This window comes from Erwinia psidii, assembly GCF_003846135.1.
Taxonomy (GTDB): domain Bacteria; phylum Pseudomonadota; class Gammaproteobacteria; order Enterobacterales; family Enterobacteriaceae; genus Erwinia; species Erwinia psidii.
Genome location: NZ_RHHM01000010.1, coordinates 115,344 through 168,340, shown reverse-complemented (window position 1 = coordinate 168,340; position 52,997 = coordinate 115,344). Strand labels below are relative to the sequence as shown.

Below are 52,997 nucleotides of genomic sequence, written 5' to 3'. Positions count from 1 at the left end.
GCTTCGAGGCGAAACTCAGGGCTAAAATTGCGTCTGTTACGTCCGGTCATAATGTCACCTGTTTTGGCTATGAGGTGATGATATCACCTCTATTCAGGTGGCCAAATTCACTATGCCACTACAGTGTTGGCCAACCGAGAGGAACTGATCCGGCAAGGTTGTATCTTCAAATTAAAAAGCGCTGATTTAATTAGAACTTGAAATGATAATCGCAGCGGATTTAGGAATAAAAACCGTGGTAATTCAATGCATTTCAATCACTGATGATATGAAAATTAAAGCATTTTCGATTAATTTTACACTTAATAACAAGCCCAGCAGGCTGGAAAACCCATCACCTTTAAAAAAAATGAGCACAAATAATATCTATAATAATTAAATATATTTTTTTCAATATGATAAAACACAAATCACGGCTCAACGTCTAATTTATCAGGGCTGCAACAGCAGCCCTCTGCCAGAAGTTGACCTCGAATGACAAAATAGTCCGCCATCTTCCGCTACAAGACTTACCTTTGCAGTTTGGAAGCTGCTTTGCTTGTGACTGACAGTGAACATTGCCAATATTCCCGTTATGAGCATCAACGTGGGCAATTAAGTTGAAGCAGAAGCCTGACGGTTGAGCCAGCAAATCATTCCTGCATTGCATTTTACTGACAAGTGAGGCCGCTGGCGCAGCCTGCTATGATTTCATCTCAGGCATATTTAAGCCCCTGTGACATCAAAATAACTGCCAGTTTTCCACTGAAGAATGCGAGTTAGCTGTAACCGGTTTTTGCAGTTTTCTTATGGTAGCCGTTGGCACAGAGGACACCAGAACAGATTCGGTTTTGAAGAAAGCCACCGCCTGCTCCAGACGCCCGGCTTCTTGCTGAAGAGATCCGGCCGCTGCGGCTGACTGCTCTACCAGTGCGGCATTTTGTTGAGTGGTGCTGTCCATTTCAGTCATCGCCTGACTGACCTGACCGATCCCGCGGTTTTGCTCATCTGAAGCGGTAGCTATTTCTTTCATCACCTCATTCACCTGAGCCACAGCATCAATAATGGATTGCATTGTTTTACCTGCATGTTCAACCTGTGCAGCGCCAGTGTTAACCTGGCCAACAGACTCCTGAATAAGCCCTTCTATTTCTTTTGCAGCCGTTGCACTCCGCTGTGCCAGATTTCTTACTTCCCCCGCGACGACAGCAAAACCTCTTCCATCTTCGCCTGCCCTGGCTGCTTCAACGGCGGCATTCAGAGCCAGAATATTTGTCTGAAAAGCAATGCCATTTATTACCTGGGTTATTTCAGAAATGCGTGAGGAGCTTTTCCTGATTTCTTCCATAGTATTAACCACCCCGCTGACAACCTGACCTCCCTGGGTGGCCTGCGACGACGCTTCCCCGGCAAGCTTGCTGGCACAAATCGCATTCTCGCTGTTAAGTTTTACCGTTGAGGTAAGTTGCTCAATACTGGCCGCTGTCTGAACAACTGCGGCAGCCTGCTGTTCAGTACGCGATGATAAATCTTCATTTCCCATCGCTATTTCTGTGGCCGCGCTGTTTACGTTCGATACGCCGTTACGGACGTTGCTGATTATTTCTTCAAGCTTAATCCGCATATTATCAAAAGCCTGCATTAACAGCCCCAGCTCATCTTTGCGATAGCTTAGGGCAGTCGGAGTCAGGTCGCCCTCAGCGATCCGGCGTGCCATACTGAGTGTTTGCGACAACGGCCGCTTAATACTCAGGGTTATCCGCCAGGCAAACAGAACGCTTATTATCACAGCCAGTAACGACAGAATGGCAATTTTGATCTGCGCCGTTTTAATAAAATCAGAAGATATTTTCTTTTGATAATCAAACATTCTTGCCAGGGATGCGTCAAAATCCTCAGCTCTGCCTACCAGCGTTTTTGCCGCCGTATGATGCGCAGACCAAAGCGTTTCAAAGGGAGAGACTGAAGAAGAGACCTTATCAATAATGTTAAGGGCTGATGAGGTGACGTCGGACAACGCTGGGTTTTTAGCCTCTTCAAGCATAATCGCCGTTTTTCTGGCCTCGCCAAGGGCGATGTTCAGCGCTGCTCTGCTGTTATCTTCCGGTAGTTTGATAAAAGTCAAAAGCTGCAAATTGACTTCTTTAAGCTGTGACGACAAGCGTTCCAGTAAAGAAGACGTATCAGAAGCCAGCGTTCCGCCTTCAGCAAGATAATCCATGCTTTTTGCAAGACTGAGATACGGAAGTTGCTGCAAAGAAGCAGCCATTGCCATCATGCGCTGCATATAATCAACTAAAATGTTTCTTTGCGTTCCATAGCTGTTCATGGCTTCTTCAATACCATTAAGAAACGTTTTTCCCCCTGCATCCCAGTTAAATTGCGCCAACTTATTGTACTGGTTTCTCAGCTGTTTAAGCGCTTCGGCATTTTTATCAGCATACTGCTGCTCATTGGTGTACTGATACAGGGTGCGATTAAGGCGGGCCGTGCCGAATGTGCTGTTCATCTCGATGGTGAGACTTCGTCTTGCCGAGTTATCCTGAATGATGTCAAGACAGCCTGATGCAACCAGTGCCGTAATGATAAGGGCACTAATTACCACAAGAAAACCCATACCGAGTTTGGTTCCCACCTTAAAATTCATGAAATAACCGTTGAGTCTCAGATGATTCATTTTTTATAACCCTATTATTTTAAATCATTTAAATTCTCTGCTTAAGATTCTATCAATCTCGCTCAAAGTGGTTATCGGCATTAACTGGAAATCATTAAAATAATTTACAAATAACGGGCAGTTTTATTTTGCGGAAAGCCAGTGGAGTGTGGGTTTTCATCAGGGAACACCTGCAGCAGGCGCTGCCTGAGCTTGTGACCGGCATGTCATATTACGCGCCGTGGGGGTGAGTCAAACCTCTGCTTTTCGCTCAACGCGGACATCATGATGTTATCTTCCGCCCACGCCCTGCAGCCTGGCGGTTTCGCTACACAGGTTGTCATCTTTGCGTCGGTAATTCCTGTTCGGATTGAGCAGGATAAAGCGAGTCCAACGCAAAGGAGAGACAACATGTTACAAGAGCCATCGCGCAAATATTCCCCACATGCCCCTGTTATTCTGCCCGATCGTCAGTGGCCGAATAAACAGCTGACCCACGCCCCGCGTTGGCTTTCCACCGATCTGCGCGACGGCAATCAGGCGCTGGCAGAACCGATGGATTCGGCGCGTAAATTACGTTTCTGGGAGCTGTTGCTCAAATGCGGCTTTAAGGAGATTGAAGTGGCATTTCCGGCGGCTTCAGCGACGGATTTCCAGTTTGTTCGACAACTGATTGAAGACAACCTGATACCCAAAGATGTCACGATTCAGGTGTTAACGCAGGCGCGTCCTGACCTGATTGAACGGACCTTCGCCTCACTTGATGGTGCAGATAGCGCGACGGTGCATCTGTATAACGCCACTGCCCCACTGTTCCGTCAACTGGTGTTCCGTCAAAGCAAAGAAGAAATCATCCAACTGGCCGTCAGTGCAACACAAAAAATTCGTGCGCTGTGTGAAGCCAATCCGCAGACTAAGTGGAGTTATGAATACTCCCCGGAGACATTTTGTTTTACTGAGCCTGATTTCGCCCTGCAAATTTGTGAGGCGGTGGCCGATGTCTGGGAACCCTCCCCTGAACGACCGATGATCATTAATCTGCCGGCGACCGTCGAGGTCAATACGCCGAATGTGTATGCCGACCAGATCGAGTATTTTTGCCGCCATTTTTCACGACGCGACGCCGTATGTATCAGCGTGCACCCGCATAACGATCGCGGATGCGGTGTCGCCAGCGCGGAGCTGGCCATGCTCGCAGGCGCCGATCGCGTAGAGGGGTGTCTGTTTGGTAACGGAGAACGGACCGGGAATGTGTGTCTGGTCACGCTGGGCATGAATCTCTACAGCCAGGGGATTTCCCCAAAGCTTAATTTCAGTGATATGAAACACGTCGTTGAGCGCGTCGAACAATGTAACCAATTGCCCGTTCATCCCCGCCATCCTTATGCGGGAAAACTCGCTTTTACTGCTTTTTCTGGCTCACACCAGGACGCGATCAAAAAGGGATTCACGGCCCGGCAACAATCCGCAGCCGAGCGCTGGGAGATGCCTTATCTTCCGGTCGATCCGAACGACATTGGCTGCAGCTACGAAGCGGTTATTCGCGTCAATAGCCAGTCAGGAAAAAGTGGGGCTGCATGGATACTGGAACAAAATCACGGTCTTAAACTGCCGCGCCGCTTGCAGCAGGACTTTAGCCAGCACGTGCAGAGGCAGACCGATCGCGGGGGGCACGAAATGACGCTGGCTGATATCTGGCACTTGTTCCGCATGTTATATATTCGCCATCAAACCACCGGGTGGCCATTGCTGGAGTACCGCAGTGAAAGCCTGGAAGACGGTAGAAATTCGCTTTGTGCGCGGATTGAGACAGCCGAAGGAATCATTCCGTTAAACGGCAAAGGTAATGGATTGCTTTCTGCTGCGGCCGATGCACTTAAATCGCAGTTCAAGTTCGCTTTCGCGATTGAAGACTATCATGAACATACCCTTGGCAGGCACAACGAGAGCCGCTCGGTGGCCTATATTCGCTGTACGTTTGCAAACGGCGAAAGCCGCTGGGGTGTCTGCATCGACAACGATGTTGCGCGCTCGTCATTGCAGGCGTTGCTTAACGCCTTGCCGCTTTAATCGCGTGACTGAAAGTAATCACTTGGGGAAACCCCCAGTGTACGACGAAACATGGCGCTGAATGCACTGTGGCTTTCATACCCGAGGTCGAGAGCCACACGTAAAACCGAATGCCCCTGAGCAAGGTAAGTCAGCGCAATCAGCAGTTTTGCACGCCGCACCCACTCACCGAACGAAAGACCCGTTTGTTTGCGAAATTGCCGTAACAACGTTCTCTCGCTGATGCTGAGCTGGGCTGCGGCCATTGCGGCGGTCCAGGCTTTACCCGGTTCGTTCTGAATATGGTGGCACAGCGTCTGTAGCGCGAGTGTTTGCGGTTCCGTAAGATTAAACGGCAGCACATCCATCACGCGGATCTCATCAAGGATAAGCTCGTAGACTCTTTCCTCTCGGGTTCCGGCATCGTAATGCGCGGGCAACGAAAACGAATTAACGATCAGTTCCCGTAGCAAATCAGAAACCTGCACAACCTGACAAACGGCAGGTAAGTCAGCCCGGGCATAAGGATCGATAAACAACGTTCTGGCGGCAACCTTCCCTGTGACTTGCAGACGATGATGGGTTCCGGCTGGCAGCCATACGCCACGGCTGGGTGGGACAATCCAATATCCCTGCTCTGTTTCAACCCTGACCACACCACTCAACGTATGCAGTAACTGTGCACAATCATGGCTGTGCCAGGGTTCAGTTGCGCCGTGAGGATAATCATGGGCCAAAGGAATCAATGGGCGCGTGGAGAAGTTAAACTGAGTGCTCGTTGTCATCGTTTTCTTTCTGAAAAAAAATGAAAGTAACATAGAAAAACCAGCGAGAGGAAGTAAGGCGACGACCGGGCACTGCAACATGGAATGGTGTTGTTTCAGGCGACTGGCCGTCACCGAGGGAGTAAGGTGGTCCGCTTTGTACCGTGAGTTTAATGAGCGTTGCATGTATCGATGCATGCTAACCAACGGGGAGCAGATCACTCCCTGCGGGGCCATCTGGTAGAATCTACTACCAGCGATCGGCAGAAGCGGTACAATCGCGTCGGGGTTGAGATAACCGTAATCGACTACATGAGTAAAAGTGCGTTGCTAAACTGACCAGGCGAACTGTCGCCGCAAGCCTGGTAGATTGCAGGAGACCGTGTAATGCCCTTCACCCACGTTGAACCTAAACCGGATTTGACCATCGGTTTCTTGCTGATGCGTCAGTTCACTCTGGCCTCTGTCGCCGGGCTGGTAGAGTCTTTGCGTTTTGCGGCGGACGAATCATTCTCCAGTCGGCAGATCTTTTGCCGCTGGGAGTGGATGACCTGTGACAATCAGCCGGTAACAGCCAGCTGTGGGCTGCCGGTATCGCCGACGGTGACGCTCGATTTTACAAGAGCGTGGGACTACTTTGTGGTGGCGGGGGGATTGCTTGAAGAGACTCGTACTCCGCCGGAGTGGTTGCTGCAGGCGTTGTGCGAGCTCCATGCGCGAAACATTCCCATCATCACCCTGTGCAGTGGAGCGTTTGTTGCGGGGAACGCCGGACTGTTGGATGGACGCCAGTGTGCGATCCACTTTACCACTCGCGACGAGTTCCGAATGCGATTTCCAAAAGCCATTCCGGTGATCGACAAGACCTACATTAAAGACGGCGGCATTATCTCCTGCCCTGGCGGCACGGCGATCGACTTAGCGGCGGATCTCATCCGCCAGCACTGTGGCCTGGTACGTTCCCGGAAGGTATTAAAATATCTGCTGGTAGACGACCCCGCAGAGTCCATCCGTAAGGTGAAGCAGAAAACGCCGTTTTACGCCCCGGATGTGTATGAAAACGAACTGGTCAGCAAGGTGATTGGCTATATGGAGCATCATCTTGACTCACCGATTCCGCTGAGCGATGTCGCTGAGTTCGCGGGTGTCACTTTTCGTCAGCTGAACCTGATTTTCACCAAGTGTACCGGCCATTCTGCGGCCGTTTACTGGCGCAGTATGCGCCTTGAACAAGCGCGCAAGCTAATGGCGGATTCGAGCAACAGCATCAATGCGATTGCCAGTGCTACGGGCTTTTCCGATGCCTCGCATCTGATTTCATGGTTTCGCAAGCAGTACGGTGAAACGCCGAGTTCGTTCAGGAAAAGACGACGTGAAGTGGAAAGGTTAGTGAAGGATTAAATGAGTTTATTGGCCGGGTTAGCATCATGCTGACCCGACAAAAGTTTTTAAATGCTATTTCGTTTCGGCATGACCACCTGCACAGAGGCGTTGTCACGTGGACACCCTTCCTCCAGCGAAGCGGCATCCTCGAGGCTGCGGGCATTGGTCTCCGGCGCCATGAACCACGACACAATCAGGCCAAGGAAGGTGATGGCTGCAGCAATATACATTGTTGGACCAATCCCAAGGCTCTGAAGTGAAACAGGCACCAGCCAGGTACCCACCGCGGCACCGATTCGCGACAAAGAAGTGCCGATACCCACGGCACCGGCGCGGATCTCCGTTGGGAAAATTTCATTTGGATAAACCAGTTGCAGCACCTGTGCACCACCAATGAACAGCGAGTAAAGGCCAAACATCAGGAATATTAGCGCAGACGGCCCATCGCGCAGGAAGCCTAACAGCAGCAGCGCCAGACCAGACCACAGAAAACTGTGCAGTAACAGTTTACGACGCCCGAGGGTGTTGACCAGACGGGTTGCGATAACGCAGCCCACCACAAACAGCAGGGTGATAGCAACAGATCCATAAGATGCCCAGCGTCCTGTCAGGTGCAGTGCCTCAAGAACTTTAGGCGCAAAGGCATAGACGGCAAAGACCGGGATGACTGAACATGTCCAGAAAACGGTCACAAACGCCATGCGCTTGCCGTAACCCGAATGGAGCAGATTGGCAAAGGAGAGATTTTTGCTCTCTGCCTGTAGGGGTAAGTTATCCAGACCAAATTCAGGTCCATAGACACGACGAATAATGGTTTCTGCTTCGGCATGGCGCCCTTTACTCATTAGCCAGCGTGGTGACTCAGGCGTACCCAGACGCACAAGGAAGAGAATGAGGCCAATCACGGCGGTGCTGGCAAGCGTAAGGCGCCAGGCGTCAGGCCCGCCAACGTTGAGGAGCACTTCACCTGCCAGATAGGCGGTAGCGGCACCCGCGAACCACAGGATGGTCAATATGGCGAGGCAAGGGCCACGGTTTTTCTTTGGCAAAAACTCTACCAGAAAAGCGGTGGCTACGGGGTATTCAATCCCGACGGCAACCCCGTTCATAAAGCGCAGCACAAACAACATCTCGCCGCTTTGCACCCAATATTGCGCGAGGGAGAAGCCGATAAACAATGTCGGGCCGACGAAATAGAGTACGCGTCGACCCAGACGATCGGTCAGGGCGCCACCGATAAAGCCGCCGAAGAAGATTCCGATCAGCGCGGAGGCGGCAATAAGCCCTTCCCAGAAGGCGCTGAGATGTAACGCGGGTGAGACTTTCATCATGGCGATGCCGATAATGCTTAATACATAGCCATCAACAAAGGATCCACCGCCTGAACGTACGGTTAGCAACCGATGAAAACGATTAAGCGGAACGTCTTCTACAGAAATGGTATTTGACATGGTAACTCCTGTCGTTCACCGACATCGTTGAATTAACTGGCGTAACAGCCTGATAAGCAGTAAAGGCGTATTACAGGCACACGAAACCAGTGCCGTTAATCAATCGATCACGGAATAGATGTAGGTCAGGTAAGATCGTTAAAACGTTATCCAGAACAGATAAAGCGATCTCAATTATTAATCGTTTCTGTTATTTCTGGCGGTTCATGGTAAATACTCCTCTGGTGCAGGATAGTCGGAAAAGATATTTTTATTAGTGTGTTATTTATTCTCATTTACAGCGGGTAATTTTTTTTCTGTTCCACTACGGGTAGACCACCAGCAGCACAGCGAGCCAAGACTGACCATGGCGGTGCCTTGCCAGAAAGAGAACGTGAGGTGTGAATTCAGCATAAACGCGGCCAGTACCGCTGAGATAATCGGGATAAAATAGGAGGCTGCCGCCAGAATCGTCACGTTACCGTGTAATATCCCGAGGTTCCATGCCGCATAGCCAAAGCCCATGGCGACAGCAGCCAACAGCAGGCTAATCCACGCATGCCATGAAAGCACAAATTCAGGCTGCGGCGAGCTCAGGTATTTCACCCACAGTGTCAGGGCGGTTAAAATAAAAAACAGCGTGATACCGTTATTGCCTTTCGCAATAATTTTCGTTATCACACAATATATTGCCCAGATAATAGCTCCGCTAAAAGCCAGACCGTAGCTGAGCGGGTTTTCCATTACATTATTTGCCATCTCACTGAAAGAGAAACCCTGGTCACCCCCCAATACCCGGCAAATTCCGGCGATGGCCAAAATGACGCCCGGAATAATAAGCGGGCTGGTCTTTTGGCGGTTAACGATCACCGCCAGCAAAATGGTTATGCTTGGCCAGAGATAATTCACCATCCCGACTTCGATAGCCTGACGACCAGAATGGGTGAAGCCCAACGACAGTGACAGACAGAGCTCGTAGCAGACAAACAGAACGCTGCCCAGAATCAGGTAACGCCCAGGGAACTGTCGAAGCTTCGGGAAACCAGCCGTAAACAGCAGTAAGACTGAGCTACAGGTATATATCAGTGCCGCACCTCCCACCGGGCCAAAGCCTTCACTCACGCTTTTAATCAGACCAACGATCGCGCTCCACAGCAGGATAGCTATCAGTCCGATGAGTGTCGCTTTCTTCTGGGGCATACCCTGCACCTCTGTTTACATTTACATCACAACCAACACGGTTGACTGTTAAATTCAGGTTAAATTCTGCCTTAAAGCTATGCCTCCATCTCAACGCTGTAAATACGTCTTTTGGGACGATAACTTCGGATTGTGATCGTTATCTGAAATCATGTAGAAAATTATCACTCAAAAAATAAAAACATAATGATATGAAAAATAACGATTAAATTATCTAAAGATGTAGAAATTTACTATTTACAGGTATTTGTTTTGTATTTTTTATGTATACAAAAAATATTCATTCATTGACCGCTTTCACACCTGCATGCAAATGTTTAACAAATGCAGCCTGTTATGCTGCTGAGAAAACAGTCATGGTCATGAATTCCCCTGGAGGTTATCGTGTTGACATTTGAAGGTATCTATACCCCGGCAATTACCCCTTACGCAGCCGATGGCAGCATCGATTTTGCCCGCTTTGCGGATGTTCTGGAGTCTCTGATCGAACACCGCGTGCACGGCATCATCATCGGCGGCTCGACGGGTGAATACTACGCCCAGAGCGCCAAAGAGCGTAAGGCGCTGGCTGAACATGCGCGTCAGGTCATCGGCAACCGCCTCCCGCTGGTTGTCGGTACGGGTGCTATCCGCACTGAAGATGCGGTGGACTACGCGAAACACGCCCGCGAAATCAAAGCCGATGCCATTCTCGTAACCTCGCCACCGTACGCGCTGCCCACCGAACTGGAAAATGCTCATCATGCGCTCACGGTGGATAAAGCCGCGCAGCTGCCGATCATGCTCTACAACTATCCGGGACGTATGGGGATCACCATGGGTGAAAGCTACTTCCGCGAGGTGAGTCGCTCGCCTAACGTGGTGGCAATTAAAGAAAGCTCCGGTGATTTCAATAACCTGCATCTTCTGGCCTGCAAATTTCCGAACATCGCACTCTCCTGCGGTTGGGACGATCAGGCGCTGGAGTTCTTTGCCTGGGGCGCACGAAGCTGGGTGTGTGCCGGTTCCAACTTTATTCCACGTGAACACGTCGCACTGTATGAGGCCTGCGTGGTGGAAAAAAACGTCGAGAAAGGTCGCAAGATCATGACGGCGATGATGCCACTGATGAACTTCCTCGACGGCGGCAAGTTTGTACAGTCTATCCGCTACGGCTGTGAACTGAATGGCCTGACTTCAGGCCAGGTCCGCGCGCCGCTACAGAACCTGGATGATGAAGAAAAAGCGCAGTTGAAGACGGTGATTGCCGATGTGAAACGCAACGTGGCTGCAGTTACAGCGGCGTAAGGAGGCAGAATGAAACAGCTTCAGACCCTGAATGACGTTACGCGTCTTGCGCACAATCTTCCGCTGCCGAACAAGGCGTTTATCAATGGTCGTTTTGTCCCTGCGTCTTCAGGGAACACGCTGACCACGCACAATCCGGCAACCGGCGAAGCCATCGTTAATATTGCTGCCTGTGATGCATCTGATGTGAATGTAGCAGTGAGTGCAGCTCGCGCAGCCTTTACCTCCGGTAGCTGGAACAAACTGGCTCCGGGTGAGCGTAAAGCTGTGCTGCTTAACCTGGCTACTTTGATGGAACAAGAGCTTGAATCCCTTGCGGTTCTGGAAAGTCTCGACAGTGGCAAGCCGGTCAGCGAGTGTCTGGCGGTGGACGTGCCGGAGGCGATCCACGTGCTGAAGTGGCATGCGGAAGCCATCGACAAGCTTTACGACCACACGGCGCCGGCAGGCAACGCCCTCGCGCTGGTGGTGCGTGAACCGATTGGCGTGGTGGGCTGTGTCCTGCCGTGGAACTTTCCGTTGCTGATGCTGGCCTGGAAAATTGGCCCGGCGCTGGCTGCCGGTTGTTCCGTGGTGGTAAAACCGGCGGAGCAGACATCACTAACCTCGCTGCGAGTGGCTGAACTGGCCTTTGAAGCGGGTGTGCCGGCGGGCGTGCTGAATATTGTCACCGGCACCGGAAAAGCCGTGGGGGAGCCAATAGGTTTGCACCCGGATATCGATATGGTGAGCTTTACCGGCTCCACGGTGACCGGGCGTCGCTTCCTGCACTATGCCGCAGAGTCAAATCTGAAAAAGGTGGTGCTGGAATGCGGCGGTAAAAATCCTGCCCTGGTGTTTAACGACGCTGACGATTTAGCTACGGTGGCCGCGCACGTGCTTAACGGTGCGTTCTGGAACATGGGTGAGAACTGCTCTGCTACCTCGCGCCTGCTGGTACAGGAAGAGGTGAAGGAGGCTCTGCTTGCTGAGATGGCAGAGCAAATCGGCCACTGGACCATGGGTAATCCGCTCGATCCGGGCAACCGGTTGGGCACGATGATCTCCCCGGAGCATTTCAGCAAGGTAAGCAGTTACCTCGACATGGCGCATCAGGAAGGTTTACGCGTACTGCATGGTGGCAATACCGATCAGGGCGCCTACGTGCAGCCTACGGTGATCGATGGCGTAACGCCTGAAAGCGCACTGTTCCGGGAAGAGATTTTCGGCCCGGTGCTCTGTGTCACCACTTTCAAAACGGAGGCCGAAGCCATTGCTCTGGCCAATGACACACCTTACGGACTGGCGGCATCGGTCTATACCGGCAAGCTTAATCGCGCCATTCGGGTATCCCGTGCGATTCGCGCCGGGACGGTAACGGTGAACTGTTTCGGTGAAGGAGATGCCAGCACGCCATTTGGTGGCTATAAGCAGTCCGGTTTTGGCGGCCGTGATAAATCGGCGTTCGCACTCGACCAGTACACCGAACTGAAGACTATCTGGATTGACGTCGCTGAAGACAATGACTGAAGTCGTATTTAACGGTCTGGAAGACAGAATTCATTTCTATTTCTGTCTTCTGGTGGCGCTGAGGCTGATGAGGAAGCAGGGACGCCTCTCCTCTCATCGGCAGAAAAATGCCTTTATTATGAAGTGGCTAAAAAACGCCGGGAGGGTTGCCTCTTTTCACCCGTGTGCCAGCAGTGAAATTGTCTGGCTGCGCAGTGAGATTTTACGTCATCCACCCGATCGGGATCTGGAACCGGTGCTGATGTTGATTTATCAGACCGCCAGTGAAATGCGCACAACGTGAGCGCCGCGGTGGATAATTTTTGCCGTAGCGCGCCTTTATCTGTAGGTTAAGCTGCATCACAGGTCGATTTTCAGGAGGCGGAATGAGAGCGGGAAAGGCAGCGTTGTATGAGGATCTCAAGCGGTTAATCTTAACCATGGAACTGGATCCTGATGCACTTCTGGATGAAGCCAGCCTGACTGCGCAGTATGGCCTGTCTCGTACGCCCGTACGCGAAGTGTTTCAGCGTCTGGCGGGTGAAGGGTATCTCGAAATCGTCGAAAAGCGTGGTGTGCGCGTGATCCCCATGAGCCATGCCACGCTGCGTAATTTCTTCCTTGTGGCACCGATGATCTACGCGGCGACCGGACGTCTTGCGGTTCAGCACTACAAACCGGCACAGTTAAAAGCGCTGAAAGAGACGCAAAAACGCTTTTGTAAAGCGGTGCAGAATCATGATGCCGAAGCGCTGGCACTGGAAAACAATCGTTTTCACGAAATCATGGGGGAAATGGCGGCAAATCCCTACCTGCAACCGAGCCTTGGCCGCTTACTGATTGACCATTGCCGTATCGGTCACACCTTCTTCCGTCCTCAGAATGATGACATGGAGCGCCGTTTGCAGCTGGCCGCCGACCATCACGATGCGTTCATCGCCGCGCTTGAGACGCGTGATGAACAAGCGGTGGTGGATTTGGTGTTTGAACACTGGGAACTGTCCCGGGAAAATATGGAGATCTTTATTGCGCCACAGGGGCTTAAAGCCGATGAGCGCATTCAGTCAGCTGAATAATCTCACCTGATGATACGCCCGCAGACATTCGTCTGCGGGCACATGACTACCTTTGAATTCTCTTTGACGCCGCTTGTTCGGGGGCTTCTGCGCGTCATATTTAACTGAAAATTAACTTTATTTATACTTGTTGTATACATTAGATATTCATCACGTATTCATTTTTTTACCCTGGCTACCATGATTTCAACAACGCTTGCTGAGCCAGTAAGCGAAAGAAAAAATGACAGAGTACCGGAGTAACTAACGTGCAAAAGATCACCTCTCTACCTGCCGATGATGCCCTGCCAGGGTGGTATCACACCAGTCAATCGCGTATCCCCCGCCCTGCTCACGTGGGGCAAAAGCATGCCCGCTGGGCCATTGTCGGCGCCGGATTAACCGGGCTTGCTGCTGCCCGCCAGATGGCGCTCAATTTCCCTGATGATGAAATCGTATTGATTGAAGCGCAGGAAGTGGGCTACGGCCCGTCTGGTCGCAATGCGGGTTTTGCTATCGACGTGCCGCACGATATTGGTGCCAGGGACTATATCGGTGATGTGAAAACCGCCAATCTGATCCTTAAACTTAACACCTTAGGGCAAAACTACTTGCGTGCCATCATTCAGGAGCACAGCATTGACTGCCACATGTCCGAGTCAGGGAAATACCAGGCCGCGGTAGGTGAACAGGGCGTAGCGATTCTGAATGCCTATCGCAGTGGACTGGAGAAAATTGGTCGTGAAACGCAGATGATTGCGGGTAAAGATCTCCCGGAGCATATCGGCACCTCCTACTACAAGCAGGCGCTTTATATTCCTGGCACTATCCTTCTGCAACCGTCGGCGCTGGTGAAAGGGCTGGCAAACAGTTTGCCGTCTAACGTCACACTCTACGAATACACACCTGTCACTGCTGTCAATTATGGTGACAAAGTTACCCTGGTACATGAGAAAGGCAGCATCACGGCGGATAAGTTGATTCTGGCGAATAACGCCTTCGCCTCGCACTTCGGTTTCCTTCAAAGACGCCTGCTACCGACCTTTTTGTACGGGAGTCTCACACGTCCTTTGACCGCAGATGAGCAGGCTCAATTGGGCGGTAAACCGGTCTGGGGCGTGATTCCGGCGCATCCGTTTGGCAGCACCTTACGTCGCACGGTGGATAACCGTATCCTGGTTCGCAACAGCTTTAGCTTCCAGCCGGACGGTCGTCCGCGCGAGCAGTACCTGAACCACTTTATCGCTAACCACCGTAAATCGTTTGAGCGTCGCTTCCCGCTGCTTAATCAGGTCGGTTTCGACTATTCCTGGAGCGGGGCGATTTGTCTGTCCGAGAACCATGAGGGCTTCTTTGGCCAACTGGCACCGAATGTCTATGGCGCTCTGTGTTGTAACGGCCTGGGGATCACGCGTGGGACTGCCACCGGCAAACTGCTGGCGGATATGATAGCGGGCGAACGTAACGCGCTGATCGACTTCCTGGTTGCCTCTCCGGGGCCGAATAAAACCCCGCTGGAACCGTTCCTCTCCGTTGGCGTCAATTCGGTGCTGAGATGGGGGCAATACAGGGCCGGCCTTGAAGTATAAATTAATGGCTTCTTACCTGAAAATCGCCGGTGAGCATTGATAAATTAACTGATTGTATTTATTCATACAGGGCTGTATTGAAGCCCTGTGTGTTCTTGAACAGCTTGTCTACTCTTCAACAGATAGCCTGGATGGCTCGATATAGTGTTCTGGCTTACTAATCATCAGGTCCGTTCCTCGCTCAATTTAGCGTTTTATCAACCACGGCTGGCCAATGCCATCGCCACGCGCGACAGATAACACAGTCACCGGGTAAACGGCCACAGGGCGTTTTTGCACACAGGGGCAGTGTCGGTCATTACGTTACACTGAATTGTTATTGCGGCCAGGACAGACTGGCCTGCATCATCATGTCAGCACAAAAGGCTGTTGTCCTCTTTCTCCGGGGATCGCTCGGGTGATACAGAAAACGCGTAGCCTGCCGGAAGCCGTGCGAGGATGAATGGTGCAATGACAATAGCTGGCAATGTCACGAGGGATGTGGTGTTACCCCCCGAAACCATATCAAAATCGTGACCTGACCGGGCGCAGTGCCCTTGTCGATGGATACGATTAACCTCTCACAAAGTCATTTTTATGCAAAATGATTAAGAAACTTTAAAACCGCATCAACATCGAAAAAATAAAAACCCTTAAAAATCATAATTTTGATGTTTGACAAGTTAATTTTCCATGTCAGTGCCCTATGACACCTGAGCTTAACCTGATGATAATCATCGCTATTCAGGAAAACATTACCGTAACCAATCATATAAGATTAATCTTGATTAATTATACTCATGTATAGTAAGTTGACTCCTGAATTAATGGTCCTGATACAGATTCAAAAAAAATTGCATCCACCTATATAAAAATCCTTAAACCAGGGATGTGCTTATGTATGCATTAAATTCGTCAATTAATGAAACCATTATAAATCTCGTCACTTTAAAGTTGAAACCTCACGTTTGAGCTTTAAATATTTAATTAAATGAAATAATACTCACCCGTTTAATTCTGTGAGAGCTTTCCCGTGGAGTAAAGACAGAAAGCGTATTCCAGACTATTAAGCAAATCGATTACAGCCAATCTGATTATTCGCATCGCGTATAATCTTATACTGTATGCAGAATTTATTATCGAAAAGTAACTAAATTAAATTTAATTTTCGCCGATGGTCACTGGCGATCGAATTGAAACGACTCAATATTATCGACAGGAGGACTATATTCAACGGTCATTTTAACGACTCAGGATCAGTTAATAAATGTAAAACGCAGCACGGTAAATAAAATTTACCTAAGAATTATTATGTTAAAAATAACTGAACAGGAAAAAAGCATGAGCTCACAGCAATCAGATTTATCCAACTCGCATTATGGTTATGACTTTGTGGTTTCGACAACGCAGAAAAGTATTAATGCCACAATGAAGGAGTATCTGTACAACTCAGTATTTCCAACCGTTAAAATGTACTGGAATCAGGATGATCAGGGGAACCCTGTTGCAGTTTCACGCGATGTTCTGTTGCAACAGACGCAAGGAACCGATCCCTTAACGGTGCCATCCTGGAATACCGGTGACCCAATGACACCGGATATTGAGAATATCAATAACAGCAACTTTTATTTTGCATTTGAAGCCGCCATCGGTATACCATCGCAAATATCCCCTCAGAATATACCCGATATCGTTGCGCTACAGGCAGACAGCCAGAGTATTATTTTTAACCTTATGTGTGCCAACTTCACGGTAGTCACCTGTAATTTCGGCCGTCATGGCCTTACCAGTTTTTTCACTGCAAGTCAGCCTGATAATTCCCCCTGGCTGTTTACTTCTATTGTTGCGTTAAAACCGATATTTGATAACAGCAATCTGCCCCCGGACGTCCAAGCACAGTTAAATAATCTCGGACCAGATGCCTTTAGCGTGCAACAACTCTTTTTTGACCTGGACAATGCGGCTCTCGAATCCGTACCAACAATCAATGGATTACAGCCTGGCACACCAGCATATACATTATTATCGCAGGTGTTTTTAGGCGCCTATTTTTCGGCAATGAAGACCAATGCGCAGCCTATACTTAATTACGCCATTGTACAAAATAAGCCAGACAACGATCAGTCAACACTGAAATTAACCAAAATGAACATGGAGGTCAGCCCTTATACCCCTGTCACTACACCGATAAACGATCTTAATACGCTTAACTACCTGTGTGAAGTTAATGGTGGCAATCTTCCCCCGCCGGTGCCTTTCACATGGAACTGGGTGGAAACTGCCGATGTGGCAAACTTCGACGGGGTGATTTCCATTAACCGGAACACCTTTGCTAATTATTTTGAAAACCAGCTTACCAGCTATGTCAAAACGAATTGCTACCAACCGTGGGTGCGCGTCTGGCTATCCGGTTTTCTTGATACGACGGTGAATTTTCAGTGGCAGATGACGTCAGGCCAGGCGCCTACCGTTACGGTGACGGACAACGGCGCCAATGTTCTGACCTATTCCTGGAGTGCCTCAGCAGAGGATGATGCCGGCGCAGGCGGCGACATGGGAAAAATGACGCTGGGAACCACCTACACTGCCACGGTAACATTCAGTGGTAATACTATCGTTGTTCAACAGAATTACGTCGTCTCTGTTTATATCCGTGTTATGCAATCATCTGAAAGCTGGAATGCCATTAACAGCACCATTACCGATACTTACACCCTGGCGATTGACCAGAACGGACATCTCACGGCCAGCCTTAATACCGTCTCACAGGATAACGCCGATCCAACCCCCAGCACTAACTGGTTTATTGAACTTTTTACCGGATTAAATGATTTGGTCAACGACTTTGCATCATGGTCGGCCGGTTTCAAAAATACGTCATTCCACAGTATACCTCTGAACGTGGCACAGCGGTTTGTATTCCCCGGTGGCAAAACGTTTGCTTTCAAGAATGTGAATTTTTCAGATAACCAGGATCTGGTGTCTCAGATTACCTATACCCAGCCCGATCAAAATAACCAACCTGCAAATTCCTGAGGAGAGAGAATTATGTCTGCGCCTGAAATTAGTGTTTCCGTAGAGTTAATGCAAAACTATAAGCAAACATTGTTAATGTCTCCTGAAAACGATTTTGAAGCATTACAGACCAGTGATGGAAATGCACTGCTCTTCTCTGTCGGCACCGATAATGTGTTTTATGTGACAGAGGAATCTTCAGGTCATGAAACCGGTTGGCAAAAAACAGATCTGAGCAGCAAACAAATCGCCTCCAGCTTTCCGGGACAGCAGGGACTGACCTGTAAGCTTTTTGCTACCGGACAAAGTGTGGTTGATGGCACCATCGGCCTGGCGATGGTCATTAATGACGGCACCTGTGACCATCTTTTTTTGAGTTTAGGTAATGCCAGTGATAACACTGCCTGGACGGCATCTCCGGTCTGGATACAGTATCCGTTCGATAATCCTGCGAAAAATATTGTTATCGCCGGGGTCTTTTTAAGCGAAACGATGAATAACACTCAGTATATCGTTGTCGATATTCTTCGCGATGCCACCAGCGCCGAAAAATTAATTTCCCGCTATTATATTAATACGCAAACCACGCCGGTCTGGCAGCCACATGATGTGTCAATCGATCTGGAAGCGAACAGTTATACCAGTTGCCTTGGCCGGCAATATTTATCATCAAGTCCTCATCAACCCACCATTGATGGTTTATATACCTGCGGTCAGGTTGATGGCCTGCCACAGTTCACCTTCCAACCGTTATATAACGTTTTTAATCCCGACGTTCCTGCCGCGGTGGCGCGTTTCTCCCTGCCCGGTAACGCCATTGCGGACTGTATCGCCTCCTGCCGTAAGAGCAATATGTCGACAGACTTATATGCCTGTAGTGGCGGAGCGCTCTATTATTTTGCCAGCACGAATCAGGCTGATGGTGCAGTCGGTGTGCAACTTATGCAAAATCCTGTTTTCACCAACGTCAAAAAGATGTATTCCGCCCAGTCAAATCAGGTATCAATTGTCTGGGGACTGAATGGCAATAATGATATTTTCTACGTTTCCTGTCCGACAGGCCAGGAAACCGCCACGCCATCATGCTGGAGTATTCCCTTACCGATTGTCACCGGCGTGGATCTTTTCTCGCCTTACCTGAACCGGGTAGATGATGGCAATTCATTTTTTGCCGTTGCCGGCGGCACATTACAAAAATGGGTTAAATCCACCAACAGTACGCTGTGGAATGCGCAATATATCACCCTGCCTTCACCTGATACCACTGACACACAGCAATACAGCTCTTACACCACGCACATTCAGGTCACTGATGAAAACAATCAGCCACTGGCTGACGAGCCGGTCACCATTAGTGCGCTGACCCGTACCGGGGTATATATCAATAATCTGTACTATATCGTTGATCCGCAAGGCATAGAAGTCGCGACTGATGCGCTGGGCAGCATTACGGTTATTGAGTGGGTGACGGGCCTGACCGGAACCACGCTGACGGTGCGCGATTCATCCGGCAATACTACCCAGGTGGAGCCAATGGCGACACCGATGGCAAAAATTGCGCAACTGAATACCGTCTCCGGCCTGCGTAGCGCGGCGATCAACCAGGGCGGTGGCAACACCACGCCGCTTGTCAGCAGTAGCGTTTCTGACAGCGACCTGCAGACGGTTGCCAGCTCAAACCAGCAACTCGGCACGCTGTATAACAATCTTGCGGCACAACCTGCCGGGCAGGCACACCCGCTGCGTTATGCCGCCACGCCACAGCCCGGTTTGATTCGCGTGTCGGGCGTCGATGCCCTGCTGGTGGATATTGGCGACCTGTTTAGCTGGCTGGCATCAGGCGTAGAAGCGGTGATTGAAATTGTTGAGGACGCGGCGACAAAAACCTGGAACTTTATTGCACATATCGCCGATACCGTTTACACCGCGGTGCTGGATGTCGCGGAAAAAGTGGTCGCCGCCGCAGTATGGGTGTTCAATGCCATCAAAACAGCGGTGACGGATCTTATTCACTACCTGCAATTTCTGTTCGAATTTGACGATATCCTGGTAACACATCGGGTAATGAAAAATGTCTTCATTCAGTGGGTGCAGCAAAGTATTGCCGACGTCTCTGGCCTGAAAAGCGATGTTGTTACAGCATTTACTGCCTTGCAGAATGACGTCAACAGGTGGGCCGATATTCCCTCTTTTGCACAGACACCCGCCAGTACCAGCGCTGAAAATCCGCCGCTGAGCGGACAAAACAGTGCGCCGGCACAAATGGGTATTCATCATTATCAGAGTAATGTGGGCAGCGCCAGTTCCACTTTCACTACGCCGTCGGTTGCAAGTGAAATATTTGATGATTTGCTGAATTTACTGAATAACGAGGCCGATACGCTTGGTGCGGCTTACGATGCGATTAAGACAGATATTATTGACCAGTTCGACACCCTGACGCTGACGCAGATTATCGAGAAGTTTACCGCCATCATCGTAGATACGCTGTTGCAGACCACAGAGAATATCCTGTGTGCCGCCATTGATGTTTTCGTGCAGTTGGCGGAAGGGTTTATTGATATGCTCACCGCAACGATAGACATCCCGGTGATCTCGTGGCTGTATAAAAAACTGACCGGGGACGACCTGTCATTTCTCGACCTGATCTGCTTTATTGCCGCCATACCCGCCACGGTGGTTTATAAGATCGCCTGTAACGAAACGCCTTTCAGCAACGATGACCCCTTTACCCAGGGGCTGCTGGCCGCACAAAACTTTGACCAGGTGCGCAGTGAATTTTTCGTCAACCCGACGGTTGCCGCACAGAGTTCCAAAGCGTTAGTCCTCAGTGAACAGCCGGTACTGGATGATCACCGCCTTAAGGTCTTTGGTTTTGTATCCGGTTTCTTCGCGCTGGCGGGAAGTATTGGGCTAATCATTGCGACAACAAGACAGCGGGCGGGAGGCGATGAAATGCCGGTCAGCCAGAAGAAAACGTTGGCGCTGGTTGCGGCTGTTTCTAATGTCGCTTATGTTTCACCTAATATTGCCACCCTGATCAATGCCGCAACGGACACCTGGTGGCAGCAAATGAATAACGTGCTCACCAGTATCAGCATTATAAAAGGCTTTGTGAATATTCCACTGGCAACCCTGCCCGGAAACACCGCCTCCACTATTTCCGCAGGCGTTGAATCGGTAATTAATTTATTATGGAATATACCGGTGATCCTCAACGTGATTGAGAATAAAAGCAAGTATAATACCACCTACAAATCGTTAATCCCGGAAACCATCGCCAACTTCTCATTTAATTTTGGCGGAATGCTGGAATATCCCATCGCAAGGAAAAAAGATCCTCGTATGTGTCTGGCACAATATGGTTTGATGTTAGGTTACGGCGTAGTGATATTGATTGCCGGAAGTATTAACGATTTCACTAAAAGTAAAGGCACCACACCCGGTTGATATCCTCAGCGGGTTATTACTGACTGAATCCCCCCTCCTGTGGGTGTGGTCATCAGCAGGTTTTGACCCGGCCTGATTGTCTCCGGGACTGCTGCTGCCGGAACGCTGTTATCCCTGCGGGTTGATCAAAGCCATCTTCTGTGAAGATGGCTTTTTATTTCCAACTGAAAACCATGTCCTGTGGGCGTGGTCATCAACAGGGCTTGGCTCTGCCTTATTGTTTTTGGATTTAAATATTACAGGACAGGCAAAGACATCTTTTTAAGGATTTTGATCCGGCACCAGTGTTTGGTACGCCCCTGCGGGGCGCAATCAATGCCACCTTCTGTGAAGGGGGGGGGTTATTTTGCTGCGGTGCGCGGTTTTCATACAGCGACGGTAAAATTACCCGGCATAACACCGGGCAGCCACTGCCACCCACAGTTATCGTGTTTTTTTAATGCGCCGTTCCACTGACCCGTTTTGATCCGGCACTGGTGGCAGGCAGTCTGAAGCCGGCGCCTGTAGCGATAAACACGGCAGTCTTTCATCAGCCCCGGCGGATCCATCGCGCTGATAATCCCTGCAACATCCCTGACGTTGCAGCAGCGGAAACAGCCAGCATCACTGGCCGTCATACAAACTGAAGTATTAAATCGCCACCAGTCCCGAACTCCCTGAGCCGCCATCTCTTCACCCCGTCCTCACTGAACGATCGTCCCTGTGAACATCGGCAGATACCTATCCGCCAGTGCGGCAGCAAAATCATAAAACGGCTCTGACAGCAAAATTGCCATCTCTCCGTGGTTCGCCAGCGCACGGATCACCAGGCCTGGTTCTTTGATAACCGAAGGCTGGATCCCCTCCGTCGGTTCATCCAGGATCAGCAGCTGCGCTCGGCAGGCCAGCGCACGACCAATGTGTGCACGCTTGCGTCCATCTCCTGCGGAGGTTGCAGCATCCCACCCACGGCAGCGGTGCGTTCTGCCCCCCTTGGCTCCTGACAGAGCTGCTCCTCCAGTTGGTAAAAGGCAGAAAAATCGACAGGTTTAAGGGTTGCGCCGCCGGTGCGCAACGCCAGCAGCGCGTCCTGCAAGGCGTTTTGCGCCTGCGTTAGCACTGTTGAACGTATTTGGCACCGCGCCAAATGATGAACGCGTGCCTACCTGCCCGGTGGCGAACTGATCGAGACTGGTTTTACCGATCGGCACGGCACCTGCCGCCTTGAGCCTGCCAACGGCGGTGGCATCCTGTTCAGCCAATAGGTGAAAGCCGGACAGACAGCGCTGGTAGGCCAGCCGGCAACATCAATATTGTCTTTCACAGCAAACGAAATGTCGAATAAGGGATACGCCTCAGGATTATTTCGATAAAGCGGGATCAGATAATCCAGCTGAGCCTGTAACTGCGATTCGCTGGCAATAATAAGCCAGGTATTATCCTCTGCGGACAGGGAATGAAGATGTTCTTTAAGGAGTGCAAAAACCGCCTCGCTATCCTGCCTGATATGCTGCTGCCATGCAGCTACTGTTTTTCCTGTCATTGATGCCATCGTTGAATTCCTGCTGGCATACAAGATGGAATTTAATTAGCAACAGTTATGCCATATACTTAATATAGTGATTTACATATTAAATAAAAAACACTTATGTGCAAAAATAAGCAAATGTATTATTAACGAACAGGATATTCCTATTATGGCGCAATATGGTGATGGAAATGAAATATTTTTTCCAAATTTTCAAAATAATAAATCACCGGAGAGGAATGGTGTTTTTTGGATTTATTACGTGTATTTGAGACGGGATAATTTTCAGAGAAAAATACCGGTATTGATTAGCAGCACACCGTGCCGCATAAATAGTAAAGCAGCAAGAAATAACCGGGCATCAAATGACTTAATAAATTAAATCCTTGTGTTCGCGGCACCGGAAACTCAACCTGATTCGGTCCTGTGTGGGCAAATATGGCATAAATAAGCGAACAACATACAAAGAAAGGTGGGCAGCACACTTTGCGCTGCCCGGACAGGACGGCAGGCGTTAAGCAGTGGTATTAATATTACGCCCGATGGCCGGATTAGCAGGCAGCGCCGCCGGGACAGATGCGGACTGCATCAGTGTGCTGACGTTGTTCGCCTGCTGGTCCAGCGTTTTACGTAGCATAGTAACATTGACCTCGTTACGAACCTGCCACTGACTCATTGCTGATGACAGTGAAGCTATCTGTTGTGTATCCATAAATGAACCCTCTCTGAGTTTGGGCCACGAAAGGCCGTTACATGATACCGGTGATGGATTGTGTCGGCTGGGCTTCCGGCACTGGCTTTACCTCTGCAAACCTCAGGTTAACCTGTTGACACCCCAGAGGACGCAGCCTGCTGTATGATGCGGCGGCCCTCTTCGCTGCCGGTTTGCAGTTAACTGCCTGAGCTGCCCTGACTCAGGGCGACCACATTATCGCCAGTCGCTGACGATGACCGCGTATGAAAATTCGCAGATCGGTATAAAAGTGTAGTATACCTTTCCGAAAGATGCCGAAAAGATTATCAGCGAGAGCGAAGCGCCACGACAGTTCTCAAAGATGCAGGGGTAACCGACATTCCGCTATCAGCAGGCGCTACCGGTAAGGCACTTCCATCAAGCTCACTGCCTGCACCGCGTTATCCTGTGCGACAAAATCACTGACCACTTTATACCCAGTTCCGGTACGCTTTCTCACTTTCGGCGTGATGCCAGTACTTCTTTTACAGAAACGAGAATACCTCTGCCGCACTTTTGTTTTCGCCGCTGTTGATACCAACGCTTTCAGGTTTCATCTGATGCGGCCTTTCTTCAGGGCACTGAGTCCTGCACGGATCGCTCCACTGGCGTTATTATACCGTGGATTATGTCAGTAACGCGAAGCACCGGCCCTTTCAGGCTGTCACGCTTGAGAGCCGCAGCCGGCAACGCCCGGATATTCACCTGGGTGTATATCTGCATGGATTCAACGAACCTGTCACCCGGCATCGCCTGTATCCATCTTAGGTTCGCACCGTTCTCCAGCATCCGTATCGCCATCGCTCGCATGGCGGAACAGATGACAGCTTACTTTGTCGATGCCAGCGGCTCTCAGATACGGCACTACCGCCATTGTGTTGCCGCTTGCCGTTAATCCCGCCACGCCGTTCATTGCCAGGCACAGTGTCTGATACGCTACGCCAGACAGACCTGCCTGGAGCAGGTCAGTACAGCGCTGCCGGTGCCGAACTTCTGCATCTCCGCCCGGTATTCCGGCGTTTCACGCAGCTGGTCCGCACTCAGCCCCGGATGTTTCTCCTTCGCCGCCTTCAGCCCGTCAATATCTCCCTGCGTTCGCGCACTATCCCCTGCCTGCGCCCCAACCTCCCCTATCAGCTGAGCCGTTTGCAGACGCTGCTGCTCTTTCTCTTTGTTAAAGATCGGGCTGATGCTGTCGTTCGCACCCGCCGCGTCGCGGCTCAGTGTCGCAACATCCTGCCGCTGATTCGCCTGGTCGCGGATGACGATCGTTCCGTCTGCCACCGCCGAACGGGAGGTTCCCTGCGCACTGCCACCACCACCCGTACCCGCCAGCAGACTGTTTGCCATATTTCCGGCAAACTGTCGACCCGCAGAGGCACCGCTACTGATCCCCACGCCCTGATGTTGCGTCCGGTAATCCGCTTCATTGGTTATATCGCTGAAGCCCAGCGTCCCCGTTGCCAGACGGTTCTTATCCGCATTCGCCTGGCTGAGCAACAGATACACCGTTTACCGTGGCAATTGTGCACGGGCAACTGATGATTCGGTTGGCGGCTGAAAGGGTAACTCACAGGCATAAAATCCCGCCGTATTAGGGCGGGATTTTATGTTTATTTCATAAGGGTAACTCTGGACAAATTATCATTCTGATTAAATTGTAAATGGAGGGCATAACCCTCTTTTTCATATTTTACCCAACGATCAATATAACCCATAAGCGCATCCATTTTTCCACCACCTGAAGCTAAAGGGTGGCCTAATATTTGAACAGCCTCATGCTCCGAACTATCAATTGATACCGGTAGTTCTCCTTTGTACACAGAAAACCCGTCGACTTTTTCTGCATAAAAAGTAATCTGATCTACAACTTCATCTTCTAATAAAAATAAAACACCTGAATGTAAAAAAGAGTAATATTCCCTGTCACCTAAAACACCCTCCTCAAGTTTAGGTAACTCATTAAAATCACCTGAAACATTAATAAATTTACTATCAAGTTTTGAGCAACCTAATAACTTAATAAATTCATTCCATATCAACATTATTTTGTTACTCCTATTTGAGAATTTCTTTCCTTGAGTTGTCTTATTGCATCATCGACAAGTTTAGGATCATATCCACGATCCAGCATATTCTTTCTCAATGCATCTGTATCACGACATTCTGCACCACAAAGATTTATTGCATCTTGTTTTACCTGAGATGGAGTATTCTTACCACCATAAGTAGGGCCAGCCTGATGTACATCTTTAGGTACTTCAATAGCTGTTGCATTGTTATATAGGTTTTTTTCTTCTGTGGGAGTTAGCTTTCTCCCCAGCTCATTTTCTTTTGCCTGACGAATAGCCGCAAATGATGGAATATGATCATGTTCCAATCCATCACCAACCACTTCACGTGCTTTCAGTTCCTTGTATGACCCAACATCCAGTGGTTTAACTGCCTGAATCTCATCACTGGCCTTATTAATCAGCTTCGACGCTTCAGCCACATCGCCTTTCTTCAGCGCTGTTTCTGCCGCCTTAATCGCCTTACCTGCCGCATCTCCCGCTCCCGGTATCAGGCCAATAGCTGCCGCCAGGTAATCCAGTGCTGTCTGCGCTTCCGCAAAGCTCTTTATATCCCCAACGATAGGCACGAAGTCCAGCCCGGTTCCGGCAACATCCTTCACCATCTGCGTACAGGCTGCCTGATCCTGAGCACAGATCGCTGTCTGAGCGGCTTCGTATTTTTCTACCGTGCCTTTTTTGCTGGCTTCAGCTGCGGCCAACGTACTGGCAAGGTTGTTGTTTTCGAGCGCATTCTTCCCGGCCTGTGCCCCCGCCACCGCGTCCGCCGTGCTGTCTCCAGCCACACCACCGGCAAGACCCGCCGCCAGGGTTCCCAGCGCACTGATGGTCTGTTTCTGCTCTTCACTCAGGTCTTCCCGTTTAACACCCGGATACAGCTGCTGAGCAATATATTCACCGGTGGTCGCACCCGCCGCCCCGGCCAGCGCACTGTTGCCGTTTATCTGCGCCACCACGGCACCCAGTACCGCATGGGCCATCAGGTTGGCTTCGGTATTGACGTTGCCGTTCGCGTCCGTGGTCATCTTATGGATGACCTCCGCCAGATACGGCGCGGAACCTCCGGCTATCGCTTTGGCGATATCACCACCTGCCAGACCCTGTACCGCCGCCGTGGCTGCCTGGATAGCCTGCTGCACCTTACCGCCGGTGCCAAACCCGCTTTCGGTGAATGCCCGGTTATAGAAGTTGTTGTAGACCTGCTGGCTGATATCGTCGTCGCTGTACTGCTTCGTCGGGTCCTGCTTTTTCAGGTCAGCCAGCGCGTTGTCCCGGTCGCTTTGGGTGGCTCCCGACAGCTTCTCCTTCGCGGCTTTTGTCGCAGTAATCTGACCCTGCGTACGCGCAATATCGCTGACCTGCGAGCCAACCTCCGCTATCAGTTGCGTTTCCTGCAACCGCTGCTGCTCTTTCTCTTTGTTAAAGATCGGGCTGATGCTGCCGTTCGCACCCGCCGTGTCACGACTCAGCGTCGCAACGTCCTGCCGCTGATTCGCCTGGTCGCGAATTACTATCGTTCCGCCTGTCACCGCCGAACGGGAGGTTCCCTGCGCACTGCCACTGCTACCTGCACCGGCCAGCAGACTGTTTGCCATATTTCCGGCAAACTGTCCACCCGCAGAGGCACCGCTGCTGATCCCCACGCCCTGATGCTGCGTCTGGTAATCCGCCTTATTGGTTATATCGCTGAAGCCCAGCGTCCCCGTTTCCAGCCGGTTCTTATCCGCATCCGCCTGGCTGGCTATCACTGCGCCGTTCAGCTGGGTGTGGTTGCCCACCGTCACATCAACACCGCCGCTGCCCGCGTAAATACCGCTCTGCTCCTGCACGCTGTCGAAATTGCTGTGCATTTTATCCTGGCTGGCATTGAGGTAGCCTGAGCCACTCATCGAACCAAACGTAAAGCTGCCGCCCGCAGCAAAACTGCTCTGCGTCGAGTCATACCGCTCGCTGTCACGCAGGCTGGTGATGGTCAGATCGCGTCCCACGTCAGCCACCACGCTGTTGCCGCTGACCTGCGCGCCACTTAAGGTGGTGTCGCGGCCGCTGCTGAGGGAAACAGTGCCACCGCTGTCCAGCGTGGTCTCACTCCAGACCGTGCCGTTGCCGGTTTCATGGCCTTTCGCCCCGTTGACGCTGGCAAAAACGCTCAGGCCCATACTCCCCGACCCTGCGCCAAAACTGAGGCCCACGCCGCCGCCACTGCTGCTGTTGCTACCGGTGGTTTGTAGGGTGCTGGCGGCCCCGGTCAGCAGAATATCGTTTGCCGCCTGAAGCGAGGTATCGCCTGCCGCTTTCAGCTGGCTTCCGGCAATCAACAGATTGCCGCTGTCAGCGTCGTTACCCTTACCGGTGGCGCTGATACTGAGATTTTTTCCCGCGTTGAGGGTCGAACCACTGACGGTATCCGAGCGCTGTTGCTGCTGTGATTTTGCTTGTTGTGTCGACAGTGAAAGGCTGATACCCACGCCATTATTAGGGTCGGCCGACACCTGAGCCAGTTGACTCGCCTGCTCAGCCTGTACGCCGGACAGTACCGCTTTGGTGGCCTGCAGGGCCGCCAGACGTCCATCACTTTCCTGTTTTGCCGACTGCGCGGCCGCAACCGCGCTGTTCACCGCCTCCCCTACGGCACCGGACAGTGCCAGCGTCAGGCCGCTGGAGCGCTGTTCGGTTCTCTGATCGCGGGTGCGCCGATCGTGACCCGGCGTAATCGCCACGCTGTCACCCTGCAACACCATATTGCCCGCCGCGACCAGGTCAGAGCCGTTTACCTGTAACTGCTTACCTGCGGTGATGGAGACATCACCACCGGTACTGCCCACCGTGCTGACGCTCTGGCTCTGGGTGGTTCCTTTATCCCGCATCTCAGAAAGCGATGTGCTGCTGCCAATACTGATGCCCAGTCCCCCTGTCCCCATCAGCCCGCTTTTTTTGGTTTCCGAGAAACGCCAGCTTGAATCGGTATTGGTCGCCGCCGTTATCGTCACATTGTTTCCAGCACTGAGCGCAACCTGGTTATCGCCAACCACCTGCGATCCTTTTACCACGATATTATTGCCTGCCGATACAGAGACATTATTGCCGCTTAACAGGGTGCCTTTTTCCTGCGTGGCGCTGTCTTCCTGAATGGTGTGGGTGGTCTTTTTACTCAACAGCCCTTTTTTGGTTTTGGTTTCTTCCCTGTAGGCATAGTCGCTTTCCGTGGCGGTGTTCAGACTGACATCCCGCCCGGCCTGCAAGGCAATATCCTGATTCGCGGTAAGGTCGGCAGCCTGGCTGTTGATATCGCGTCCCGCCACCATGCGGGTGTTACCGCCACTGGCAATCTCCGTGCCCTGCTGGCGGACGGTTTCACTGATAACGGTTTTTTTGCTGCCTTTTTCACTGTTGCCGGAACCGATGGCCGCTGCATCAAGATTGATATCGCGCCCGGCGGTCAGGCCAACGTCTCCGCCAGCGGCCAGCGCGGCGGCCTGGCTGGTAAGATCCTGCCCGGCGGCCAGCGTCAGATTATTTCCCGCTGTGAGGGTCGTCTGGTTAAGCTTTGTGACGGAAGATTCACTATTTCCAGCACGATCTTCAGTGCTGTTAACCACTGATAGCAGTTTTAAATCACCGCCAGCTGACAGTGAGGCATTTTTATCAGCAGAAATGTTACTGGCTTTTACGGTTAAATCCTGGCCTGAATGAACAGTAAGCGTCCCTCCAGCTTCAATCGTACTGGCGACACTGTTGATACTCTTAAAATCACGCCATCCATCATTGAAAAGGGTATTATTTTCATTAGCAAGTATCGCTACATTACCGGCTGCATTTATTGCAGCATTTCCCCCCGCGTTAATATCAGCACCATGAATATTAATGTCTTTACCTGCATTTAATACAAGGTTATCCAAAGAAAGGATGGATGATTTTTCGCCTTGTTCGGTTAACGAAGAAACACTTAATTTTGAGCTATTATCGATTTGAGAGGTTAACGTTAGATTATTAATACTGCCATTCAGGCTTTCGAGAGAAACCTGCTTACCACTAATAGCAGCGCCAATATTATTTATATCGCCAAGTGAGCTCAGTTTTAAGTCACCAGCCGCTTTAATCAATGAAGCATTAAGGTTATTAATATCATTCTGACTGTTAATAGTAGCGCGTTCCTGCGCTATCACTGTGCTCCCGTTGTTAGTGACGCTTCCACCTTCAATTGTTACTGTCTTACCCGCGATAATACTGCCATTGTTAATATTAGTATCGCTGGCGACAAGATAAAGTTTTGGCACCAGCACGGTTTCACCGTTGATGGTTGCTGCCTCCCACCAAATAATACTCTGATTCAGGGACGCTATTTGCGCGGTACTTAGCGTCACACCCATTGTAAGATTGAGTGACTGCTGTGCTGTTGCGGCGTTATCCATCAGATATTTCATTTGCTCAAGATCGGAACCCAGACCATTGATATAACGGTTGCCGGTCTGACTGAGCACAGCATTACTGACATAGCGTGTATCAAAAGCGGCATCCCCCAATACCCGGTAATCATAGTCAGGTTTAAGGTTAAGGCGATCGAGAAGGTAAGACGATCCGAGGAACGTGGTGATATCAGTGTACTGCTGACGGGTTTCCTGAGGTGCAGTGCCTGGTTGTTTATCCAGAAGCGCGTTGAGGTCGCTAAACAGGTTGGTGTTGAGCTGTCCCAGTTCGTTAATTTTCGGATTGATAACGATCAGGTAACGGCTTTTAAGATCGGTAGAGGCTGTAAAATAGCCATTGCTGCTTTGAGGTAAAGGATAAGCACTGGTATCAACAGAAGAATAATGTAACGTATTGCTGTCACGCTGATAAGCCGTAAAAGGATTGGTCCCCAGCGCTGTGGTTCCTCCTACTCCAGATAATTGAATGGCATCCGATTTATAGGCGTTAAGCAGTGTATTTTGTAACCCATTACCGTCAAGGCTGATACCACCGTTTACCTGCTGCAGAGCATTATTTATATTATTGCGCCAGTCAGGGCTGCCAGGCGCAACTGAGCTGACATTGACAGGCTCCAGACGCGTGACCCCACCAGAAATCGACTGCTGGAGCAAGGTATTAAGACCGGGAGACGAAAGCGTTGGCGTTATAGTACCACGCACGTCCTGAGATTCACTATTATTAAGAACAGTATTAAATCGGGTACTGAGGTTGCCATTAGACTGGATCACACCACGAATAGTCGATGCCTGTTCAGTACGGTAAGTATCTGTCGCAACGTAAGTGACCGTTCCTTTTAAACTTGCACTTTTACCATTATAAGTATAGTGATTCCCCCCCGTTGCTTTCAGCCCATCAATACTATTTGCCACAAATGAAGAGTTGGTGTTTTTTAGCGAGTCATAGCTACTGTATGTCGTTGACGGATTAAAAATACGCCATACCGCTTGTGTGCCAGACAAATAAGACTGATTGTTCAATACCCCACCGGAGAGGGAAAGATCCTGTCCGGCAAGAATATAACTGCCCAAATTGTCCAGCTGATTTGCATTACCTGTCAGGTTTCTACCAGATGATATTCTACCGGCCTGCCCCGTAACAGTCGTGCTTGAAGTGGTACGTGCAACAAGTATTTCTTTACTTTGATTCAGATTTAAAGGAACAGGAGTCACTGACCAGCCAAGGCTAATAATCGGCGGTGCAGGTGTATATATCTCTGTAAAATAGTATTTAAGCTCTCCAGATTCAAAGAGTTCCAACGGCAGCTCCACACTTCCAGGCGCAACAGATCCATAGCCAGTAGCCACATTCTCCGTGGTGGTTTGCCCAATGTTTACAGATTCCCACTGATTCAACAAATGCGCGGTATTAATAATAATATCGCCGCCCTGGGTCTCAATGGTCCCGGAGGTATTAATCACTTCACCATTGGCATTGCCCGCCGCGTCACGCTGCATCCACAGGCTGTTGCCCGCCAGAATATCACCGCGCTGATTGCGGATGCTGTCGGCGAGCAGGGAGAGATTCTGAGCGGCATAGAGCAGCGCGGTGTTAACGATGCTTCCCGGCGCGGTGATGGTCAGACTGCCGCGCGTGCCGGTAAAGCCGTCGAGGGTAACATCGCTGCGGCTGTTCAGCGCAACGTTGCCGCCGCCCTGCAAACTGCCCGCGGCGTTCATGGCGATGCGGTTAGCGGACAGGCTGCTGTCACCGGTACCGGTGGTCAGCAGACCGTTATTGACCAACTCGCCACCGGCGCTGAGCGTGACAGCCTGCCCCTGAAGGGTTCCCCGGTTTTCCAGCGTACCGTTGGTGCTGATGGTCAGACGGTTGCCCGCCGCCAACGCGCTGCGGGCAACAAAACCGTTTGCCACGTTCAGCGTGGCATCACCCAGCGCCACCAGCTGGCCCAACAGGTCGAATCCGTTGGTTACCAGCGTCATAGTGCCCGCGCTGAATAACCGACCTGTCGCCTGCTGGTTCACCTGCGCGGCGTTAATGTTCAGCTGGCCAGTGCCCAGCACCGTGCCGCTGTTGTTCAGTTGCTGATAATTCACCGTCAGGTTAGCGCCCTGGGTCATTGCCTGATTCTGCAACACAGTACCGGTCAGCGTGCCCTGCTGGTCAGCCAGCAAGGTGCCGTTATTACTGGTGTTTGCAGCGTTCAGCACCAGTTGCCCTGCCTGAAGCCAGCCGCTGTTCAAGAGCTGTGCCGTGGTAAAGGTCAGTTCGCCGGCGGAAAGCACCCTGCCACCGTTGCTGGCAAGCCCGCTGGCCGTTATCCGGCTGGTGCCCCCCTGGATCAGGCCGTTGTTGTAAAGTTCTGGCGTGGTCAGGGTCAGTATAGTGCCGCCGAGCAGCGTGCCGTTGCCGTTATTGGTCAGCCGCCCACGGGTGGAGAGCAGCAGAATATTGTCGCCCTGCAAACGTCCGTTGTTATCCAGCGTGCCGGTGGTGACCTCCAGCTCGCCCCCCTGCACACGACCGGCGTTATTCACCGTTGCCGACTGTACGCTCAGTTTTCCGGCGCTGAGCAGGGTTTTATCCTGCTGCTGGATCAGTGCGCCGTTAAGCTGCACGGTCAGCCCGTCCACCCCGGTGATATCGCCGTTATTGTTCAGCGTATCGCCGGTTAAGGTCAGATTTCTGGCTATCCACTGTCCCTGGTTGCTCAGCGACAGCGCGTGTAACGCCGCCGTGCCGTTAGCAGAGATTTTGCTGCCTGCCGCCGCGTCAAGGCTGTCACTCAGGTTAAGTTGCAGCGCGTCGGCACTCTGAATGGTGCCATTATTAGTCAGTCGCCCGGCCTCCAGCAGAATTTGCTGTCCCTGCCAGACGCCGTTATTGGTCAGCGTATTGCCGCTGATATTCAGCGTGCCCTGGGTCAGCAGTTGCCCACCGGCGTTGTTAATCAGTTCCCGCATGGGCGTTGCCAGCAGCGTTCTGAAACGGCTGACCTGCGGTGCCGCAGCAAAGGTCAGGGATTGCAGGCCAATCAGGCTGCCCTGGTTGGTGACGCTGGCAGGCCGGACAGTCAGGGTATCTCCCTGCACAGTCCCGCTGTTATTCAGGGTGCTGCCGCTCAATACGGCGGCCTTTTCCGCCAGCATCGAGCCGCTGTTCAGCAGACTGACCGCGCTGATTTGCATATCGCCCTGGCTGAGCAGCGCGCCACCGTTATTCAGGGTACCGGCAATACTGGCCGTCAGCGAAGCACTGCCAAGCAGGGAGCCGGAATGCTGCCAGCTGTCCGCGATGACCTGTGCTGTGCCGCCCTGCACAACACCGGCGGTGTTAAGTGCAGAGGCGTTCAGCAGCAGATCGCCACCGCTTAACGTTTTGCCGTCGGCGGTCTGGGTAAGCCCGTCCTCTGCCTGTGCCGTCAGCGTGCTGTTGCCCTGCCATAACCCGCTGTTAATCAGCTGTGCGCCGCTCAGTTCCAGGCCGTCCGCGATGATTTTTCCGCTGTTCAGCAGCCGGCCAGCCGTAAGGCTGGCGTTGCCGCCGCTGAGCTGGCTACCCGCGTTATCCAGCACGCCATCGGTCCGGCCTTCCAGCCCGGTGGTGCCGTTAAGGCTGCCGGTATTTTTTAACGACGCGAACTGATAAGAAAGATTATCTCCCTGCCAGATCCCGGCATTGCTGGCATCGGTGCCCTGAAGGACCAGTGCGCCACCGGTCAGTAACTGACCGCCAGTCAGCGTTTCCAGCTGGCGAAAATTCGCCGTAATTGCCGTACCCCCCTGCATCAGCCCGTGGTTTTGCAGCCTCTCGCCAGCCGTCCGAAGGCGTTGTCCGGCAATAATGCCCGCGTTGGTTATCGCCTGCGCATGAATATCCGCCAGCTCCTGCGCCAACAGCCGGCCCGTGCTGCCGTTTGTCAAGGTTCCGCTCAGATCGGCGCTCAGGGTGCGGGCGGTTATCTGACCGTCATTGCCGACGTCGCCGCCGCTGATGCTGAGCGTATCCGCTACCTGAATTAAACCCTCGTTGCTGAGCTGGTCAGGTTGCAGTACCAGTGAGCCGCCGCTGATGATCTGGCCGTCAGCCTGATTGACGATCAGCGGACTGTTCAGGGTCAGCACGCCGTTACCCTGTAACAAACCGCGGTTGACCAGCTGCGGCACGGTGATGGCCAGACTGTCGGCCGCCAGGGTTCCTGCGTTGTTCAGCGCGCTTGCCTGTAAATTCATGGTGTGCTGACTGAGCAAGATGCCGCTGTTCAGCAACTGGCCGGTAACGGTGGCAGCAAGATCCGTGGTGGTACGTGTACTGCCTGCGTTCTGCCAGTGTTGTGCATTGATCGTGGCGTCGGAGGCCTGGACAGTCCCCTGATTATTCAGCGTCTCAGCGCGGAGATCGAGGCTGGCTGCCGTTTGCAGCTGTCCGCCAGAGGCATTAATCACCTCCCCCCCCGCCACCGTCAGCGCGTCGTTACCCTGAATCACCCCGCTGTTACGCAGATCGCCCTGAAATGCCAGTACCTTCGCCATCAGCAGCCCGTCGTTGCTGGCGGCGTCAGTCTGTACCTGCACGGCGTTTTGTCCAAGGATCCTGCCGCTGTTATTAAGATTTTTCGCCGCCAGCGTGGCGTTTTCCACGCTCAGGGCGTTACCGCTGTTGCGCCAGTCATCTGCCGATAAAGTAAGCTGGTTACCCTGTAGCAATCCCGCGTTATCCAGTTGTCCGGCTTTGACGGAAAGCTGGCCCGCAGTGAGGAGTTCACCGGACTGCGCGTTACCGAGCGTGCCGACCTGCAGGTTCAGACTGTCACTGCCCTGCAAACGGCCGCTGTTATCCACCGTACCGCCCTTCACCGTCAGCCGGTCCGCCGCGATCAGTCCGCCGTTGATCAGTTGCGTGTTCCCCAACTGCACCGCCTGTGTCGCCAGCAGTTTGCCACCAGCAAGATTGTTTAACAGGGCACTGGTGGCAGTCAGCGAGGCGGCGTTGATTTCACCCGCGTTAGTGAGACGAAAGCCATTGAGCTGTAACGTACCGGCAGCGGTGAGCAGACCATCGTTGCTGAAATCAGGCAGGTCCAGGTCCAGATCGCCTGCGGTGGCAATGCTACCGGACTGCCGGTTAGCCAGCGTCCGGCTTAACAGTGTCAGCTGTCGGTCGCCCTGCACCAGCCCGCGGTTGTCTATCGCCGTCGCACTGAGAGAAAGCTGCGGGGCAGCGAGGCGTCCACTGTTGTTCAGCGTCCCGGCTGAGACCTGCATCTGCGTTCCGGCGGTCAGCACCCCGCCGTTGTTAAGGCTGTCTGTCGCCAGCAATGACACCGTGTTACCACTGGCCGTGCCGCTGTTGCTCAGCTGTGCCGCTTTGATCTGTAACTGATTTTCAGCCACCAGTGAACCAGGGTTATCCACCGTATCGCTGGCGACGATGGCAATATCCCGGGCGTTGCTGTTGCCGGTGAGGGAGAGCTGGCCGGCGGAAACGGCCAGTTGCTGGCGGGCTATCTGCATACCCGCCAACACCGCCCGGCCAGCGTACAGCGCTATATTTTGCCCCTGCAGGTGCGCGCTGGCACCAGTGCGCAGCGTGTCACTGCGGCTATTTAGCTGGCCGTCAGCACTCAGCGTGCCATCAATATCGGCGCTTTTATTTACCTGTAACGACAGGTCGCCTTTACTGAACGTCCCGGCATCCTGTCCGCTGGTCAGGCTGTCGCTGGCCAGCATCATGCCGGTTCCCGCAGAAAAGGTGCCGTCCTGCATCAGTTCACCGGTAATGACGGACAGCGTGCCATCGGTCAGCACATTCCCTCCTGCGGCGTTACTGATGCGATCGCGGTAGATCAACGTCATATCACCGGCGGCATCCAGCGTCCCGGTCTGGTCAAGGGTGTTTCCTTTCAGCATCAGGCTGCCGTTGCTGCGGAGCGTACCGCCGTTACGCAATGCATCACTGTTCAGCGTGACGCCATTCCCCTGCAAGGTGTCCAGGTTTTCCAGGCTGTTGCCGATGACATCGAAGCGGTCACCGGCAAGCATGGTGCCGCCGTTACGCAGTGCATCCCCTTTCAGCGTGACGCGGTTTCCCTGCAGGGTGCCCAGGTTTTCCAGGCTGTTGCCGGTGACGTCGAGGCTGTCACTGGCCAGTACCGTGCCGCCGTTTTGCAATGTATCACTGTTCAGGGTGACGGCGTTTCCCTGTAAGGTGCCGAGGTTATTCAGGCGGCTGCCGGTGACGTTGAGGCCATCTCTGGCCAGCACCATGCTGCCGTTTTGCAATGTATCCGCGTTCAGGGTGACGGTGTTTCCCTGTAAGGTCCCCTGGTTATCGAGGCTGTTGCCGGTGACATCAAGTCTGTCACTGGCCAGTACCGTGCCAGCGTTGCGCAATGTATCGCCTTTCAGCGCGACGCCGTTTCCCTGCACAGCCCCCTGGTTATCAAGGCTGCCGGTGGCCTCAAGGCGACCGCTGGCCAGCAGCGTACCGCTGTTGCCGATGGCGGCGGCATTCAGTACCAGATGATTACCAGCGTTAAGCTGACCGGCATTATTCAACTGGCGAGTCGCTTGCATGGTGATATCACCCGCCGCACCGATTTTGCTTGCGCCGTCGGCGTTCAGGTCACCGGCGCTCAGGGCCAGCGACTCACCCGCGGTCAGCTGGCTGGCAGCCAGTTGCAAAGCCTGTCCGCTCTGTATCGTTACCCCTTTGTCACCGGCAAGCCTGGCATTATTCAGGGCAATATCGTTGCTGGCAGAGAGGGTCACCGGCCCGGCAGACTGGTGATCGCCACTCAGCGCGATATGTTGTGCGGTGGCGGTCAGCGCACCACTGCTCTGACTGTCATGCACCGCCAGTCGCCCTTTGGCATCCAGCACAATATCACCCTGTCTGGCCAGCAGAGTGCCGAGATTAACACCCACGCCATTTTCACTGGACACCAGATGAATACGGTTAGCGTACATGCCGCCCAACGCGCCGGTGTCCACTGCCACCGAGGGGAGCGCGCCCTCACCGGCGATCGGCGTGACCGAGCCATCCTGCCCAACCCGGTTAGCCCCCGCCGTTACGGCAAGATCTTTCGCGTGGATCCCGGCGTTGATCTCCACGGCGCGCGCCACAATCGCCACCGCGTCAGCTTTACTGCCGTCCAGGCCCTGCCCCTCAACGATGATTGAGCCTTTGGTCACCTCCAGCGCGGCAAGGTTTCCGCCGGCATCCAGCTGCGGTTTTCCGGTGGTGAGCGTGACATTCGGCGTGTTGATAAAGCCGCAGCCGTTACAGGTAATACCGTAAGGGTTGGCGACCATCACCCTGGCCGCCTTGCCCGCCACTTCGGTATATCCCTGGAGCTGGGAACGATTCGCCCCAACCACCTCGTTAACGATCGCGCGGGCTTCCTGTCCGGCTTTCAGATTGGTGTTGTTCTGGACCAGACCACCCAGCTGCGTCAACGTCAGCTGGCTGGTAGCATTGTTGAGGATCACCCCTTCAGTACCGACGTTGTATTGCTGATACTGATTATGGGAGATCCCTGCCTGATTGGGCGTGGCAATGTTAACCATCGGTACGCCGTTGCCAGCCGCATCGACTTTGGAGCCGGGTGTCACCGGGGTGATTTGTGCCGCCACGGCGGGCAGCATGGGCTGCACGGCAACCAGATAACAGATAAGGTAACTCAACAGGCGACGTGCAGCGGGGACGGGCTGACGATTTTCCATAATCATTTTCTCTTAAAAGACCAGCCCGACCCGGGCATAGACAGTGACACGATCCGGTTGCAGATAGCCGGGATAACTGAGCGGCACCGCAAGGGTGTACTGGGTGTAAATATGTTGATTGCGGGTGGCCAGCCCGACGGCACTGCCCCACAGGGTGCCGGTGAACCCGCTGTTCTGCGCATCGCTTTTCAGCCAGCCCCCATCCGCCGCCGCAAGGGCGCTGACGTTTCCCAGCCACGGCAGCGTAAACAGGGTGTAATTCAGTTCGTTACGCAGGTATCCCCCCGCATCGGCGGACAGATATTGTTCTTTGTAGCCACGTACCGAGCTTTCGCCCCCCAGCGTCAGGCGTTCACTGCTATACAGACGATCGGGTGACCACTGGGCATAGAAGCTGCTGAGCCACCACAGGCGGCTGGTCAGCGGCCGCTGATAGCTACCGGTGAGGCTCCATTTACGAAAACTGGCTTTGGGTAGATCGCCGTTTTTACTCTGGTCACTCTCTGCGTCGAACCAGGGCATACCACGACTGAACGTCGGGTTGAGTGTGGCCACCCCCCCGGCGATTTTCTGGGTGTGATTCAGACCGACCTGCAGGCTGGTCATTTTACGACTGCTGCTTTGTAACAGCGCACTGTTGAGGTAGTTATGGCTGACGTAGTGATTCAGGCCAACGTCCAGGCCGGTTTTGATATCACCGTTGCGAAAAAGTACCCAGGAGCCGTTAAGGCGATGTGCACGGTTATTACCATTGCTCAGCCAGGTGAAATCATCGCTGACAAAGCTGCGGCGATAGTTGCTCCAGCTGTAGCTGTAATCCAGCAGGCCGTAACCATAAGGCACACTGACGCCGGCCTGGAGGTTTTGCGCATCATGCCACGGGCTGAAGGCGCTGCTTCGGCCCCCGCTCAGCGTCCAGCGGTCCGCCACGCCCAGCAGATTATTCGCAGTAAGTGACCCTGTCACCTGTCCGGTGCCGGTGCTACGCTGGCCGCTGTTATCAAATCCGAGGGTGACGCCAACAGGAAATTCCGGTTTGCCGGTCAGATTAATAATGGAATAACCGGCATGCGTGGCGGGCTGAATATCGATCTGAACCGGCGTGGTACGCACGCGGTTAATCTGTTCCATTCCCTGCTCAATATCACGCAGGTTGAGAATGCTGCCTGTTACGCCGGGGAAGACCGTCCGCAACATCAGCGACGCTTTCCCCTCCAGATGAATGGCTTCCACTTTTCCTTCCAGTACCTGCACGGTCAGTGTGCCGGAGGATAAATCCTGCTCGGTTAAAAATGCCCGGCTGGTGATATAGCCGCGTTGCATATACCAGTTGGAAATGCGGTTTACCAGCGCATTAATACTGGCCAGATTCAGGCAGCGATGAAGATAAGGGGCTGCCAGCCGTTGTTGCTGTCGGGGAGAAAGTAATGTGGCGTTGTGAACAGCAATCTGGTTGATGACAAAACAGGGACCAGGCTGGCCGGCAGCCTCAACCGGTCTGCCCGGCGGCGAGACCGCCTGCCAGATTGCGTCGCGTTGCTGCTGGTCCTGTTGCAGACGCTGCTGCTGCTGTTGCTGAATAAAATCACGGTCCGCTGGGGTTAACGGTGCGGCGACGGTATTAAAAATTATCAGACTGGCGCACAGTGCCAGAGACTTCCCTGTTTGAGATATCATAATGAAATAATTTAAGTTTTTTATTGTAAGGATTTCGTAAGTTCTGGTGGCGAGGATATCAGACAAATAACCGGATAGTTCTGATGGTCAATAAATAATGAGATGTTCTTATCAATCGCTTTTAGTACAGGATTAATTCTGTCGCAAAGGTAAATGCAGAGCATTCTGCGGTGAGTGCGCGAGGGTAATAGCGGATTTCTTTTACTTCAGTGTATTGAACAACCGTTTCACAGAATAACCATACCTGCATTCAGTCGCCCTCAGCTCAGACGGTTTGCCCGCAACAGGCAAAATCGGGGCTCCGGTTAGCTAATAAGCGGGTTCAGCGCCAGAAAACAACCGGGCACAGAGACGGCAATCGCCACCATAAGGGATGTGAAAATGACGGCTTCTGAAACAGTATCCCGCCCTGCTTCACCGGTAAGCCCTCGTAGCGGGTTATTATTTAATGGCCCCACCGGAGGGTTGCGCTGTTCGGTCAGCCTTTTTTACCGGCGGCCCTGATTAATGCATTCACCACTATCACGGGCGTTAATATCTGAGGTAATACCTCCGGCTGGCCGCCATCTGCGGGATAAACCACATACAGCGGTAGTCCTCCCTGCCCGAACTGACTGAGCGCATCTTCCACATCGGGATTAAATTTAGTCGAGTCGGCCACCATATAGCGGGTGCCGGTCTTCGCCAGCGCCTCTTGCACCGCCGGAGTGGAAAGCGAGGTTCGCTCATTGACCTGGCAGGTTATGCACCATGACGCGGTAAAATTCACAAAAATGGGCCTGTCATCCCTACGCGCTTGCTGCACGTTCTGCGGCGTCCAGTTAATCCGGGTGATGCTTTCCTCACGGGCTGGCGCGGCGGGATGCATGACTGTCGGCAGCGGCACCACAATGGCGACGATAAGCAGCAGTACGACGGCAGCCGTGAGACGATATCCTTTACCGACGATGCGCCGTTGCTGGGCGATGCCGTACAGCCAGGCCGCAAAACCTGCTACCACGGAACAGACCAGTAATGTGCCAAGTGCCGTGGTCCCTGCCTGCTGTGCCAGTACCCAGACCAGCCACGCCCAGGCGGCCAGCATCGGAAAAGCCAGCGCCTGCTTCAGCACCGCCATCCAGCTGCCGGGGCGCGGTAACCGGTTCGCCAGCGCCGGATACAGGGACAACAGGGTAAAAGGCGCGGCAAATCCCAGTGCCAGTGAGAAAAATACCGCCAGCGCCACCGCCGGAGGTTGTAACAGGGCATAACCGACAGCGCTGGCCATAAAGGGCGCTGAGCATGGCGTGGCAATCACGATGGCCAGCGCGCCGGTCAGCGCTGAACGAACAAAGGCCCCTTTGCCGCCGTTTATTTCACCGACGCGCTGTAGCGACAGTCCCACTTCGAATACGCCCAGCAAATTGAGTGCTGAAGCCAGAATAACCAGCGCCAGAATAGCAATCACCAGCGGTGACTGAAGCTGAAATCCCCATCCCACGGCGGCTCCACCCGCACGGGCTGTCAGCAGTATGCCGGCCAGCATCATCATACTGACCAGCACCCCCAGCAAAAAGCCCAGCCCTTCACGACGGGCGCGGTTCTGCTGGCCCTGATGACGCAGTAAGCCAATCGCCTTAAGGGAAACAACCGGAAAAACGCACGGCATAAGGTTAAGAATAATGCCGCCGGCAAAGGCGGCCAACAGGGCTGTCAACATGGCTGACCTCGCCGGGAGTTAATGGGCCACCGGATGTGACTGATGCCAGGCTTTCACCGCGTCAAGCGCCTTCTGAATGTGGCTGTCAGGATTGCGATCGGTGTAACTGAGCAGGATGCTGTGGTCCGGGGCGATAACAAAGGAGGTGCGCTCAGAGAGGGTTTTGCCTTTCATCTGCATGGTGGTCTGGTACTGCGCCGCGACCTTCGCGCCCGGATCGGCGGCAACGGCAAATTTATTGCGACATTCCAGCTTCGAGAAATCACTCACCTGATCGGTGTTGCCCGCGGTCACGCCAACCACAGTCGCGCCGTTTTTGTTGAAGCTGTCAGTGGCCTCGGCAAAATCATGCGCTTCAAGGGTACAGCCCGCGCTGAAGGCAGCCGGAAAAAAATAGAGCACTACCGGCCCTTTTTGCAGTGCCTGTTGCAGTGAGAAGGTGACTGGTTTTCCACCCAGCGCGCCCTGCAGTTCAAAATCAGGGGCTTTGGCACCCACAGGCAGCGCCGCCTGTGCACTAAACGCGCCAGCGGTCAGGATGAGGGTTGCGGCCAGGGTGAAGGTACTCAGGATATTTTTCATCGCGTGCTCCAGTGCCGGAAATTGATTTATGGAGCCAGTTTAATGCAGGTTGCGAAAAGTTGCCTGACAGCACGCTTAATTTATGCCGCGGTGAACCTGCGTTGCTGATTATTCAGTTCAGCGATGCACACCCACCCGGCTGTATGGGTGTGGCGGTCAGCGTTAGCGGCGAGAAAAAGCGGCCGCTGTTTATGCTGCCGTCAGCCTGGGTTGACGATTATTCCACTCAGCGATGCACACCCACCCGGCTGTATGGGTGTGGCGGTCAGCGTTAGCGGCGAGAAAAAGCAGCGGCTTTTCGCCCCGCAAGCATGCCAAAGATAATAATGTCGGCCACCGCATTACCGCCGATCCGGTTAGCGCCGTGAATGCCGCCCACCACTTCCCCCGCGGCCCAGGCTCCCGGGATTATCTGCTGTTGTGCATCCAGCACCGCAGTATCGGTATTCACCGTAACGCCACCCATGGTGTGATGGACCCCCGGTGCCACGCGAATAGCATAAAACGGTGCCTGTTTCAGTGGGTGGCGCATCGCCGTTTTACGGCCAAAGTCCTCATCCAGCTGGTTTTCCACAAAGAGATTGTAACGTTCCAGTGAGGCCAGTAATGCATGAAAATCCATATTGAGCTTCACCGCCAGTTCCTGTGGTGACGGCGCGCTGAGCACAAATCCTTTGGCGATATATTCATCAGCCGCTTTGTTATTGCGCCGCACTTCATCGTCAAAAATAACCCAGGCACTTTTTTCCGCTAGCGCAATAATGGCCGCCGAAACCTTGTCGCGGGTTTCCATTTCATTGTAAAAGCGCAGGCCCGCCTGGCTGACCAGAATCGCCCCTCCGCCACGAATAGCCTCTGAAATCAGATAGGAAGTGGTTTGCTCAACGGTCGGATGGATTTGGATCTCCGCCATGTCCACGCTACCCGCGCCAATTTTTTGTAGCAGGGCAATACCGCTGCCGGTCGCCCCTTTATGGTTAGTGGTGACAAAGCCTTCCAGCTCTGGCCGGTAGCTGACCACCATCTCGCGGTTGGCACTGAATCCGCCGGTGGCAACGATCACGCTTTTGGCATTCAGCACCCGGCTGTCGTTGTATTCATCCACCACGCGAACGCCGCTTACCGCGCCATTTTCAAACAGAATGTCATCCACTGAGGTTTCCAGCAGCACATCAATATTACGTTGGTTAATATTCTTCACCAATCCGCTTATCAGAAAGCCACCAACCGCTGAGTGGTCAGCAGGACGATGGGTGCGCTCAATACTCATACCACCAGTGATAGTCAGCGAGTTCAGTGCTATCCCTTTTGCCGCCAGCCACTCCACGGCGTCCGGGGCAAGGTCAACAAAGGTCTGCAACAGCGCCGGGTTATTTTTAAATTTTCCGCCTTTCAGTGTTTCGCTGTAGAACAGGTCCTTACTGTCCTCAATGCCTTTTAGTTGCTGGAAGCGGGTTTCTGCCGCGTTCATTCCCACCGACGCCTTGATGGTGTTGCCACCGATGGTCGGCATTTTTTCAATGATCGCCACATGCGCCCCCTCATCATGGGCCTGAATGGCCGCGGCAAGGCCGGCACCGCCGCTGCCGATAACCACCACATCAAAGCGCTGGGGCGCCTGCGGATTACCGCCCTCTTCAATGACATGCTCTTTACTGGAGGTGGTCAGCGCGCGGGAGACCGCTTTTTTCAGCGCCTCACTCTGGGTGGTGGCCCCGGTAATTGCATCGACGTGCGGGCTGTTGGCTACCAGGATGCGCGAACGCAGGCTGTCAAAGGTGGTGGTGAAATCGACGTCAAGTGAGTCATCGGGCACCAGGCTGATATCGGTGATACGATCGGTGTCCAGGGTCACGTTGATTTTCAGCTTGAGCGCCTCGGATTCGACCTTTTCCTGCCAGACGCCCGCTTTGTATTTTCGCCCGCTGACGCTGGTATCACGGATCATCGCATCGACCAGCGAGAAGCGCCACAGCGGCTCCGGTATTTTCAGAGCTTCACGCTGATTGCTGTCGATAAACAATTCAAGGTGGTGATTGTTGATAATACGATCGGCCCAGTCAGGATAAGCAATACAGGCCTTACCCACCGCCACCAGATCAAAGCCCTGCTTCAGTGCGTTTTCCGCATCCGCCTTATTCACCACGCCCCCGACACCGATCACCGGCACTTTCGCCAGCACCGGCGAGCGCATCGCCAGAAATCTGGCGATCAGCGGGGTGGGATCGTCAGTATCCACAATCGAAGACCGCAACAGTTGTCCCACGGAAAAATGCACATAGTCCAGTCCCTGCGCCGCAAGCTTCTCCAGCAGAAAGAGCGTGTCCTCAAAGCAAATGCCGGGAACTTCAAGTTCTTCCGGCGAAAAACGATAGCCAATAATAAAACCATCGTGGGCAAAACGTGCCGCCATTTTCTGTGTGATGTCCAACACCGCCAGCGGAAAGGCGGTGCGTTTTTCACGGCTGCCGCCCCATTTGTCCTCGCGCTGGTTGGAGTTAGGCGAATAGAATTGCTGGATCAGGTAAGTATTGGCACCGTGAATTTCTACGCCGTCAAAGCCGGCCTTAATGGCACGGTTAACCGCATCGCCAAATTTCGTCACCATCACCTCGACCTCTTCCGCCGTCAGCGCCTGCGGCGTGGTGGCCCCGTCACGGGGAGCCGCGATGGCGCTCGGCGCAACCGGCGTTCTGCCACCAATCAGTTCCGGCTCCACCATCCTGCCACCGTGATAAATTTGCAGGATGGCCGTCGACCCTTCTGACTTAATCGCCTCAGCAATTCTGCCAAGGCCCGGAATTTTGTTGTCGCTGTCAATGCCAATGGCCCCAGGAAACGCAGGACCTTTGGGGTCGATAAAGCAGCATTCAACAATAACCGTTCCGATGCTGCCCGCTCTGGCACGGTAATATTCCACCAGTTCACTGGTTACAGAACCATCATGAAAGCCGGTACAGGTAGTCATGGGAGCCATCAGAAGGCGGTTTTTCAGTACCGCCCCGCCGGGCAGGGTAAGCGGATTCAGAATCGGTGTCAGCGTATTCATGTCAGGGCAACTCCATATGTAGAGGTTATAAACGCTCTGGCGGACAATTTATTGTTGGCTGAATTAGCGCTCCGGTATTTGTTACAATTAAAGACATAGTATCTTTTCGACAGACAAATGTTCGTCGGCAATATGATCTTCATCTTGCAAAAGTGGCAGATTGATAAACAGCAAATATTATTTACCCATAAAGTGTCAACTATTGATTTCCAAAAATCAACCATAAAGCGCCACAAATTAAAACTATCAAAATCATAAAGATAGCAACATTATTTGGCATCTGCTGGAATTTACTCTACAGTATCAGACTTTATGGTTGTAACGGATATCAATTGCCTGTGTTAATTCCTGACTCGCTGAAAGCCACACTAAAACGTGGCCAGAAAATGTCCTGTTTTTATTCTGAAAAACGGCTTTTCCTTATTTTCGCTACCGGCACAGCATCTGTTTTTATGTAAAAAATTAAGCAGGTTAATTTATTTTGCTGCCATTTTTAAACAGAGTGAAAATAACCATGCCGGTTGCACGGCACAATCCAGTGCCAGTGTTGGCTGGCGTAATTACCCCCATGCTGGCCCCAAAAAGCACGATGAAACCATCGCCCTGAGACGCCACTCCGGGCGAAAGTAGCGGCGGACGGTGCCCCGACAGGACCCACTCCCCGCCCTGGCTTTTCACCGCGTTATTAACTGGTCAGGAAACAATGGAATCAATTTGCGATGAGTGAATCCCAGAGTGCGGCTCCTGCTCCGGCGAGCCAGATGAAACACCTGATAATGCTGTTACTGCCCGTGGTGGTGACCATTCTGCTGTTACTGTTGCCAGTTCCCGCCGGGCTGGAACCCTATGCGTGGCACTTTTTTGCCGTGTTTGTCGGGGTGATTATCGGCCTGATTTTTGAACCACTACCGGGCGCGGTTATCGGTCTGACCGGGGTGGTTGCGATTGCGCTGTTCAGCCAGTGGTTACTGTTCAGTCCGACGGAGATGGCAAATCCCCGGTTTAACATACCCACGGAGGCGTTTAAATGGGCGGTGAGTGGCTTCGGTAATTCAACGGTATGGCTGATTTTTGGTGCTTTCATGTTTGCAGCCGGTTATGACAAAACCCGGTTTGGTCGCAGACTGGCATTAATTCTGGTGAAATATCTCGGGCGACGCAGCCTTACGCTGGGCTATGCCATCACCTTTGCCGACCTGCTGTTAGCACCGTTCACGCCCTCCAATACCGCACGCAGCGGCGGCACCATCTATCCTGTTATCGCTAATTTACCGCCGCTGTATGGCTCCAAACCTGACGACCCCAGCGCCCGTAAAATCGGCTCTTATCTGATGTGGGTCGCCATCACCGCCGCCTGTATCACCAGCTCCATGTTTTTATCGGCACTGGCACCAAACCTGTTGGCGCTGGCACTGGTTAAAAGCATTACCGGATTTGAGATAACCTGGGGAACATGGTTTCTCGCCTTTCTGCCGCTTGGTCTGCTGCTGATCCTCACCATGCCTTTGCTGGCATACTGGTTCTATCCACCGGAAGTGAAGGTCAACGATGAAGTGCCACGCTGGGCCAGCAGCGAACTGGAAAAACTGGGGAAACTGTCGCGCAATGAAATTCTGCTGTTGGTTTTTGTCTGTGCGGCACTGCTGATGTGGATTTTTGCGGCCAGCTGGATTGAACCCGCCATGGCCGCGCTGTTGGTGGTTGTGCTGATGCTGTGGACTGGCGTACTGAGCTGGAATGATATCACCAGCAATAAGCCAGCATGGAATACCTTTGCCTGGTTTGCCACCCTGGTGGCACTGGCCGATGGCCTTGCCAGGGTTGGCTTCATTGCCTGGTTGGGTAAAGAAGGGAGCCAGCTCTTGCAGGGCTACGATCCACAGGTTTCTGCCGTGGTACTGTTGATAGCTTTTTTCCTGCTGCACTATCTGTTTGCCAGCACAACGGCACATACCACCGCGTTACTGCCTGCCACACTGACCATTGCCGCATCAATTCCGGGTATCAATATGCCGGTATTTTGTCTGATGATGGTCACTTCGCTCGGCGTAATGGGCATTATCACTCCCTACGGTACTGGCCCCAGTCCTATTTACTATGGCAGTGGATATTTGCCAACCAAAGATTACTGGCGGCTGGGGACTATTTTTGGCGCAATCTTTCTCGGCGGTATGATGCTGATTGCCTATCCGTGGATGGTAATGATGTTCTGAACCCTGTGCATTACGTCACAGACGTGGAGATGCGCACTTTTATACCTCGTCATCGTGCTGATCCTCTCGCAGGATCAGCGCGTAACGTGCAAGCAGCTGCTTTAGCCGTAATTCAATTTTTCCGCGCAATACCGGTGAGGTGTTATTCTTTGCCAGCTTACGCAGTAGCTCTTCTGTGGGTATCAGCTCCTGAACCGGTTGCTGGATGGTCACCACTCTTGCCTTTACTTCAGGCAGTATCACGCACTGCGGATTCGCCTGTTCCATCGCGTCAAGTTCTTCGTTGAGCTTTTGCAGGCGATATCGCGCTGTCTGCCACAACTGCATCTGCTCCTCCGGTAAGGCCATTGCCGCCGCGCTCTGCTGCCAGCTGACATCCGGTCTGAACTGCTGCGGGGTGATCTGCTGAGCAAGCATGGTCATTCGCTGCGCCCTGCCGGGCACAGGCTGCATCAGTTCACAGGCCCATATCACCATTGTGCCAAACAGCACCATCGCAATCATCCCGGCAATGAAACCTCGACTGCGCTCCCAGAAACTCAACGAAACATTGAGCGCCGTTGACGAGGTGAGATCGCGTGGGACGTAGATCAGCGGCGTGTATACATCGGCAGTATGGGAAGGAGGAACAGTTCCGTCGCCTTTTGCCTCATCGTTTTGCTGAAAATCGCGGCGGTCCATCGGCAATTCATGTCCGGGGGGCGCATACCGGCCAATCAAATCACTCACCTGGACTTTAAGCCAGTCAAGCTGTGACAGATGTTTTTGCGCCAGCCTTTCCAGGGTGTCGACATTCTCATCAAGCTGGGATTTTAGCCTGAGCAGCAGAGGAAGATCCTGCTGGCTGAAGTTCAGGGAACGGATCAATTGCTGAATACCGGTACTCAGCCAGGTGACAATCGCCAGCCGGGCAGACAGAGGATGAGGCCACAGCGTAGGCCATTGATACTTCATCATCGCCGTGACGATTTCAAGGCCCTCACACAGCCCCGCCAGACCGGCGCGCCATGCCCTTGCCATGGTGTACCATGCGACGCTTTGCAAATCCATGCCATTACATCGGAACAACGCGATTGACAGTTCCTCCACCCGCTGCCAGTCAATATCTTTGAGGGTGGAATGACTTATTTTTGCTGTTTCACGACGAAGCTCGATAAATTCCGCTACGGCGCGGGGATCGCTTCCCGTATGCAGGATATTTTGTGTTGGTGTGGTCATCATTCAAGTCCTTTTAGGTGATAAACCAATTATATTTTTATCGATACTATCTTCTGCCTGATAAAAACTCAGTCATTGTTTTTTCTAATTTAAATTATTTTTCACCTTATCAGTAAAATAAAAATTTATTATAAACTTCAGGGCTACCAATCACTAAAAAAATCGTAATGATGCTGACATAAAGGCACCAATAATTAAAATAAACAGAAAAGTAACGTGACGTAATAACACCAGGTAATTGGTTTTATTAATTATCAAAACTGAAGAGATTAAATATTAAAAGCCCCCCCCTGAGGCCGGAACAACAGCTGTGCCCTGTTGTTCACCGGGCATATTGGTAAGGTATTCAAAAACGTTTCTGCTTATTAGCAGGCTATCTGGCAATTTTCCATCTGAGATTAACCTCGTTCTGCTGCCGATCTCTGAAAACCCTGGCGGCTTCACACTTCCCGCTGTCCTGGTCACGTTCTGTAAAAAATCGTCTAAAGTTTTTTTACGGTCAATAAGTTACGGATCGCTGAATCCGTTCAGGGAGAATAACCAATGCAAAGAGTCGAAAAACATCAATGGAAAACCGCGCTGGTGCTACCCTTGCTGGTTGCGGCGCTGGCCCAGACTGGCTATGCCACAGCGGCGGATATCCCCCAGCGGATGCTGACGGCTTCACCACAACCGCCCGATATTCTCTTCGGGCCACTGTTTCAGGAAGTACAGGTGGCCAAAATCTTTTCCGATCAGAAAACGTTTGCTGATGCCGTTGCCAAAAGCAATCCTTCCCTGATCGTTGCCGACTGGCAAATGCAAAAAAGCCAGCATGGTTTTGATCTGAAGCGTTTTGTGGCGGCTAATTTTATTCTGCCCGGCGACGGAAAAGCATATCAGCCGCCCGCCGGACAAAGTTTGCGTCAGCATATCAACGGGCTTTGGCCTGTGTTGACCCGTACCGCCCATCAGGCCAGTTCGTGGGATTCGCTGCTGACGCTGCCTGCACCCTATGTGGTACCCGGTGGCCGCTTCCGCGAGGTCTATTACTGGGACAGCTACTTCACTATGCTTGGCCTGGCAGAAAGCGGACACTGGGATCGCGTAGAGAATATGGTGAATAATTTCGCTTTTTTACTGGATAAATATGGCCATATTCCCAATGGCAACCGCAGCTATTACCTCAGCCGTTCACAGCCACCGTTTTTCAGCATGATGGTCGATCTGCTGGCACAGCATCAGGGGGATGAAGTTTACCGTCGCTATCTGCCAGAACTTCGGAAAGAGTACGATTACTGGATGGCTGGCGCTGACGCGCTGAAACCTGGTGAGGCCAGCCAGCGTGCAGTGCGACTGAAGAATGGCACCGTCCTTAACCGTTTCTGGGACGCCCGTGACGTACCACGCACCGAATCCTGGATGGACGATATCGCCACCATGCAGAAAGCGGGCGGACGTAACAAAAACGAACTGTACCGCGATCTGCGTGCCGGTGCCGCCTCCGGCTGGGATTTCAGCTCCCGCTGGTTTGCAAGGCCCGGAGAAATAGCCACCATTCAGACTACCCGTATTCTTCCGGTTGACCTCAACTCACTGCTTTTCCACCTTGAAATGACGCTGGCCCATGCTACTCATCTGACTAAAGATGAGCAGGCCAGCCAGCATTTCACGCAGCTGGCAACAAAGCGTCAGCAGGCCATTAACCGTTATATGTGGGATGAAAAACAGGGCTGGTATGCCGATTATGGCTGGCAGAGTGGCACGGTACGCCCACAGCTGACCGCCGCCACGCTGTTCCCACTCTGGCTGAAAGTGGCAACGCCGCAGCAGGCGGATAAAACGGCTTCTGCCGTGGAAAAACAGCTGCTGAAAGAAGGCGGTTTGGTAACCACCACGGTTAACAATGGCCAGCAGTGGGATGCGCCAAACGGCTGGGCGCCGCTACAGTGGGCCGCCGTCGAGGGGCTGAACAACTACGGCAAACAGGCGCTGGCAAAAGAGATCGGTATACGCTTTCTTAATAACGTACAGGCCACTTACGATAAACAGCACAAGCTGGTGGAAAAATATGTGGTGGACGGTAAAGGGCTGGGCGGCGGTGGCGGCGGAGAGTATCCGTTACAGGATGGTTTTGGCTGGACCAATGGCGTAACGCTGAAGCTGATGGATCTTTACTGCCCTGAAAATGTTGTTTGCAATAACGTCAGCGATATCACCAAAAAGCAGTAGCACAACGTGGCACGAAAGTGCCACGTGTTAAATCCATGTCATTAACAGGTAATTGATATGTAAATCATTACTTGAATCTTCGAATACAAAAGTTAATAATTCTCATTGAGATTATCATTAATCTTTACATTATTATCACTACGCCTCTTTCCACTTCTGTCGGCGTAGGCCAATTCTACCGGCCACACATTTTGTAAGGTAACTGACAATGAGAATGCCGTTTACTCTGAAGCGTTCTGCCCTGCTTTGTTCCATCGCACTGATTTCTCCGGTTCTCTCTTTCGCAGCGGATAACATGATTGTTACCGCACAACCCGATGAAACAGCGACCACACCGACCACCGGTTACAACGCCAAAACCAGCACAGGCGCAATGAAAACCGATCGGCCTTTGATTACTACCGCACAGTCTGTCTCCGTGGTAACCCGCCAGCAGATGGAGGACCAGGGCGCGTTGGATGTCAATCAGGCGCTGAATTACACCGCTGGCGCTTTCACTAATTTCGCCGGGGCTGCCAGCCGCTACGATACCGTTTCACTGCGTGGTTTTCATGGCGGTGACGTGGACAATATTTTCCTCGATGGCCTGCGTCTGATGAGCGATCCAGGCAGCTACAATGTGTTGCAGGTGGATCCATGGTTTCTCGACCGCATCGACGTGATTAAAGGCCCGTCCTCTGCCCTGTATGGTCAGACCGTACCTGGCGGCCTGGTGATGGAAAGCGCCAAACGACCGCAGTTTATTCAGGAAGGCCACTTCCGTGCCTCAACCGGGACCAACAGTACCAACAGCGTGGCGTTTGACTATACCAATGCGATTAACGATCAATGGGCGTTTCGCCTGACCGGAATTACCCGTAACAGTAACACCCAGTACGATCACACAAGGGAAGAGAAATATGCTATCTCCCCTTCCCTGCTGTGGCAGCCAGACGAAGATACCTCTCTTCTGCTGCGGGCTTATTTACAGAAAGATCCCTCCGGCGGCTATCACAGTTCGGTTCCCGGTGACGGCAGCATCACCGAACACAATGGCCGCAAGTTGAGCAGCGGTTTTTACGATGGTGACAGTTCACTGGATCAGTTCAAGCGACGCGAACAGATTTACAGCTATCAATTTTCACACCGTTTCAATGACACCTGGGCTTTTCGCTCCACCGCCAGCTACTCACATTCCGATGTTGATTTGGATCAGGTCTATCAGATTGGCTGGGACAGCAGTAACCCGGACCTGCTGAATCGCTACTACTCCGGTTCACGTTCATCGCTGGATGCGTTCGCCCTTGACAACCAGCTGGAAGCCGACTTTGCCACCGGTGACGTTAATCATAAGATGGTGCTGGGTGCTGAATATCATCAGTACAAAAACGCCCTGAGCGATGCCGGTGACTATGCCAGCCAACTCAATGCCCTGACCGGTGAAGCGGTGGGCACGCAACGAAGCTACACGTTCTATAATTCACAACGTCGTTACTCTCAGGCTGGTGTCTATTTACAGGATGAAATGCAGTGGCAGAAATGGCATTTCAACGTGTCTGGCCGATATGATCGTCTTGTCTCACAGACGGATAATTATGACTATGGCACCAAATACCGTCGACAGGATGACCACGTTAGCGGCCGCGCCGCACTGCTCTATGCCTTTGATAATGGCATTTCACCTTATGTCAGCTACAGTCAGGCCATTACGCCTCAATCCCTGTCTGGTGCGGATGGTAATCTGCTGAAGCCCACCACCTCTGAACAGTATGAAACCGGGGTGAAATATCAGCCGCACGGTACTTCTGACCTCTATTCGCTGGCAGTGTACGATTTGACGCAAAAAGATGTGGGCAACCGCGTTGTGGTCGGGTCCTACTATGAGCCTGCAGGAAAAGTACATTCTCAGGGTATTGAGCTGGAAGCCCATAATCAGCTGACACCGCGTCTGAGTACCGTTGCCAGCTACACCCTTAACCATGTACGTTTTAAAGATGCCGTTGACGGTAATGACGGGCATACGCCTTATGTCACACCGGACTCAATGGCGTCCGCGTGGGCGAAGTATCAGTTTGATTATGGGATAAGTGTTGGCGCCGGTGTGCGCTACATCGGCAAACAGTGGGCCGATAACGAAAATACCACCCGTTTGCCTTCTGCCACCCTGTTTGATGCCTCGGTTCGCGCCGATCTGGGCGCATGGAACAGCAGCCTGAAAGGCGCCTTTGTGCAGCTGAACGCCAATAACCTGACCGACCGTGATTACGTGTCGGCCTGCTACGGTACTGGCTTCTGCTACTGGGGGGCTGAACGTACTCTTATCGCCACCGTTGGTTATGATTTTTAATTTGATCGGTCGGTAAGTAAGCCGCCCGTGGCAGAACAACGCACGGGCGATTACCGTTTGCTTTCGCACCGGGTGAGCGCTTATATGCGCTTTTTATTCATAGTAAACATAAAAAATCACTGAGGATTCAACCGTACCCGGCGTGACCGTGTTCGCCACCTGGTAATAACGTGCGACAAACGGCAGGCGGGTCAGCCCCTGTTGCAGTGGAAAAGAATGGTAAGATCCATCGGT

Annotated in this window: 27 protein-coding genes and 3 pseudogenes (1 of these 30 only partly in view); 13 read left to right on the top strand and 17 right to left on the bottom strand. The window is 52.5% G+C overall.

Annotated elements, in window-relative coordinates; translation table 11 throughout:
* Nucleotides 1-721 precede the first annotated feature (721 nt).
* Nucleotides 722-2,626, bottom strand: coding sequence for a methyl-accepting chemotaxis protein (locus EB241_RS13955; RefSeq protein WP_233592612.1), 1,905 nt, complete (start codon nucleotides 2,624-2,626; stop codon nucleotides 722-724).
* 420 nt (nucleotides 2,627-3,046) lie between these two features.
* Here EB241_RS13955 and leuA point away from each other — a divergent pair, with 420 nt between their 5' ends.
* Nucleotides 3,047-4,705 carry a 2-isopropylmalate synthase gene (gene leuA / locus EB241_RS13950; RefSeq protein WP_124233740.1) on the top strand — a complete coding sequence of 553 codons (1,659 nt, stop codon included), beginning with the start codon at nucleotides 3,047-3,049 and terminating at the stop codon, nucleotides 4,703-4,705.
* Here leuA and EB241_RS13945 read toward each other — a convergent pair.
* Nucleotides 4,702-5,469, bottom strand: coding sequence for an AraC family transcriptional regulator (locus tag EB241_RS13945; RefSeq protein WP_124233739.1), 768 nt, complete (start codon nucleotides 5,467-5,469; stop codon nucleotides 4,702-4,704). The genes leuA and EB241_RS13945 overlap by 4 nt on opposite strands.
* 366 nt (nucleotides 5,470-5,835) lie before the next feature.
* On the opposite strand from EB241_RS13945, the gene EB241_RS13940 reads away from it, so the two are divergent.
* On the top strand, nucleotides 5,836-6,849 hold the full coding sequence (locus EB241_RS13940; protein ID WP_124233738.1) for a GlxA family transcriptional regulator: 1,014 nt from the start codon (nucleotides 5,836-5,838) through the stop codon (nucleotides 6,847-6,849).
* 47 nt (nucleotides 6,850-6,896) lie between these two features.
* On the opposite strand, the gene EB241_RS13935 is transcribed toward EB241_RS13940, so the two are convergent.
* Nucleotides 6,897-8,282, bottom strand: coding sequence for an MFS transporter (locus EB241_RS13935; RefSeq protein WP_124233737.1), 1,386 nt, complete (start codon nucleotides 8,280-8,282; stop codon nucleotides 6,897-6,899).
* 261 nt (nucleotides 8,283-8,543) lie between these two features.
* Nucleotides 8,544-9,461 carry an aromatic amino acid DMT transporter YddG gene (yddG, locus tag EB241_RS13930; protein ID WP_124233736.1) on the bottom strand — a complete coding sequence of 306 codons (918 nt, stop codon included), beginning with the start codon at nucleotides 9,459-9,461 and terminating at the stop codon, nucleotides 8,544-8,546.
* A 384-nt stretch (nucleotides 9,462-9,845) separates the two neighbouring features.
* On the opposite strand from yddG, the gene EB241_RS13925 reads away from it, so the two are divergent.
* The 7 genes from EB241_RS13925 (at nucleotide 9,846) to EB241_RS13895 (ending at nucleotide 21,324) form a co-directional block, all read left to right on the top strand.
* Nucleotides 9,846-10,748: a dihydrodipicolinate synthase family protein gene (locus EB241_RS13925; protein ID WP_199737361.1), complete on the top strand. Its 903-nt coding sequence runs from the start codon at nucleotides 9,846-9,848 to the stop codon at nucleotides 10,746-10,748.
* 9 nt (nucleotides 10,749-10,757) lie between these two features.
* On the top strand, nucleotides 10,758-12,257 hold the full coding sequence (locus EB241_RS13920) for an aldehyde dehydrogenase (RefSeq protein WP_124233735.1): 1,500 nt from the start codon (nucleotides 10,758-10,760) through the stop codon (nucleotides 12,255-12,257).
* The gene (locus EB241_RS13915) at nucleotides 12,250-12,540 is read left to right on the top strand and encodes a hypothetical protein (protein ID WP_124233734.1); all 291 of its coding nucleotides are present in this window, start codon (nucleotides 12,250-12,252) and stop codon (nucleotides 12,538-12,540) included. Before EB241_RS13920 ends, EB241_RS13915 begins: the two co-directional genes overlap by 8 nt.
* 82 nt (nucleotides 12,541-12,622) lie before the next feature.
* The gene (locus EB241_RS13910) at nucleotides 12,623-13,312 is read left to right on the top strand and encodes a GntR family transcriptional regulator (protein ID WP_124233733.1); all 690 of its coding nucleotides are present in this window, start codon (nucleotides 12,623-12,625) and stop codon (nucleotides 13,310-13,312) included.
* A gap of 248 nt (nucleotides 13,313-13,560) precedes the next feature.
* Entirely contained in the window at nucleotides 13,561-14,880 is a 1,320-nt protein-coding gene (locus tag EB241_RS13905) for an NAD(P)/FAD-dependent oxidoreductase (protein ID WP_124233732.1), read from the top strand.
* A 1,320-nt stretch (nucleotides 14,881-16,200) separates the two neighbouring features.
* Nucleotides 16,201-17,895, top strand: a complete 1,695-nt coding sequence (locus EB241_RS13900) for a hypothetical protein (protein ID WP_124233731.1) — start codon at nucleotides 16,201-16,203, stop codon at nucleotides 17,893-17,895.
* 12 nt (nucleotides 17,896-17,907) lie between these two features.
* Nucleotides 17,908-21,324 (top strand): hypothetical protein, encoded by a 3,417-nt coding sequence (locus EB241_RS13895; protein ID WP_124233730.1) that lies wholly within the window; start codon nucleotides 17,908-17,910, stop codon nucleotides 21,322-21,324.
* A 683-nt stretch (nucleotides 21,325-22,007) separates the two neighbouring features.
* Here EB241_RS13895 and EB241_RS13890 read toward each other — a convergent pair.
* The 10 genes and pseudogenes from EB241_RS13890 to EB241_RS13845 all read right to left on the bottom strand — a co-directional run.
* Nucleotides 22,008-22,226, bottom strand: a pseudogene (locus EB241_RS13890) (ABC transporter ATP-binding protein); the annotation flags it as partial.
* Nucleotides 22,217-22,855: pseudogene (locus tag EB241_RS13885) on the bottom strand (amidase family protein); the annotation flags it as partial. The pseudogenes EB241_RS13885 and EB241_RS13890, both read right to left, overlap by 10 nt.
* Before the next feature lie 490 nt (nucleotides 22,856-23,345).
* Entirely contained in the window at nucleotides 23,346-23,543 is a 198-nt protein-coding gene (locus tag EB241_RS13880) for a YjfB family protein (RefSeq protein ID WP_124233729.1), read from the bottom strand.
* A gap of 594 nt (nucleotides 23,544-24,137) precedes the next feature.
* Nucleotides 24,138-24,495: pseudogene (locus EB241_RS21545) on the bottom strand (tyrosine-type recombinase/integrase); the annotation flags it as partial.
* A 5-nt stretch (nucleotides 24,496-24,500) separates the two neighbouring features.
* Nucleotides 24,501-25,073 carry a hypothetical protein gene (locus tag EB241_RS13870; protein WP_124233728.1) on the bottom strand — a complete coding sequence of 191 codons (573 nt, stop codon included), beginning with the start codon at nucleotides 25,071-25,073 and terminating at the stop codon, nucleotides 24,501-24,503.
* A gap of 104 nt (nucleotides 25,074-25,177) precedes the next feature.
* Nucleotides 25,178-25,609 (bottom strand): hypothetical protein, encoded by a 432-nt coding sequence (locus EB241_RS13865; RefSeq protein WP_124233727.1) that lies wholly within the window; start codon nucleotides 25,607-25,609, stop codon nucleotides 25,178-25,180.
* Entirely contained in the window at nucleotides 25,609-37,788 is a 12,180-nt protein-coding gene (locus EB241_RS13860; protein WP_158612412.1) for a hemagglutinin repeat-containing protein, read from the bottom strand. Before EB241_RS13860 ends, EB241_RS13865 begins: the two co-directional genes overlap by 1 nt.
* Before the next feature lie 12 nt (nucleotides 37,789-37,800).
* Nucleotides 37,801-39,465 (bottom strand): ShlB/FhaC/HecB family hemolysin secretion/activation protein, encoded by a 1,665-nt coding sequence (locus tag EB241_RS13855; protein ID WP_124233725.1) that lies wholly within the window; start codon nucleotides 39,463-39,465, stop codon nucleotides 37,801-37,803.
* A 478-nt stretch (nucleotides 39,466-39,943) separates the two neighbouring features.
* Entirely contained in the window at nucleotides 39,944-41,164 is a 1,221-nt protein-coding gene (locus tag EB241_RS13850) for a protein-disulfide reductase DsbD family protein (protein ID WP_124233724.1), read from the bottom strand.
* Between the two features lie 18 nt (nucleotides 41,165-41,182).
* Nucleotides 41,183-41,746 carry a peroxiredoxin gene (locus tag EB241_RS13845; protein ID WP_124233723.1) on the bottom strand — a complete coding sequence of 188 codons (564 nt, stop codon included), beginning with the start codon at nucleotides 41,744-41,746 and terminating at the stop codon, nucleotides 41,183-41,185.
* A gap of 59 nt (nucleotides 41,747-41,805) precedes the next feature.
* Here EB241_RS13845 and EB241_RS13840 point away from each other — a divergent pair, with 59 nt between their 5' ends.
* A complete protein-coding gene (locus tag EB241_RS13840; RefSeq protein ID WP_124233722.1) occupies nucleotides 41,806-42,021 on the top strand; it encodes a hypothetical protein in 216 nt (71 codons plus the stop codon).
* Here EB241_RS13840 and EB241_RS13835 read toward each other — a convergent pair.
* Nucleotides 42,018-44,795 carry a flavocytochrome c gene (locus tag EB241_RS13835; RefSeq protein ID WP_124233721.1) on the bottom strand — a complete coding sequence of 926 codons (2,778 nt, stop codon included), beginning with the start codon at nucleotides 44,793-44,795 and terminating at the stop codon, nucleotides 42,018-42,020. The genes EB241_RS13840 and EB241_RS13835 overlap by 4 nt on opposite strands.
* A 719-nt stretch (nucleotides 44,796-45,514) precedes the next feature.
* Here EB241_RS13835 and EB241_RS13830 point away from each other — a divergent pair.
* Nucleotides 45,515-47,008 (top strand): DASS family sodium-coupled anion symporter, encoded by a 1,494-nt coding sequence (locus EB241_RS13830; RefSeq protein ID WP_124233720.1) that lies wholly within the window; start codon nucleotides 45,515-45,517, stop codon nucleotides 47,006-47,008.
* 39 nt (nucleotides 47,009-47,047) lie between these two features.
* On the opposite strand, the gene EB241_RS13825 is transcribed toward EB241_RS13830, so the two are convergent.
* On the bottom strand, nucleotides 47,048-48,229 hold the full coding sequence (locus tag EB241_RS13825) for a type VI secretion system ImpA family N-terminal domain-containing protein (RefSeq protein ID WP_124233719.1): 1,182 nt from the start codon (nucleotides 48,227-48,229) through the stop codon (nucleotides 47,048-47,050).
* Nucleotides 48,230-48,769: 540 nt separating this feature from the next.
* Here EB241_RS13825 and treA point away from each other — a divergent pair.
* Nucleotides 48,770-50,437: an alpha,alpha-trehalase TreA gene (gene treA / locus EB241_RS13820; RefSeq protein WP_124233718.1), complete on the top strand. Its 1,668-nt coding sequence runs from the start codon at nucleotides 48,770-48,772 to the stop codon at nucleotides 50,435-50,437.
* 208 nt (nucleotides 50,438-50,645) lie between these two features.
* On the top strand, nucleotides 50,646-52,763 hold the full coding sequence (locus tag EB241_RS13815) for a TonB-dependent siderophore receptor (protein WP_124233717.1): 2,118 nt from the start codon (nucleotides 50,646-50,648) through the stop codon (nucleotides 52,761-52,763).
* A gap of 93 nt (nucleotides 52,764-52,856) precedes the next feature.
* Here EB241_RS13815 and EB241_RS13810 read toward each other — a convergent pair whose 3' ends face one another.
* Nucleotides 52,857-52,997: the final stretch of a fimbrial protein gene (locus tag EB241_RS13810; RefSeq protein WP_124233716.1), read on the bottom strand. The gene runs 873 nt beyond the window's last position; the window shows 141 of its 1,014 coding nt (coding positions 874-1,014); the start codon falls outside the window, past its right edge — the gene reads right to left on this strand; the stop codon is at nucleotides 52,857-52,859.

Excerpts from the sequence above, each read along its gene's own strand:
- EB241_RS13830 (WP_124233720.1), top strand. The coding sequence starts at position 45,515 with ATGAGTGAATCCCAGAGTGCGGCTCCTGCTCCGGCGAGCCAGATGAAA.
- EB241_RS13945 (WP_124233739.1), bottom strand. The coding sequence starts at position 5,469 with ATGACAACGAGCACTCAGTTTAACTTCTCCACGCGCCCATTGATTCCT.
- EB241_RS13940 (WP_124233738.1), top strand. The coding sequence starts at position 5,836 with ATGCCCTTCACCCACGTTGAACCTAAACCGGATTTGACCATCGGTTTC.
- leuA (WP_124233740.1), top strand. The coding sequence starts at position 3,047 with ATGTTACAAGAGCCATCGCGCAAATATTCCCCACATGCCCCTGTTATT.
- EB241_RS13910 (WP_124233733.1), top strand. The coding sequence starts at position 12,623 with ATGAGAGCGGGAAAGGCAGCGTTGTATGAGGATCTCAAGCGGTTAATC.
- EB241_RS13815 (WP_124233717.1), top strand. The coding sequence starts at position 50,646 with ATGAGAATGCCGTTTACTCTGAAGCGTTCTGCCCTGCTTTGTTCCATC.
- EB241_RS13895 (WP_124233730.1), top strand. The coding sequence starts at position 17,908 with ATGTCTGCGCCTGAAATTAGTGTTTCCGTAGAGTTAATGCAAAACTAT.
- EB241_RS13865 (WP_124233727.1), bottom strand. The coding sequence starts at position 25,609 with ATGTTGATATGGAATGAATTTATTAAGTTATTAGGTTGCTCAAAACTT.
- EB241_RS13915 (WP_124233734.1), top strand. The coding sequence starts at position 12,250 with ATGACTGAAGTCGTATTTAACGGTCTGGAAGACAGAATTCATTTCTAT.
- EB241_RS13920 (WP_124233735.1), top strand. The coding sequence starts at position 10,758 with ATGAAACAGCTTCAGACCCTGAATGACGTTACGCGTCTTGCGCACAAT.
- treA (WP_124233718.1), top strand. The coding sequence starts at position 48,770 with ATGCAAAGAGTCGAAAAACATCAATGGAAAACCGCGCTGGTGCTACCC.
- EB241_RS13880 (WP_124233729.1), bottom strand. The coding sequence starts at position 23,543 with ATGGATACACAACAGATAGCTTCACTGTCATCAGCAATGAGTCAGTGG.
- EB241_RS13855 (WP_124233725.1), bottom strand. The coding sequence starts at position 39,465 with ATGATATCTCAAACAGGGAAGTCTCTGGCACTGTGCGCCAGTCTGATA.
- EB241_RS13835 (WP_124233721.1), bottom strand. The coding sequence starts at position 44,795 with ATGAATACGCTGACACCGATTCTGAATCCGCTTACCCTGCCCGGCGGG.
- EB241_RS13845 (WP_124233723.1), bottom strand. The coding sequence starts at position 41,746 with ATGAAAAATATCCTGAGTACCTTCACCCTGGCCGCAACCCTCATCCTG.
- EB241_RS13955 (WP_233592612.1), bottom strand. The coding sequence starts at position 2,626 with ATGAATTTTAAGGTGGGAACCAAACTCGGTATGGGTTTTCTTGTGGTA.
- EB241_RS13825 (WP_124233719.1), bottom strand. The coding sequence starts at position 48,229 with ATGATGACCACACCAACACAAAATATCCTGCATACGGGAAGCGATCCC.
- EB241_RS13935 (WP_124233737.1), bottom strand. The coding sequence starts at position 8,282 with ATGTCAAATACCATTTCTGTAGAAGACGTTCCGCTTAATCGTTTTCAT.
- yddG (WP_124233736.1), bottom strand. The coding sequence starts at position 9,461 with ATGCCCCAGAAGAAAGCGACACTCATCGGACTGATAGCTATCCTGCTG.
- EB241_RS13850 (WP_124233724.1), bottom strand. The coding sequence starts at position 41,164 with ATGTTGACAGCCCTGTTGGCCGCCTTTGCCGGCGGCATTATTCTTAAC.
- EB241_RS13860 (WP_158612412.1), bottom strand. The coding sequence starts at position 37,788 with ATGGAAAATCGTCAGCCCGTCCCCGCTGCACGTCGCCTGTTGAGTTAC.
- EB241_RS13900 (WP_124233731.1), top strand. The coding sequence starts at position 16,201 with ATGAGCTCACAGCAATCAGATTTATCCAACTCGCATTATGGTTATGAC.